This is a genomic window from Niveispirillum sp. KHB5.9, from assembly GCF_048066115.1.
In the GTDB taxonomy this organism is placed as follows: domain Bacteria; phylum Pseudomonadota; class Alphaproteobacteria; order Azospirillales; family Azospirillaceae; genus Niveispirillum.
Window position 1 is genome coordinate 1 of sequence record NZ_JBLTYX010000024.1, and the last position, 57548, is coordinate 57548.

At 62.7% G+C, this 57548-nt stretch carries 49 protein-coding genes (1 of these 49 running past the window's edge); 17 read left to right on the forward strand and 32 right to left on the reverse strand.

The annotated features are described in order from the left end of the window. Positions 1-179: 179 nt before the first annotated feature. Positions 180-383: a hypothetical protein gene (locus ACM9HJ_RS26575; protein ID WP_416574818.1), complete on the forward strand. Its 204-nt coding sequence runs from the start codon at positions 180-182 to the stop codon at positions 381-383. A gap of 90 nt (positions 384-473) precedes the next feature. Here the strand turns inward: ACM9HJ_RS26575 and ACM9HJ_RS26580 are convergent, their stop codons facing one another. From ACM9HJ_RS26580 to ACM9HJ_RS26595, 4 genes are all read right to left on the reverse strand, one after another. Next, the gene (locus ACM9HJ_RS26580) at positions 474-1184 is read right to left on the reverse strand and encodes an acid phosphatase (protein WP_416574819.1); all 711 of its coding nucleotides are present in this window, start codon (positions 1182-1184) and stop codon (positions 474-476) included. A 77-nt stretch (positions 1185-1261) separates the two neighbouring features. Then, positions 1262-2533 (reverse strand): MFS transporter, encoded by a 1272-nt coding sequence (locus tag ACM9HJ_RS26585; RefSeq protein WP_416574820.1) that lies wholly within the window; start codon positions 2531-2533, stop codon positions 1262-1264. 37 nt (positions 2534-2570) lie between these two features. Then, on the reverse strand, positions 2571-3374 hold the full coding sequence (locus tag ACM9HJ_RS26590) for a DUF1868 domain-containing protein (RefSeq protein WP_416574821.1): 804 nt from the start codon (positions 3372-3374) through the stop codon (positions 2571-2573). Between the two features lie 2 nt (positions 3375-3376). Beyond that, entirely contained in the window at positions 3377-5626 is a 2250-nt protein-coding gene (locus tag ACM9HJ_RS26595; protein ID WP_416574822.1) for a TonB-dependent receptor, read from the reverse strand. 231 nt (positions 5627-5857) lie between these two features. Between ACM9HJ_RS26595 and ACM9HJ_RS26600 the strand changes: the two genes are divergently transcribed. Next, positions 5858-7003 carry an ROK family transcriptional regulator gene (locus ACM9HJ_RS26600; protein ID WP_416574823.1) on the forward strand — a complete coding sequence of 382 codons (1146 nt, stop codon included), beginning with the start codon at positions 5858-5860 and terminating at the stop codon, positions 7001-7003. Positions 7004-7074: 71 nt separating this feature from the next. On the opposite strand, the gene ACM9HJ_RS26605 is transcribed toward ACM9HJ_RS26600, so the two are convergent. The 5 genes from ACM9HJ_RS26605 to ACM9HJ_RS26625 form a co-directional block, all read right to left on the reverse strand. After that, a complete protein-coding gene (locus ACM9HJ_RS26605) occupies positions 7075-9090 on the reverse strand; it encodes an aminopeptidase P family protein (protein WP_416574824.1) in 2016 nt (671 codons plus the stop codon). Further along, a complete protein-coding gene (locus ACM9HJ_RS26610) occupies positions 9087-9416 on the reverse strand; it encodes a cupin domain-containing protein (RefSeq protein WP_416574825.1) in 330 nt (109 codons plus the stop codon). The genes ACM9HJ_RS26605 and ACM9HJ_RS26610 overlap by 4 nt, the downstream gene beginning before the upstream one ends. 65 nt (positions 9417-9481) lie before the next feature. Continuing rightward, a complete protein-coding gene (locus tag ACM9HJ_RS26615; RefSeq protein ID WP_416574826.1) occupies positions 9482-11764 on the reverse strand; it encodes a TonB-dependent receptor in 2283 nt (760 codons plus the stop codon). A gap of 244 nt (positions 11765-12008) precedes the next feature. After that, positions 12009-13712, reverse strand: a complete 1704-nt coding sequence (locus ACM9HJ_RS26620) for a hydantoinase B/oxoprolinase family protein (protein WP_416574827.1) — start codon at positions 13710-13712, stop codon at positions 12009-12011. A 10-nt stretch (positions 13713-13722) separates the two neighbouring features. Then, positions 13723-15759: a hydantoinase/oxoprolinase family protein gene (locus ACM9HJ_RS26625; RefSeq protein WP_416574828.1), complete on the reverse strand. Its 2037-nt coding sequence runs from the start codon at positions 15757-15759 to the stop codon at positions 13723-13725. Between the two features lie 190 nt (positions 15760-15949). Here ACM9HJ_RS26625 and ACM9HJ_RS26630 point away from each other — a divergent pair, with 190 nt between their 5' ends. From ACM9HJ_RS26630 to ACM9HJ_RS26640, 3 genes are all read left to right on the forward strand, one after another. Continuing rightward, positions 15950-16519, forward strand: coding sequence for a helix-turn-helix domain-containing protein (locus ACM9HJ_RS26630; RefSeq protein ID WP_416574829.1), 570 nt, complete (start codon positions 15950-15952; stop codon positions 16517-16519). Positions 16520-16900: 381 nt separating this feature from the next. Further along, positions 16901-17221, forward strand: a complete 321-nt coding sequence (locus tag ACM9HJ_RS26635; RefSeq protein WP_416574830.1) for an ROK family protein — start codon at positions 16901-16903, stop codon at positions 17219-17221. A 35-nt stretch (positions 17222-17256) separates the two neighbouring features. Continuing rightward, complete coding sequence (locus ACM9HJ_RS26640; RefSeq protein WP_416574831.1) at positions 17257-17454, forward strand: hypothetical protein; 198 nt, start codon at positions 17257-17259, stop codon at positions 17452-17454. Here the strand turns inward: ACM9HJ_RS26640 and ACM9HJ_RS26645 are convergent. The 3 genes from ACM9HJ_RS26645 to ACM9HJ_RS26655 are packed head-to-tail and all read right to left on the reverse strand — an operon-like array spanning position 17417 to position 20281. Then, positions 17417-18319 (reverse strand): LysR family transcriptional regulator, encoded by a 903-nt coding sequence (locus ACM9HJ_RS26645; protein ID WP_416574832.1) that lies wholly within the window; start codon positions 18317-18319, stop codon positions 17417-17419. The genes ACM9HJ_RS26640 and ACM9HJ_RS26645 overlap by 38 nt on opposite strands. A 7-nt stretch (positions 18320-18326) precedes the next feature. Continuing rightward, on the reverse strand, positions 18327-19301 hold the full coding sequence (locus tag ACM9HJ_RS26650) for a TauD/TfdA dioxygenase family protein (RefSeq protein WP_416574833.1): 975 nt from the start codon (positions 19299-19301) through the stop codon (positions 18327-18329). Between the two features lie 38 nt (positions 19302-19339). Beyond that, the gene (locus ACM9HJ_RS26655; protein ID WP_416574834.1) at positions 19340-20281 is read right to left on the reverse strand and encodes a LysR family transcriptional regulator; all 942 of its coding nucleotides are present in this window, start codon (positions 20279-20281) and stop codon (positions 19340-19342) included. A gap of 133 nt (positions 20282-20414) precedes the next feature. Between ACM9HJ_RS26655 and ACM9HJ_RS26660 the strand changes: the two genes are divergently transcribed. From ACM9HJ_RS26660 to ACM9HJ_RS26675, 4 genes are read left to right on the forward strand one after another with little or no spacing between them, the layout of a single operon-like run. Beyond that, positions 20415-22607: a TonB-dependent receptor gene (locus tag ACM9HJ_RS26660; protein ID WP_416574835.1), complete on the forward strand. Its 2193-nt coding sequence runs from the start codon at positions 20415-20417 to the stop codon at positions 22605-22607. A 59-nt stretch (positions 22608-22666) separates the two neighbouring features. Continuing rightward, a complete protein-coding gene (locus ACM9HJ_RS26665; protein ID WP_416574836.1) occupies positions 22667-23341 on the forward strand; it encodes an RraA family protein in 675 nt (224 codons plus the stop codon). Next, complete coding sequence (locus ACM9HJ_RS26670; RefSeq protein WP_416574837.1) at positions 23338-24168, forward strand: carbon-nitrogen hydrolase family protein; 831 nt, start codon at positions 23338-23340, stop codon at positions 24166-24168. Before ACM9HJ_RS26665 ends, ACM9HJ_RS26670 begins: the two co-directional genes overlap by 4 nt. Positions 24169-24203: 35 nt before the next feature. Continuing rightward, entirely contained in the window at positions 24204-25475 is a 1272-nt protein-coding gene (locus ACM9HJ_RS26675; protein ID WP_416574838.1) for an MFS transporter, read from the forward strand. Positions 25476-25513: 38 nt separating this feature from the next. Here the strand turns inward: ACM9HJ_RS26675 and ACM9HJ_RS26680 are convergent, their stop codons facing one another. Genes ACM9HJ_RS26680 through ACM9HJ_RS26700 form a run of 5 tightly spaced genes read right to left on the reverse strand, consistent with a single transcriptional unit; the run spans position 25514 to position 30774 of the window. Further along, the gene (locus tag ACM9HJ_RS26680; protein WP_416574839.1) at positions 25514-26650 is read right to left on the reverse strand and encodes an enolase C-terminal domain-like protein; all 1137 of its coding nucleotides are present in this window, start codon (positions 26648-26650) and stop codon (positions 25514-25516) included. Between the two features lie 19 nt (positions 26651-26669). Continuing rightward, the gene (locus ACM9HJ_RS26685; RefSeq protein ID WP_416574840.1) at positions 26670-27944 is read right to left on the reverse strand and encodes an MFS transporter; all 1275 of its coding nucleotides are present in this window, start codon (positions 27942-27944) and stop codon (positions 26670-26672) included. A gap of 40 nt (positions 27945-27984) precedes the next feature. Next, positions 27985-29373, reverse strand: a complete 1389-nt coding sequence (locus ACM9HJ_RS26690; protein WP_416574841.1) for an FAD-dependent oxidoreductase — start codon at positions 29371-29373, stop codon at positions 27985-27987. Then, positions 29370-29666, reverse strand: a complete 297-nt coding sequence (locus ACM9HJ_RS26695) for a (2Fe-2S)-binding protein (protein ID WP_416574842.1) — start codon at positions 29664-29666, stop codon at positions 29370-29372. The genes ACM9HJ_RS26690 and ACM9HJ_RS26695 overlap by 4 nt, the downstream gene beginning before the upstream one ends. Further along, positions 29647-30774 (reverse strand): NAD(P)/FAD-dependent oxidoreductase, encoded by a 1128-nt coding sequence (locus ACM9HJ_RS26700; RefSeq protein WP_416574843.1) that lies wholly within the window; start codon positions 30772-30774, stop codon positions 29647-29649. Before ACM9HJ_RS26700 ends, ACM9HJ_RS26695 begins: the two co-directional genes overlap by 20 nt. Positions 30775-30867: 93 nt before the next feature. On the opposite strand from ACM9HJ_RS26700, the gene ACM9HJ_RS26705 reads away from it, so the two are divergent. The 4 genes from ACM9HJ_RS26705 (at position 30868) to ACM9HJ_RS26720 (ending at position 36694) form a co-directional block, all read left to right on the forward strand. Next, positions 30868-31785, forward strand: coding sequence for a LysR substrate-binding domain-containing protein (locus tag ACM9HJ_RS26705; protein ID WP_416574844.1), 918 nt, complete (start codon positions 30868-30870; stop codon positions 31783-31785). 154 nt (positions 31786-31939) lie between these two features. Further along, positions 31940-32305 (forward strand): RidA family protein, encoded by a 366-nt coding sequence (locus ACM9HJ_RS26710; protein ID WP_416574845.1) that lies wholly within the window; start codon positions 31940-31942, stop codon positions 32303-32305. Between the two features lie 440 nt (positions 32306-32745). Further along, complete coding sequence (locus ACM9HJ_RS26715; protein ID WP_416574846.1) at positions 32746-35592, forward strand: TonB-dependent receptor plug domain-containing protein; 2847 nt, start codon at positions 32746-32748, stop codon at positions 35590-35592. Between the two features lie 190 nt (positions 35593-35782). Next, entirely contained in the window at positions 35783-36694 is a 912-nt protein-coding gene (locus ACM9HJ_RS26720; RefSeq protein ID WP_416574847.1) for a LysR family transcriptional regulator, read from the forward strand. Here ACM9HJ_RS26720 and ACM9HJ_RS26725 read toward each other — a convergent pair. Genes ACM9HJ_RS26725 through trbB form a run of 10 tightly spaced genes read right to left on the reverse strand, consistent with a single transcriptional unit; the run spans position 36654 to position 45718 of the window. Continuing rightward, the gene (locus ACM9HJ_RS26725; protein ID WP_416574848.1) at positions 36654-37835 is read right to left on the reverse strand and encodes a TrbI/VirB10 family protein; all 1182 of its coding nucleotides are present in this window, start codon (positions 37833-37835) and stop codon (positions 36654-36656) included. The genes ACM9HJ_RS26720 and ACM9HJ_RS26725 overlap by 41 nt on opposite strands. Further along, the gene (gene trbG, locus ACM9HJ_RS26730; protein ID WP_416574849.1) at positions 37832-38815 is read right to left on the reverse strand and encodes a P-type conjugative transfer protein TrbG; all 984 of its coding nucleotides are present in this window, start codon (positions 38813-38815) and stop codon (positions 37832-37834) included. Before trbG ends, ACM9HJ_RS26725 begins: the two co-directional genes overlap by 4 nt. Continuing rightward, the gene (gene trbF, locus ACM9HJ_RS26735; RefSeq protein WP_416574880.1) at positions 38812-39501 is read right to left on the reverse strand and encodes a conjugal transfer protein TrbF; all 690 of its coding nucleotides are present in this window, start codon (positions 39499-39501) and stop codon (positions 38812-38814) included. Before trbF ends, trbG begins: the two co-directional genes overlap by 4 nt. After that, positions 39501-40766, reverse strand: coding sequence for a P-type conjugative transfer protein TrbL (trbL, locus tag ACM9HJ_RS26740; RefSeq protein WP_416574850.1), 1266 nt, complete (start codon positions 40764-40766; stop codon positions 39501-39503). Before trbL ends, trbF begins: the two co-directional genes overlap by 1 nt. Then, complete coding sequence (trbK-alt, locus tag ACM9HJ_RS26745) at positions 40763-41023, reverse strand: putative entry exclusion protein TrbK-alt (RefSeq protein WP_416574851.1); 261 nt, start codon at positions 41021-41023, stop codon at positions 40763-40765. The genes trbL and trbK-alt overlap by 4 nt, the downstream gene beginning before the upstream one ends. An 11-nt stretch (positions 41024-41034) precedes the next feature. Further along, a complete protein-coding gene (gene trbJ, locus ACM9HJ_RS26750) occupies positions 41035-41760 on the reverse strand; it encodes a P-type conjugative transfer protein TrbJ (protein WP_416574852.1) in 726 nt (241 codons plus the stop codon). Next, positions 41757-44180: a conjugal transfer protein TrbE gene (gene trbE, locus ACM9HJ_RS26755; RefSeq protein ID WP_416574881.1), complete on the reverse strand. Its 2424-nt coding sequence runs from the start codon at positions 44178-44180 to the stop codon at positions 41757-41759. Before trbE ends, trbJ begins: the two co-directional genes overlap by 4 nt. Before the next feature lie 10 nt (positions 44181-44190). Beyond that, positions 44191-44454 carry a VirB3 family type IV secretion system protein gene (locus ACM9HJ_RS26760; RefSeq protein WP_292912518.1) on the reverse strand — a complete coding sequence of 88 codons (264 nt, stop codon included), beginning with the start codon at positions 44452-44454 and terminating at the stop codon, positions 44191-44193. Continuing rightward, a complete protein-coding gene (locus tag ACM9HJ_RS26765) occupies positions 44454-44786 on the reverse strand; it encodes a TrbC/VirB2 family protein (RefSeq protein WP_416574853.1) in 333 nt (110 codons plus the stop codon). Before ACM9HJ_RS26765 ends, ACM9HJ_RS26760 begins: the two co-directional genes overlap by 1 nt. Further along, positions 44783-45718 carry a P-type conjugative transfer ATPase TrbB gene (trbB, locus tag ACM9HJ_RS26770; protein ID WP_416574854.1) on the reverse strand — a complete coding sequence of 312 codons (936 nt, stop codon included), beginning with the start codon at positions 45716-45718 and terminating at the stop codon, positions 44783-44785. Before trbB ends, ACM9HJ_RS26765 begins: the two co-directional genes overlap by 4 nt. 372 nt (positions 45719-46090) lie before the next feature. On the opposite strand from trbB, the gene ACM9HJ_RS26775 reads away from it, so the two are divergent. The 4 genes from ACM9HJ_RS26775 to ACM9HJ_RS26790 are packed head-to-tail and all read left to right on the forward strand — an operon-like array spanning position 46091 to position 51544. Continuing rightward, positions 46091-48658 (forward strand): ATP-binding protein, encoded by a 2568-nt coding sequence (locus tag ACM9HJ_RS26775; protein ID WP_416574855.1) that lies wholly within the window; start codon positions 46091-46093, stop codon positions 48656-48658. Then, complete coding sequence (locus ACM9HJ_RS26780) at positions 48651-49331, forward strand: hypothetical protein (protein WP_416574856.1); 681 nt, start codon at positions 48651-48653, stop codon at positions 49329-49331. Before ACM9HJ_RS26775 ends, ACM9HJ_RS26780 begins: the two co-directional genes overlap by 8 nt. Next, complete coding sequence (locus ACM9HJ_RS26785; RefSeq protein WP_416574857.1) at positions 49324-49932, forward strand: HNH endonuclease; 609 nt, start codon at positions 49324-49326, stop codon at positions 49930-49932. Before ACM9HJ_RS26780 ends, ACM9HJ_RS26785 begins: the two co-directional genes overlap by 8 nt. Then, a complete protein-coding gene (locus tag ACM9HJ_RS26790; RefSeq protein ID WP_416574858.1) occupies positions 49907-51544 on the forward strand; it encodes an Eco57I restriction-modification methylase domain-containing protein in 1638 nt (545 codons plus the stop codon). Before ACM9HJ_RS26785 ends, ACM9HJ_RS26790 begins: the two co-directional genes overlap by 26 nt. A gap of 195 nt (positions 51545-51739) precedes the next feature. Here ACM9HJ_RS26790 and ACM9HJ_RS26795 read toward each other — a convergent pair whose 3' ends face one another. From ACM9HJ_RS26795 to ACM9HJ_RS26815, 5 genes are all read right to left on the reverse strand, one after another. Next, positions 51740-52150, reverse strand: coding sequence for a CopG family transcriptional regulator (locus tag ACM9HJ_RS26795; protein ID WP_416574859.1), 411 nt, complete (start codon positions 52148-52150; stop codon positions 51740-51742). Positions 52151-52157: 7 nt separating this feature from the next. After that, positions 52158-54146, reverse strand: coding sequence for a conjugal transfer protein TraG (locus ACM9HJ_RS26800; RefSeq protein ID WP_416574860.1), 1989 nt, complete (start codon positions 54144-54146; stop codon positions 52158-52160). 117 nt (positions 54147-54263) lie between these two features. Further along, positions 54264-55580 (reverse strand): type II toxin-antitoxin system HipA family toxin, encoded by a 1317-nt coding sequence (locus ACM9HJ_RS26805; RefSeq protein ID WP_416574861.1) that lies wholly within the window; start codon positions 55578-55580, stop codon positions 54264-54266. Next, on the reverse strand, positions 55580-55819 hold the full coding sequence (locus tag ACM9HJ_RS26810; RefSeq protein ID WP_416574862.1) for a helix-turn-helix domain-containing protein: 240 nt from the start codon (positions 55817-55819) through the stop codon (positions 55580-55582). Before ACM9HJ_RS26810 ends, ACM9HJ_RS26805 begins: the two co-directional genes overlap by 1 nt. 146 nt (positions 55820-55965) lie before the next feature. Then, positions 55966-57548, reverse strand: the 3' portion of a protein-coding gene (locus tag ACM9HJ_RS26815; protein ID WP_416574863.1) for a relaxase/mobilization nuclease domain-containing protein. It continues 154 nt past the right edge of the window; the window shows 1583 of its 1737 coding nt (coding positions 155-1737); the start codon falls outside the window, past its right edge — the gene reads right to left on this strand; the stop codon is at positions 55966-55968.

The window sequence follows — 57548 nt, forward strand, 5'->3', positions numbered from 1 at the left end:
GCTCCTCAAGCTGCCGGACAACCTTGTTGCTGGTCACATCGTCATCTCCGACGCCGTCCAACGGCGACGGCGGACGCCATCCGTGATGATCTCGATCTCAGGCATAAGCATATACTCAGGGATATCCCCAAGCCTCCCAGGCTATGCCTGACTGTCCGGCCCAAACGGGAGCCAGTTCAATGGAGGCGATCCGCTCCCTGATCGACAAGGTGGTGATCGAGCCTGGCGCGCGGCGCGGCGAGGTACAGGCGGAGCTTCACGGCAAGCTGGCTGAGATCCTGAACGCAACAACCCGCCCGAATTGCTTCGGACGGGTTGTTATAACGTCAGTGGATGCGGGGGCACGCATCCAACTGAACTCGCTGCTCCAGGCGGTGGTGTAGTAAAATCAAGAGCAGATAGCAGTTAGATGCCAGAAATCGACTAGAACAAGGCGGCAATCCCTTTTGTGGAGAAGCCCTTTCTCCATATCATCATTGCAATGGCGACACCGACAAGGCCTCTGCCTCCGCGCGGCATCGTTCCGACGCCGGTGCTGGCGAGTTCCGCAGTGTCGCCAGTTCGGCACGCGCCGCCGCCAAGTCCGTCTGGAAGGCTGATGAGTTTCGCATCCGGGTCAATGACAGGGTGGCCGACAGGCGGCCCGCCTCCACAGCACTGGCATTATGGACGCCGCAGACGACCCGGCTCTCACCATAGGCGCGGCCGCGCGCCAGGATGGCGGTCGCCCGGTCGGGCAGCAATTCGGCCAGCAGCATCGCCCAGGTCCAGCCCAGCGTCGTATGTCCCGACGGGTAATCGAAACTGTTGGTCACTTCCGGTGCCGGCTGGCAGATGGGGCCCTGGTCGATGAGGAAAGGCCGTTGCCGCTGGAAATGCTGCTTGGCGACGTTGTTGGGCCGGGCCGTGTCCCGGGCCGCCGTTACCAGCAGCCGGGTTGTCACCGGCACCAGTGCGGGCGTCAGCTCGATCCCGGCGGCGCAGGCATAATTGCGCAGCATGTCGGCCGGCGCCTCGCTGACATCGTTCTTCGCCCATTGCCAGCGCGGGGTGTCGGCCAGCACCCGCGTGGCGCGGAAGATGGCGCGATCCGCTTCGTACCGCGCATCCCCGCTGCGGGGTGCGGGCGGCAGGATGGCCAGCAGATCGATGGCGTCCTGCGCCAGATAGGAGGGTGACGGCATTGTCTCCGCCTGGACCCGCAGACCGGGTGCGAGAGCGAGACAGGCGAGAAAGGCCGCAAGCGCGGGACGATATCGCTTCATGGGAACTCCTTTGCTGAAGGACCGTGGCGGGCGACCCGCCATAGCATGCCGGCGGCAACCAGGGTGCCTCCAGCAACCAGAAGACAGACCAGAGTAAGCTGATCCGGTGTCATGGTGCCCTGTGGCCCGGAACCCGGAACCTGGACATCCAGGCTGAACCCCAGCAGCAGGCCCCCGATCCCGGCCGCCAGTTTCGACACCATGGTGAACAGGCCGACCATGGCGTGGGCGCGCCACCATCCCTCAGGTGACGCGCGCACCACCTGCGCCAGTTCCACCCAGGACAGAATCGTCGGCACCGTCAGGCAGACGCCCAGAAGGATCAACCCCAAGGGCCACGCACCGCCGCCACCAACCAGCACGGGCAGACCGAGACAGGCCGGTGCGGCCAGCAGATAGGAGAATGCCAATGCCCGCGTCGTGCCCAGCCGATCGAGCAGCGGTCGGGCACACCAGGCGGCCACGAACCGTCCGACCATCAGCAACGGCATGGCCAGCGTATCCAAGCCTGTGGCTGTCCATTGCAGATGCGGCACCGCCTTACCCATCAGACCCAGGCCGACCGCGCCGATGACCGTGACCAGACAAAGGCTGGCAAGGCCGGGCGCGCCCGGCATGGCTGGCCCGGCAGCGGCCGGGGCGGATGTCGCCGGCAGTTTTTCCACCACCCGCACCAGACCCAGGCACGGCACCATGCAGATCAGCGCCACCAGTGCCGTCAGGCTCAGGACCAGTTGGGTCAGCAACCAGGACGTGGTGGCATCAGCAAAGGGTGCCGCCGCCAGTCCCGCCGCCACAGAGGCGAGCCCATGCGCGATGGTGCGCAAACCCGCCAGTTCCGCCTGCGTCCGCGGGGTTTCGGCCAGCCGCGTCATCATGGCGTTGTGGGGGACGTCATAAAGGGAGAAGCAGGTCCGGAACAGCACCCCCGCCGCGACGACCAGCGGCCAGGACGTGCCGGGTGGAACCAGCAGCCCCGCCAGGAAGAACAGGCATGCCCCCGGTGCGGCCACTGCCATGGCCGGCACCAGCGACGCTCCCCGCCGCAACCGCCGGTCCATCCAGCCGCCGACCAGCGGATCGGCCACGGCATTCCAGACCAGCCCGGCCAGGAAGACCGCCCCGGCCACAACCGGGCTCATGCCGGCATGGCGGATCAGTACCAGGATGGTCAGGACATCGGCCAGGGTCCATAGCAGGCTCTTCCCCAGATGCGCCAGCGCATAAACCCTGAAGGAAGGAAGCCGGATTCCCGCCGGTGCCTGCATTACCGTCGCCTCCCCCGGAACCGTCACTGAACGAACCCTATGTCAGGTAGCGGATACGGTTGAAAGCGAACATATCCTTGAAGGTGCAGAATTCCGGCGCGTCGAGCAGGATGATCGGAGCGGCCTTCGCCACCATCGCCATCCATTCACCCATGGCCTGCCGCACGGACTGGGCCTGTATCGCGGACAATTCCCACAGGATATAGGCCAGCGAAATATGGAATCGGTATTCCTCGTGCCGGGGCGACCGGATGCCGGTCGCCGCCGACAGCCGGTCACGTAGGCGCCGCAGCCTAGTATTCTCGGCATCGTCGACGGGCAGCAGCGGAATGGTCAGGGCATTGCCGGCGATGCCCGTCCCTTCCAGATCGACCCGCATGCGGATGGGCAATTGCGTGTCCAACGCAAAGCCCTCCAGGCGCCGCCCAACCTCGCGGTGGCAATCCTCGATGGGACTGTCCAGCGGCAAGCCGGGCGGCCACAGGCCCGCCGTCCGTGCCGTCTCATTGGCCCCGTCGAACAAGGTCATGTGATAGCTGGATGGCGGCAGGGCCGTAATGCTGGCGGCAAAAGGCTGGGCCGGCAGGACGCGATAGATGTCCAGCAGGGCGTTGAAGCAGGCCGCATTCTCGCCCTGCTGCGGGATATGGCAGACGATGGTGTTGCCATGGAAGGGGCTGACCCGGCCATCGGCCTGAAACTTGCGCCCCACCTCCGTCGTGGGCCGTCCCCTGCCCTCACTCGCCCGCGCCATGGATGGCAACAGCACGCCAGCACCGGCAGCCGTCCCCAGGGCCATGAGTTGCCGGCGCCCCAGCATGATGTCCTGTCTCTCACCCATGCTCAGAATTCCTGACGGATATTGGCGCCGAAATAGCGGCGGTCGTCACGCGGCACGAAGCGCACCACGCCGCTGCCGAACGTGTTCAACTGCGTGGAATAATGCGTGTCGGCGATGTTGCGGGCCAGCAGGGTCACACGAAGCCCCTCGCCGCTTTCAAAGCCGATGCTGGCATTCCACAGGCCGAAGGCCGGCTGGACCGTGTCCGGGGTCTGGTTGATGGAATATTGCACCTTCGACTGCCAGCTATAGTTCGTGGCCAGATCCACGGTCCAGCCGCCATCCAGCGGGATTGTGTAATTCGCGCGCAGGTCCGTCTTCCAGTCCGGAGAGAAGGGCAAAGGCCGGCCATTCACCTGACAGGAGGCCGCCGTACCGGCGGGGCAGGTGAACTGGTCGATCCGCGCCTCGATCCGGGCGGCGACGGCGGCCAGGGTCAGGTTCGCGATGGGCCGTGCCGACAAATCCGCCTCGATACCGCGGGTTGAGACGCGGCCGGCATTGATCAGCCTGGTGACAGGCGAGCCATTGTAAGTGTCGAAGAAGTTGACCTGATAATCCTTGAAACGGCTGAGGAAGGCCGCGAGATTGACCTGCAGGCGCCCGTCCAGGAACCGCGATTTCAGCCCGGCCTCATAGGCGTTCGACGTCTCCCCCTTCAGCGCCCCGGTATCCTGGGGCAGCATGCTGAACGCGATGTTGTAGGCGGGTCCCTTGTAACCACGCGACCAGGTGGCATAGGTCATGGCCGTGTCGGACAGGTCATATTGCAGGCCCAGGCGGTTGGCATAATCGGTGGGCGTGGTGGAGCCGCTGCTGGTGAAGCCGACCTGGATGCCAGGCACCGGCACAGGCGAGGTGGAGACGCGCTTGAAATCATAGCGCAGATCATCCTTGACCAGCCGGAAGCCGGCAATGGCCCGGAGATCGTCCGCCATGTTCACCGTCGCCTCACCAAAGACGGAGTAATTGTCGTTGGTCACGCCATAATCGGCGATGCCGGTATGGACCGTGCTGCCAGCCGCCGACACGACAGTAGTGTCACGGCGATACCGTTCCTCATTCTCCGCCCGCATGTAATAGAGGCCGACGATGTAATCGACCAGATTGCCCTTGGGCGAGGCCAGCCGGATTTCCTGGGAATATTGATCGAAACGCAGGTCGCCGCGGTCATGCTGCTGCGGCAGGCCGGCCAGGGCACGCGGCAGCCGGTCCTGGTCCTGGAACTGGGTATTCTCCCACCGCCGCCAGGCGCTGATCGCGGTCAGGTCATGGTCGCCGATGCGCCAGTCGATCTGGGCGGACAGGCCGCCATTATCGTCGCGGACGCGCGTGTCATAGTTGCTGTTGATCTCCCGATTATCGGCACTGGCCACGACCGGCCCTAAGGCGGCGGCGAAAGCCGGGAAGTTGGTGACATTGTTGGTCGGGTAGGCGGTCAGGAAGGTGCGCGTGACCACGCCCTGCGGCGGGGTCGCCGTGGCATGCATGAAATCGGCGATCAGCATCACCCGCAGATCGTCGGTCGGCAGCAGTTCCAGCTTGGCCCGTGCACCCGCCCGCTCATAGCCGTTGACCGTGCGCCCATTGAAGACATTGGTGACATTGCCGTCATACCGGCCCCACAGCGCCGTCAGCGATGCCCGTGCCTTGTCGGGCGACAGGGCACCGGAAACGCCGGCCCGCAGCCGGCGCTCATTCCCGCCACCGAACCAGCCGGCATCGACATAGGCCTTGAAATCCTCCGTCGGAGCCCGCCCCACAATATTAACGACGCCGCCCGAGGCGTTCTTGCCAAACAGCGTTCCCTGCGGACCCCGCAGCACCTCGATCCGCTCAATATCCAGCAGGTCCAGCGTGGCCTGTCCCTGGCGGGCCAGCACGACACCGTCAATGACGGTGGAAATGGTCGGCTCCACCCCCGGCGAGGTGGACACGGTGCCCAGGCCGCGGATGAACAGTGCCTGATCCTTGTTCGACGCCGCCGTGCGGAAGTTCAAGGTGGGGACGATGTTGGCGATGTCGCGGATATTGTTCAGGTTGTTGCGCTGGACATAGTCGCCATCCACCACACTCACCGCTACCGGCACGGTTTGCAGTGATTCCGCCCGGCGGGTGGCGGTGACGATAATTTCCTCCAGCGTGAAACCTTCCGCCTCGGGTGCCGTCTGCGCGAAAGCGGCGACCGGCGCCAGGAAAGCGATTGCGGCACCAGCCAGCATGGCGCGACGCGAATTCTTGATGACGGGCATTGGTACTCCCTCCCCCTCTGATCAGCATGGTCCGGAACCCATCACGCGCCAATGCCACAAATTGAACTTGCGGCTTGTGCATTGATGAGCCCTGTCGGCCGTCTGTCGAATTAATTACACTCGTTGTATGTATCTTTTATGACGAACTGGCAAGCGCTATTTTAGGTCCCTGACCGGAGCCGCATCCCTGGGCAAGGACCGGCAAAGGGTGCAGACAATGTGGAAATACCCATGCAAACATTGAAAAACATCGATCTTCCGCTGCTTGCCGATCGCCCCTTGACCCAGAGCGAACACCGGATTCTCGATCTGCTTTTCCGGGGCGGACCCGCAACACAGGCCCGGATCGCCGAGACGACGGACCTCACCCAGCAGTCCATCTCACGCATCATAGGTGGATTGGTCGATGACGGCCTGGTTCGTACCGGCGACAAGGTGCAGTCGGGACGGCGGGGCTATCCCAGCGCCGCGCTGGAACTGGTGCCGGAATTCGCCTTTTCCTTCGGCGTGTCGATCATGACCGACGCGATGGCCGTCACCCTGGTGGATTTCACAGGCACGATCCGGGGCGAATGCCGGCAGGGTTTCCTGTCGCTGTCCGTCGGGCGCGCCATCGACTGGCTGGCCGGCGCCATGGCGGGGCTGCTGCCCCTGACCGGCGGCCGCCCGCTGGCCGGGATCGGTATCGGCGTTCCCGGTTCCTTCGTGGGCGAGGGATCGGGCTTCAACACGCCGCACAGCCTGGAGGAATGGGCGAATATCGACATTGCCGGCCTGTTTCAGGAGCGGTTCGGCCTGTCCGCCTTCGCCGACAATGACGGCAATGTCGCGGCCATGGGGGAAAGCCTGGTCGGCGTCGGCCGCTGGGCCCGGAGCTTCGCCTATCTCTATATCGCGTCCGGTGTCGGCGGCGGCGTGGTCCTGGACGGGGAAGTCTGGCGCGGCCGACATGGCAATGCGGGGGAATTCGCGGGCGGTCTGCCGGCCAATATCTACCCCTTCCCCAATCTGGAATTGCTGCGCCAGCTTGTGGCGCGCCAGGGGCGGAGCTTCGACACGGTGGATCAGTTGATCGACGGGTTCGACCCGACATGGCCCGCCATCGATGACTGGATCGCGCGCGTCCGCGACAGCCTGTCGATCATCGCCTCCAACGCTACCGCCATCCTGGACCTGGACGCCGTTGTCCTGGGCGGAAGGATACCGCGCCCACTGGCCGAACGCGTGATCCCCGCCATCGAGCTTTACGATCAGAAGCGCCGCTCACAAAAGCGGCCGACAGCCCAGATTGTCCCGGCCGAGGCGCCGGGCAATGCCGCCGCCATCGGCGCCGCCATGCTGCCGCTGAAGCAGCGCTTCTTCAAAGCGCAGATGTAAAGCCGCTGCCAGCCCCGCTGCACGGCTTCGCAACGCAACTATGCCAGCACGGCCAAGATCTTGGTCTCCTTTCAAAGCTCGGCTGTCGCCCGCTCCAACCACGCCGAATCCTCCCCGCCGAGCAGGGGTGTCAGTTCCGACCGCACCCGCGCGTGATATGCGTTCAGCCAATCCTGCTCCTCGCCCGTCAACAGGTTGGGATCGATCATACGGTGGTCGATGGGACACAGTGACAGGGTCTCAAAACCCAGCATGGGCTGCTCGGCACCGGCAATATTCACCGACACCACCAGCTCCAGGTTCTCGATGCGTATGCCATGGGAGCCGGGCGCGTAATAGCCGGGCTCATTCGACAGGATCATGCCCGGCTGCAAGGCAGTGAGGCTGGGCTCCTTTGTGAATTTCTGCGGCCCCTCATGCACCGACAGGTAGGAACCGATGCCATGTCCGGTGCCATGGTCGTAATCCAGGCCCTGCTGCCACAGGAACTGGCGCGCCAGGGTGTCGAGCTGGCTGCCGGCGGTGCCGGCGGGGAAGCGGGCGCGGTTCAACGCGATATGGCCCTTCAGGACCAGCGTGAAGTGGCGGCGCGCCTGCGGCCCGACATCACCGACCGCCAGGGTGCGGGTGATGTCGGTGGTGCCGTCCAGATACTGCCCGCCGCTGTCCAGCAGGAAGACGCTGTTATTCTCGATGCGGCGGTTGGTGGCCGGGGTCGCGCGGTAATGCACGATGGCGCCATTGGGGCCGGCCCCGCTGATCGTCTCGAAGCTGGGACCCCGGAAATCGGCGGCCCCCTGGCGGGCCTTGTGCAGTTTCTCAACGACGGTCAGTTCGTCCATCTCGCCCTTCGGTGCCTCGGCATCGAACCAGCACAGGAAGCGGACCAGGGCGGCGCCGTCGCGGCGATGGGCGGCCCTGGCGCCCTCGATCTCGGTCTGGTTCTTCACGGCCTTGGGCAGGACGCAGGGATCGCCGCCCTGGTCCAGCCTCGCCCCGGCGCTGGCCAGCCGCTCCACGACCCACAGGGCCGCGGTGCCGCCATCCAGCCGCACCTTGGCACCGTCCACCCCCAACCGGTCCAGCGCGCCGGCCAGTTCGTCCGGGCTGCGGATGGAAACCTGGTTGCCCAGATGCTCCTCCAGCCCCGGCGCCAGCTTGCGGCGGTCCACGAACCAGTCGACATTGCCGTCGGCGCGGATGGTGGCGAATGACAGGGGCAGCGGCGTGCAGGGCACGTCGGCCCCGCGCACATTCAGCAGCCAGGCGATGCTGTCCGGCTGGGTCAGCACGGCGACATCGGCCTTCAGCCGGGCCAGGGCGTCGCCAATATCTGCGCGCTTGTCGGATGCCGAACGGCCGGCAGCGGATAGCGGCTGGATATTGACCACGCCCAGCGGGGCGGGCGGCTGGTCGGTCCAGACGGCGTCAACGGGGCTGCCATTGGTCGCCACCAGTTCCACCCCGGCGGGCGACAGGCTGGCGCGCATCTTGTCCGCCCAGGCGGCCGTATGCATCCGGGGATCGAAGCCCAGCTTGGCGCCCGCCGGCAGGTTCAACGCCGCCCAGTCGCCGTGGAATTCCTCGATCAGGTGATGATAGGAGAACAGGGCGCCGGACACTTCCTGGCGGGCCTGGATCGTATAGCGGCCATCGATGAAGATGGCGGCCTTGTCCAACAGCACGACGACGGCACCGGCGGACCCGGTGAACCCGCTGATCCAGGCCAGGCGGCTGCCGCGCAGGGGAACATATTCGCCCTGATATTCATCGGCGCGCGGCACCACGAACCCGTCAAGGCCCCGGCACTTCAATTCGGCGCGCAAGTTCGCCAGCCGGGCGGCGTGGTCGCCCCTGGCCGGATCGGCGGGGCGGCCGATGGTTGCGCGCAGGGCCGTCAACTGTTCCGACGTCGCATCCGACCGGCGGGCCGAAACAAGGTCCAGCCAGGCGTCGGGCAGTTCCCCATCGGGTGCGGCATTGACGCCGGCGATCAGGTCACGGATGGCGACGACGGACCGGTCGATCCCGTCGGCGTGCAGCAGATCGGCCAGGGTGGCGTCACCCTGGTAAGAAAGGATGGTCAATTGGCGGTCTCTTCCGTCGTGATGAAACACCAGACCAGATGGGTATCGTCCAGAACCTGACTGGCCTGGCTCTGACCGGCCGGGATGGAGACGACGTCGCCAGCGCGCAGCACACAGGTCCGGCCACCCGACCGTGTTTCCAGCATGCCGTCCAGGATGATCGTCACCTCATGCCGTGGATGGGCGCTTTCCCCCAGGGCTGGCATGCGGGTGCCCTTGGGCAGGAATCCGCTGCCCAGTTCGAAGGTCACGCCGTTCGGCCCTTCGAGTTTCACGATGCTCTTCAACGGCCCGTCATCGGGGTAATGGAACTTGAAAACATCCATGGTGCATTCCCTGCCGGCGCCGGGCCCACCCTTGCGCGAAGGGCGGGACCCGATCCGCCCTGTCGTTAGAATTCCACGCGCAAATCCATGCCAAAGGTGCGCGGCCGGCCCTGGAAGGCGTAGTCGGGGACCACGACCTCCTCGTAATATTTCTTGTTGGCGAGGTTCCGGCCCCAGAAGGTGAGCGTCCAGACATCGTCCAGCGTCAGCGAGGTCCGCAGGTTCAGCAGGTCGAGCGGATCGCGCACGGGGATGCCGACGGGATCGCCGCCCTCATGCATATATTTGCGTCCGCGATGTTCCCATTCCAGCCGCGTCGCCAGTTCCACCCGGTCGGTCAGCGGTACATGGTGCTGCAGGGCCAACTGGTAGGAAACCTTGATGTTCATGGGCACCTGGTTGCCCTCCGCCACCGGATTGGCGTCGAAGCGCTTGATCTTCGCATCGGTGAAGCCGACCCCGCCCATCAGGTTCAGCCCCTTCATCAGCCGCGTGGCCAGTTCCAGTTCCGCGCCCTTGATCTCCACCCGGTTGATGGGGGTGACGATCTGCGCATTGACCGCCCCGCTGAAATTGAAGGCCTGAAGGTCGTCGACATCGGTGTAGAACAGCGAGGCATTGACATGGGCCTTGCCGTCGAACAGCCGTCCCTTGAACCCCGTCTCATAGGAAACGGACGTCTCCTTGCCATAGACGGACTGGGCGATGGGTTCACCCGTGAAGGGAGACACCTCCGTCCCCGGCGCATTGAAGCCGCCGCTGCGGAAGCCGTGGGAATAACTGCCATAGAAGGTGTAATCGGCACTGGGCCGCCAGGTCAGCGACAGTTTCGGCTGCCAGCTATCAAAATCAGCTTTGCGGCTGGCCGCGGCCAGGATCGGGAAACCATAGCCGTCAACACGGTAGGGGTTGGGGCGCGGGTCGGACTGGTGGCGTTCGTCCAGGTCATACCGCAGGGCGGCCGACAGCTCCACCTGCTCCGTGACGTCGTAGTTCAACTGCCCGAACGCCGCATAGGCCTTGTCGCGGTTGTTCTCCGCGAAATAGGTGCGGGTCTGGTTCGGCGTGGCCGGGTCGAAATCCAGGCGCGGGATGATACCGATGCCCCGGTCCTCCTGCGTCGCGGTGATCAGGTCGCGATGGCGGCTCAGGAAATAGGCACCGACGATATATTTGAAATCGCCGCTCTGGTCGCTGGTGAAGCGGACTTCCTGGCTGAAATTGCGGATATCGTAATCCTGATAGGTGGTGTTGAAGGCCGCCAGTGGCGCGCCTGCGAAATGAAGCTGCGGGGCGGCACAATCGAACGGCCGGTCCATGCTGCTGCCGGGGCCGCCGGTGCGAATATCGATGCAATAGGTGTTGGGCGCGTAATCATAGCCGTCGAAGGTGACCAGATGGTCGACCTTGCTCAGCGAACTGATGGCGGTGAAGGTACCGTATGCCGCCTCATAATCGATCTTCAGCGCCGCGTCGGAGAGTTTGCGATCAGTCCAGCCCGCATTGTTGGAAATGGGGGCCAGGACATGGTTGGCGATATAGTCGGCGTTCAACACCGTACGGTCCACGTCGCGGCGCGTCGTCGGGCGCACGAAATAGGACGAACCAGCCTGCGTATCGGCATAAAAGCCGCGCAGATCCACGGTTAGCGCTTCCGACGCCTTGTAGATCAGGCGGCCGCTGACCGTCTGCTCGTCCTGGTCATCGACATATTTGTCGAGGAAGCTGTTTTTGATCAGCCCCCGCGACCAGGTGCCGGAGGCCGCGATCTTGGCCAGCAGCACATCCTCGATCAGCGCACCGCCGACCGCGGCGGAAACCTTGCCCGTATTGCCGTTGGCGATGCCGACCTGGGCATGGCCCTTCAACTCATCCCCCGGCAGGCGGGTCGTGATGTTGATGGCGCCGGCGATGGCATTACGGCCATAAAGCGCACCCTGCGGGCCTTTCAGCACCTCGATCTGCGTGATGTCCAGCAATTCCTGATTGAACTGCAAGGGGCTGGATTGCAGCACGCCATCGACCACGATGGCCATCGGCGCCTCGCCATTGCGCAACTGCCCGATGCCGCGCACGGAGATGGAGGTGGTGCCGACATCCTGTGACTGCGTGATCGACACGTTCGGCGTGAGTGCGATGAAATCCGCCGGTCGGGTGATCCCGGCCTCCTGGATCTGCTGATCGGTGAACACGGTCACCGCGACGGGAACATCCTGGAGCCGCTCGGAGATTTTCCGGGCCGTCACCACGATCTCCTCAAGGGCGAGATCCTGGGCCACGGCCGGCATCGTCAACGCCATACCCGAGACAAGCGCCAGGGCCGACACGGCCGGCGAAAGGACGCGCATTGAAGCCTCCATATGGGATTTGATTTTTTCTGATTGTGGGATGGCTCTCCCTCCCCACAAAAGTCCCATACATCAAAATTTTTGACAACAGAAAAAATTCGATCCGTCGCGCTTAATTTGCACCCGGCAAAGCGGCCGCCGGAGCCTGGAAAGCACGGGGGTCGGCAACGGCAAAGGGCCGGCACCCGCATGGCCTGTCCCGCCATACAGATGCCGGCCTTTGAACCCGCAGAGACCTGCGCGATCAGACCTGACCATTACCGGGGCGGTAATGCCGGCGATACTGTTCGGGCGTGATATAGCCGTCGCGCAGATCCTGTTGCAGCAATGCCTCGTCCCGTTCCGCCGCCGGGCCCCAGCCGCCACCCGTCGCCGTCACCATGCGCACGACATCGCCCTTCTCCAGGCGCAACTGCGTGGCCTTCCCATAGGTTTCCGGCGTGCCATCCGAGCGCCCGCCGTGCAGCAAGCGGATATAGTTTCGCGATCCCGCCCGCCCGCCGGCGGCCCCCCAGGGGGGGAAGCGGTTGCGGCCGAAACTGCCGGTGAATTCGGCGCTGTCGCCCTCGATGCGGACATCGAAGACCACGCCCTTGCCGCCACGATGACGGCCTTCGCCGCCCTCCTCATCATGCAGGGCATATTGCTCAACATGCACACCGTAACGGGCCTCGATGATCTCCACCGGGATATTGTAGGTCTCGCCGTCAGCGACAGAGAACTGGCCGTTCTGCCCGTCACGGTCCTGCAGGGCGCCCCAGCCGCCGACCAGCGGCGTCACCAGGATGGTGGGATCGCCGGTGACGGGGTGGGTGCCCGAAAGGATGATGGCGCAGACCGACAGAAGATGCCCGGCCGGCAGCCGGTCCGGCACATGTTCGGCCAGGGCCTTCCAGATCAGATCCTCCGCATAGAGCATCGTCTCCCAATAGGTGGAGACCGGCGCGGGCCGCCTGGCGGTGAAGATCGTCTCGTCCGGGCAGACCACGTTCAGCGCGCGAAAACAGCCGCCATTGGCGGGGATCTGGGGATTGGTCAGCGCCTTGAAGATGGTGCGCACGGCGGAAACCAGACCGGTACGGGAATTGTTGATGGGGCCGAAGGCCTGCGGCGCGCTGCCGCTGAAATCCGCCGTGAAACTGTCATCGGTGATGGTCAGCTTCACACAGACGCGCAGCGGCTCCGTCCGGATGCCGTCATCGTCGATCCAGTCCTCGGCAAAGAACTCGCCCTTGGGCAGGCGGCCGAACTCGGCCAGGGTCATCCGCTCGCCATAATCCAGCAGTTCGCGCATCGCCTGCTGTACCTGTACCCGGCCATATTTGGCGCACAGCGCCAGCAGCCGCTGTTCCCCGACATTGTTGGCGGCGACACCGGCCCAGAAATCGCCCATCGAATCCTCGGGCAGCCGGATATTGGCGCGCAGAATGTCCAGCACGGCCTGGTTCGGCTGTCCGCCGGCGATGACCTTCACCGTGGGCAGCTGCAGCCCCTCCTGATAGATCTCGCGGGCGTCGGTGGTGAAGCTGCCGGGGGCCTTGCCACCAACATCGACCCAGTGCGCCTTGTTGACCGTGAAGGCGATTAGCTCGCCATCGGCGAAGACCGGCTTGGCCAGGGCCACGTCGGACAGGTGGGTGCCGCCCCCCTCGTACGGGTCGTTGCTGAGGAAGACATCGCCGGGCCGGATGCCGTCCGGGCCAGGGAATTTCTTCAGGATGTCGCGGACCAGACTGTCGATCATGCCCAGAAATACGGTGGTGCCGTTGCCCTGGGCGATCAGGTCGCCATGGCGATCGGTGATGCCCACCGAATAATCCAGCGCCTCATAGATGATCGGGCTCATGCTGACGCGCTGCAGCACATTGAACATCTCGTCGCCGATGGCCGTCAGCGCGTTCTTGATGATTTCGAGCGTGTAGGGGTCCAGGCGTTCTTGCGTCGTCATCTGTTCGTCCTCACAGCTCGATATGGATATTGCCGAAATCGTCCATCCGGACCTGCCTGCCGGGCGTGACGACCAGGGACGTGCTCTTGTCCTCCACGATGGCCGGGCCGGTGAAGCTCATGCCCGGTTCCAGCAGCGACCAGTCATAGACATCGGCCCGGTGAATGCCCGCCGCGTCGAAATCCACCTCGCGCGGGGCCTTGCGCGCCGCCGCGAGATCACGCCCGGTCCGGGCCAGACGCGGCAGGGGCTGCTTGTCGATCTCCGAGATGGCGACGACATGGTAATTGACGATCTCGACATCATTGGGCAGGCGGAAGGAATATTCCTGCGCGTGCGCCTTGTGGAAACCCTCGATCAGCGCGGCCAGATCGGCGGGGCTGGTCAGGTTTCCGGTCACTTTCACCTTCACCGTATGTTCCTGGCCGCGATAGCGCAGGTCGGCATAACGCTCCATGCGCAGCGTGTCGGCGTGCATGCCCTCGTCGCGGGCGCGCTCCAGCCCTTCGGCCTCCAGTTCCGCGAAGGCCTGCTGGATGACTTCAGGCGCCGTCTGGGACAGGTTGGCGGGCCTTGTCTGCAGGAAGTCGCGGCGCAGGTCGGTCATCAGCATGCCCCAGGCGGAGAAGACCGACGAATGGACGGGGATGATGACCTTCTTCGCCATCAGTTCCTCGCCCAGCGCCACCGCATGCATGGCCCCGCCGCCACCAAAGGCGATCAGGGCGAAATCGCGCGGGTCGTGGCCCTTGCTGAGCGACACCAGCTTCAGCGCGTTCAGCATGTTGGCATTGGCGATGCGCACGATACCGCGCGCGACGTCGCGGACCGTCCCGCCCAGCCGCGCCACCAGCTTTTCAAACGCCTTGTTCACGGCCTCCATGTCCGGGCGCTTTTCCCCGCCCAGGAACAAGTCGGGGCTGATGCGGCCCAGCACCAGATTGGCATCCGTGGTGGTGACATCCGTCCCGCCATTGCCGTAGGAGGCGGGACCGGGCGAGGCGCCGGCCGACTGCGGGCCGACATGCAGCCGACCGCCCTGATCGATCCAGGCGATGGAGCCGCCGCCATTACCGATCTCCACCAGTTCGATCACGGGGGTCCGGATGGGATGGCCGGGATTGGCCCGGTCCCATTCGATGCGGTATTCGGTGGTGATGCGGACCTTGCCCTCATGGATCAGGGCGCATTTCGCGGTGGTGCCACCGATATCCAGCGCCACCAGATTCGGTTCGCCGATCTGGTTGCCCAGCGCCATCGCGCCCAGCATGCCGCTGGCCGGACCGGATTCCACCATGGTGATCGGGTTGCCGATGGTGCCGCGCAGGGTACCGACGCCACCGTTCGACTGCATGACATAAAGCGGGCTGCCCAGCTTCAGTTCGGCCAGCCTCTCGTCCAGTCGCTGGAGATAGGAGCGCGCGATGGGCTGGATATAGGCCGACAGCACCGTCGTGCTGGTCCGTTCATATTCCCGCCATTCGCGGCAGATGCTCTCCGACGTCACGACATCGACCTGCGGCCACAGACGCCGGATTTCATCCGCCACCCGGCGTTCATGCTCGGGGTTGAGATAGGCGTGCAGGAAGCAGACGGCGACGGATTCCACCTCCGCCTCGCGCAGGCCCTGGACGATGCCGGCGACCTCCGACAGGTCCACCGGCACGCGCACATGGCCCTGGCTGTCCAGCCGTTCGGTCACCTCGAAGCGCAGATGCCGGGGAACGAAGCTGGAAGCCTTGCGGAAAGCCAGGTTGAACAGGTCCGGCCGGTTGCCGCGCGCGATCTCCAGCACGTCGCGGAAACCCCGGGTGGTCACCAGACCCGTCCTGACGCCCCGCCGGGACAGAAGCGCATTGATGACCACCGTCGATCCGTGCGCAAAAAAGTCGAATTCGGCCGGATCGAGGTCGGCTTTGATGATAGCGTTGATAACGCCCTTATCAAAATTCGGTGGTGTCGTATCAACCTTGACCTGCCTGACACCGGCGTCACTGAAGACAACAAGGTCGGTGAATGTTCCACCAACATCTGTCGCTACCCGCATTTTATCCCCCTACGGAGCTCTCCCTGGCGCCGTTTCGTGAGAGCTTTCACAACCGGCGCCGCTTTGCTACAATGATGATGTCAAAATTTTTGATGTAGTGCAAATTTTTTATAGACTGAAATCCGGGACAAGAAGCATCGGCCTGCAGGCCGGCGCTTCGACGGACTTTCGGTGCGTGGGAGGCAAGGACATGATTTTCGAAGCTGGCCAGGGTGAACGCACATTGCCCATCGGCGCCCGCCTGAAGGCCCGGCGCAAGGAACTGGGCATGACATTGATGGATCTGGCCAAGAAGTCGGGCATGTCGGCGCCCTTCATCTCACAGGCCGAACGCAACCAGACCACGCCGTCCATCGTGTCGCTGATGAAGCTGGCCAAGGCCCTGGACGTGGAAATCCAGTATTTCGTGGAGGTGCCGCAGGCGCAGGAGGTGTTCCATTACGCCGCCCAGCCGGTGCCGATCCAGGTGGACTCACCCGTCGATTATTTCGATCTCGGCTCCGCCCTGGAAGGCCGGCAACTGGATGCCATCCTGATGCGTGTGCCGTCGGGACACCAGTTCCCTACCGACCAGCGGGAGGGGGAGGATTTCCTTTACGTCGTGCGCGGCACGCTGGTCGCGGAGGTGGGGGGCCAGTCCGCCGTGCTGGGCCCCGGCGACAGCATGCATTTCGATTCCCGCGTCCCCCACAGCGCCCGCAACGAATCCGATGAGGATGTGTTCCTGCTTTATGTCGGGACGCCGTCGATCTTCCGGTAAGCGGATCAAATCTGCTTCCCGATCGCCTCCAGACCCCAAAGCGAACATCGAATTCTTAATCTGCCTTTTGGGACGCCCCCGCGACACAGGCCCTGATAGAGGAGATGACGGACCTCACGATCTCACGCATCATAGGGGACTGATCGATGAAGGCCTAGGTGGCACCGGCGGCAAGGTGCAGTCGGGGCGGCGGGGCTATCCCAGCGCTTAGCTAGAGCTTGCGCCGGAATTCGCCTACTCCTTCTGCATGTCGATTATGACTGACGCCATGGCTGTCACTCTGGTGGATTTCACCGGCATCATCCGGGTGAATGCCGTCGGGGTTTTCTGTCACTGTCCGTCAAGCGCGCCTCCGCCGGTGGCGGCGTTCCTGGTTCCTTCGTGGGCGAGGGGGTTGGCTTCAACACATCGCACAGCCTGGAGGAATGGTCGAATATTGATGTTATCGGCCTGTTCCAGGAAAGGTTCAGCCTGCCCATATTCACCGACAATGATGGCAATGTCGCGGTCCTGGGTGAAAGCCTGGTCGGCATCGGCCGTTGGGCCCACAGCTTCGCCTATCTCTATATCGCGTCCGGCGTCGGCGTAGTGCTGGATGGGGAGGTCTGGCGCGGCCGGCATGGCAATGCGGGGGGATTCGCGGGTGATCTGCCGGCCAATATTTACCCCACCCCAATCTGGAGCTGCTGCGCCAGCTTGTAGCACGCCACGGGCAGAGCTTCGATACGGTGGATCAGTTGATCGACGGGTTCGATCCGGCATGGCCCGCCATTGATGACTGGGTCGCCCGTGTCCGCGACAGCCCGTCGATCATTGCCTCCAACGTCACCGCCATCCTGAACCTCGACGCTGTTGTCCTGGCGGGAGGATACCGCGGCACCATGCAGGACACCGTTATCAGCTCAATAAAGCGGTCCGCCGGGCGACATCGATGAAATGTTGTGCGATTGGCGGGAGGTTCGTCGCTTCCCATGCGACCGCGAGATCAATGCAAGCACTGAGGTCTTCAACCCGCCGGAAGCATACGTCCTTCCATGGCAGGGTGGCGGCCCAGGCTGGCACCAAGGAGATGCCGTCGCCTGCGCATACGAGAGCAAGCGCCGTCAGCGTTGTATCGGCGGACCGGCTCTGGTTGAGGTCCAATCCTGCACCTTCGAGCTGTTGATCGATCTCATCGAATGCATCGCGCAAATCACCGCGGGCGATGCGGATGATGCATTCCTTCTTCAGATCATCGAGATGCAGCAGTTCAGTACGAGCGAGCGGGTGATCCGTTCGCATCGCCGCAACGAACGGTTCTCGCCGCAATGTCTCGACGCTCAATGTCCCCGCATTCTTCGGCGGCCTCAGAAGTGCTACATGCAGGGCACCTGTCTCGACGGCGGTGACAAGTTGCGGACTTTCCCTGCTCTCGATATGGATCTCGGCCTTCGGATAGCGACGGCGGAAGCTGGCCAGGACGGATGGTAGAAATTCAAAGGAGGTCGGCAGTATGGCGCCTATTCGGATACTGTTGGCGGCCTGTCCCGCTTCGGCCCGAGACGTCTCGATGGCGCGATCGAGGTGGAGCAGGATCGCCTCGGCCTCCGCCAGAAACGACCGTCCGGGGCCTGTCAGCAAGACCCTGCGTGTCGTGCGTTCGACCAGACGGAAGCCGAGCTTGCCTTCCAGGTCGCGGATCAACTGGCTGAGCGCCGGCTGGGTCATGTTGAGGCGCTGCGCCGCCCGCCCGAAGTGAAGCTCCTGCGCCAATACGCACAATGCGTGCAGATGCCTCACCTCGGTCGAACGGTTCACCATTGCAGGCTCAGTATCGGTAGAAGGGACGCTCGCCCAGGGTCGTCGTGCGATGCATGACCCTGGTATACCTGCCATCCCACCCGTCGCGGCGATGCATGGTGCAGCGATTGTCCCACATGATCATATCGCCATCCTCCCAGACCTGCTTGAACTGGTTAGCGGGTTGGCGAACATGGTCGAAGATCTCCGACAGCACGGCAGCGCTCTCGTCAAGCGGCAGGCCAACGATCCAACTACTCTCGCTTTCGATTCCGACATAGAGGCAATTGCGGCCGGACTCCGCGTGGGTCCGGACGATCGGATGCCGCATATGGGCCCACAGGCGGATATCGGTGGTTTCCGGCGCCTTCTGACCCGCGCGAATGCGGCCGGCGCCATCGAATATCGTGGTGGATTGGATCAGGCGCCCCTCCAGAATCTCGCGCAGCGCCGATGGCAGCCGGTCATAGATGCCGTACATGTCGGCGAAATAGGTGTCGCCGCCCTCCGGCGGGAGTTCGATGGCGTGGAGCAATGCCGCGGCCGGCGGCCGCTCATAAAACCAAGTGTCCGTATGCCATTGCGCCTCGCTGTTGCCCATGGTTCCCGCGACCTTGCCATCGACCTTGGCATTGCCGATCACGAGAATCTCCTCATGGTCCGGATGTGCGCCCTCCTCGCCCTTCAGTTGGCGGGGATGCTTCACAAACTCGCCCAGCATTCCGGTCAGGCGAACCTGCTGTTCGTCCGAAAGACGATAGCCGCGGAAGCGGACGACACCGTGATCCAGCCACGCCGCGCGCAACTGGGCGACCTGACCGTCATCAAACCGCTCGAAGTCGAAGCCCAGGATGTCGGCCCCGAAGCCGTTGCCCAACGGTACGATTTCCAGCGAGGTGTCGGCCCGGCGGGGGATCGATGCAATAGCAGGCATGATCATGATGATTTCCTTGAAAGTGGCTCCCTGATGGTGATGGACCGTGCCATGGATTTTGCGCGGCAATAAATTATCAATCAATAGGATTGATAAGTACTGCCTATTTATAGGCGCAGGGCCCGGAAGTAGAGGCCGTTGTCGCCGGCTTGCTCGAAGGCCCGCGCCGCGCGCCGTGCATTGTCAATGACAGGGTCGACAACATTGGGGTTGGCGTTCCGCTTGCGAACGGCGGCGATCTGCCAAGGCAGGAACTCCTGCGGGATATCGTAGATCGATAGCCGCCCTTGGCTGACCAGGGTCGTCGCGACCGCCACGGGCAGCGCCGTCACGCCGACACCCCGGCTGGCCAGATGCGCGCAGGTCGCCATGCTCAGACCGACATCGATCCATCGCGGCTGGAACGCGTCCGCCCCCGTCACATCATGCCAACGGAAATATTCCAGCATCTTCTCATAACGATAGCTGTTGCGTGGCGAGCGGATGATTGGAAGCCTGGTCAGGTCCAGAATGTCCTTCACTGCGCCGGGCGACAGAAGGTCGGGCGATCCCATCCATTTGACGGTGAAATCGCAGATATGATCACTGACGAGCATGGGATCGCTCACCGGCTCCAGTACAAGCGCCACGTCGATATCGCCATTCTGTAGCGCCGCCATCAGATCGCTGAGCGGCCCCGTCCGGATTCCGATGTTCAAGGAGGAATCGATGCTGAGATTGTTAAGAAATTCAGGTAGCCATGACATGGCGATAACGTCCGTCACCCCGACATAGCCTGTCGTCGCCGCAGATGCCGCCTGCCGGGCCTCGTCCTCTAGTTCCTTCGAAAGCACGACGATGGCTTCGCATTTGGCGAACACCCGCCGCCCGGCATTAGTCAACTCAAACGTCTTGCCGCTACCACGATAAAGCTCGGCACCCAGGTCACGCTGCAAGGTGGCCATCCGCATCGAAACCACCGGCTGGCTGACGCGGAGCCGCTTGGCCGCCTCCGAGAAACTCCTCAGCGTCGCAAGCCAGTAGAACGTCTCCAGGAAGCTGATGTTCATGACCATGACCCCATATTTGGCTCATGGATGAGTATATGATTTTCTTATAAAATCTTTAAATATTTCATTCTTGAATATGAGATGATTCACTGCGAGACCGTCATTGAAAAGTCACGAAAACAGGGGGCTGAAGATGGTCGCGGATTGGAATTCACGTTTCGGCAGGATGCGGGAAGCCCTGCTCATCGCGGTGGGAAGTACCGCCCTGATGACGGTACCAGCCACCGCGCAGACGGCTGGAAAGGGTCAGGCCGACAGCCAAGATGTGATCGAACTGGAGGAAATCGTCGTTACGGCGCGCAAGCGGAACGAGAGCGTGCTGGATGTGCCGATCGCGATCTCGGTGTTCAGCGCGGACAAGCTGGAAAAGGCCAATGTGAAGGGATTGCAAGACCTGCAAAACACGGTACCTGGCCTTTATTATCAGGAACGCGGCAATTTGCAGACCTATGTGTCGATCCGCGGCGTGGGCGGCGACGCCCGGAATATCGGCCTGGAAAGCGGCGTCACCATTGCCGTCGATGGTGTCAGCAGCGGCCGCTCCAACGCATACAATATGGACTTGGCACAAATCGCCCAGGTCGAGGTGCTGCGCGGCCCACAGGGAACGCTGTTCGGTACCAACACCATCGGCGGCGTGATCAATATCACGACAAAGCGCCCCTCGGACGACGTCGCGGTCAGTGCCGATGTCAGCTACGCCAATTTCGAGACCGTCCGCACGACCGTTGCAGCCTCCGGGCCGCTTTCCGACACCCTCTTTGTGGGGGGCACCGTCAGTTCGTGGAACTCGCGTGGCTACATCTATAACAGCATGACCGGTTCCTGGGTGCAGGGACAGAACCGCATCGGCGGTCGTCTTCAGGCCCAATGGGTCCCGACCGACCGCCTGGAGATCTATGTCACCGCCGACAAGACCCGGGATCGTCGGGCGGAGGTGCTGACCCAGATCGTCGCGCCCTATGTCGGATACGCCGCAACGAACGTCCCGCGGGATCGCTATACGATCACGGCAACGTCGCCCAACAAGGACGACCGGGACATGACCGGGGTCAATGCGACCGTGGATTATGCGCTCGATGAGGGCTTCGCGATCAAGTCGATCTCATCCTACCGCGTCGTGAAGACCGACGTGGCCAGCGATGGCGACGTGTCGCCGCAACTCCTCTCCGCGTCCGGCCCCTACACCGACGATGCGAAGTTCTTCACGCAGGAACTGCGGCTCGTCTCCCCCGCCGACTGGAAGCTCCGGTTCGTTGGCGGTGTTTATGCCGCCAACACGGATGGCAGTTCGTTCCGCTTCCTCAATTCGGGCACCTTCACCACAACGCTTGATGCTGGCATCAAGACCGAAACCTATGCGGCCTATCTGAATGGCGATTTCGACGTCACCTCGTTCCTGACGCTGAACGCGGGCGTGCGGCAGAACAGCGAGAAGAAGGACGGCCATTTCCGCCAGGTCCGCTCGAATTCCGCCGCGCTGACCTATAATTTTCCCGATCTTGACCGCAAGGATGACGGGACCTCCTGGACCGGCAGCGTCAAGCTGAAACTCAGCCCCCAGGCATCGGCCTATGCCACCGTCTCGCGCGGCTTCAAGTCCGGCGGCTTCAACACCGACACCCTGGGCAGCGCCGGTCTCAGCGCCAGCAGCCTGAGTTTCGCGCCGGAATCCGTTACGAACTATGAAGCCGGGCTGAAAACAATGCTTTTCGACCGGAAACTGGGACTGAACGTCGCCCTGTTCCAACTCGACTATTCAAATCGCCAGGTCCTGCAATTCAACGACGCGGGCCCGGGCACGCTTCCCTTCATCACCATCCGCAACGCGGCATCGTCGCGGACCAGGGGCATCGAGATCGATGGGTCACTGGTTCTCCCTGCGGGCTGGTCGGTGGCAGGATCGTTCAGCTATCTGGATGCCAAGTACAGGGACTTCGAGAATGCGACTGCGGCCGGGGCCTCATATACAGGCAACTATACCGAGCAGACACCGCGTTATACAGGATCGGTGGCAATCGACAATGTCACGCCGGTCGGGGACGGCCGGGCTCTGTTGCACGCCGATGCCAGCTACAATGGCGTGACATATTTCGACGCCGCGAATAATCCGCTGAATGTCCAAGAAGGCTATTGGCTTTTCAATGGGCGCGTCGGGTACGAACGCGAGTTGTCGTCGGGTCAGAACACGATCGGCATCTTCGCGTTCGGCCGCAATATCACCAACAAGGACTATTTCCTCCTGAAGCGCCAGGCCTTCGCGGGGAACCAGGGCCAGTACGGGGCACCCCGGACCTATGGCCTGCAATTGACCTACAAATATTAAGGCAATCGGGCCGGCGGCAACTCACTGGTCGCCGCCGGCCTTCTACGGCAGGACGCAGCATGAGCAATTTTGAAATCAATCCAATGCCGTCGCCGGTCGACGGCAGGCTGCTGGAGCGCCTCTCGCTGGCCGAGGTTGCGACCATCGGCCATTGGCGGCGGTGGGGATTTCCCGACCGGGGCATCAAGCGGCTGGTGCCGGGACGCACGGTCGTGGGCACGGCGATCACCGTGGCCTGCCCCAGCGAGGACAACAGCATCGTACATTATGCCTTGTCCCTGCTGCGGCCGGGCGATCTTCTGGTGATCGACCGGCTGGGTGATACCGAGGTCGCTTGTTATGGTGGCGTGGTCAATTTCGCCACCCGGCAGCGCGGTGCGGCGGGTGTCATCATCGACGGCCCCTGCACCGACATTCGTGAAATAGAGCAAAGCGGCTTTTCCGTATGGTGCCGCGGGGTCTCCCCGCGAACTTCCCGTGCTTGTGGAGCGGCGGGACGCCTGAACATTCCCGTCAGCATCGGCGGCACGGTCGTCATGCCCGGCGATGCATTGCTCTGCGACGATGACGGCATCCTGGTCCTGCCGCCCCAGGATGTGGCGGAGGAAGCGGAGAATGCCATCGCGCACCAGGCGCGGGTGGAAGGCATTCGTGCCGCCGTGGCAGCCGGCGGCTGCCTGCCGGAGATCAACGGGGTCGCTGCGAAGATCCTGGCCGGAGGCGACCCGTCATGAAAATGGCCGTCATCCAGATGAATATCGTCAGTGATGTCGCAACCAACCTCGAAACCGCGAAAGCTCTGATGACCCGCGCTGTAGAGGAAGAGGGAGCGGATTGGCTGCTGCTGCCCGAACATTTCCAATGGGCGGGGGGCAGCGTCGCGGATCGCAAGGCCTCCGCCGAGTATCTGGGCGAAGGACCCGCCTACCAGATGTGCGCCTCGTTCGCACGCCAGCACGGCGTGTTTGTCCATGCCGGCAGCCTCTATGAGAAACTCGCGAATAATGATCGCATATTCAACACGAGCGTTGTTTTCGATCGCGCGGGCCATGAGTTGGCGCGCTATCGCAAGATCCATCTCTTCGATGTCGTGACGCCGGACGGCACCAGTTACAAGGAATCCGACACGGTTGCGTCGGGTGACGAGGTTGTAACCTACGTCGCCGACGGGATCACGATCGGATGCTCGATCTGCTATGATGTCCGTTTTCCGGAACTCTATCGCAAGCTCGTGGAAAAGGGCGCGCAGGTCATCGCCTTGCCGGCCGCATTCACCCTGCAAACCGGCAAGGATCATTGGGAACCGTTGATCCGTGCCCGGGCCATCGAGACTCAGACCTACCTAGCGGCCTCCGCGAGTTTCGGGATGGTCGCGTATGAGGGCCGCCAACACTGGACCTACGGTCATTCGATGATCGTGGACCCCTGGGGGCACGTCGTGGCGCGGGCCTCCGACCGCTCCGGTTATGTTGTCCATCGTTTCGATCCGGACGTCCTGGAACAGGTGCGACGGGGCATACCGCTTGATGTGAGCCGCGCCGCAAGGGTTGGCGACCTCTAGCCCGCATCACGCGCAGGATCACCAGTGAGGAACCAATGGATAGAACCATTCAATGGAAAAGCAGATACACGGTCCTCGCCATCCTTTTCGCGACCTCGATCGTCTCCTTCATGGACCGCATGGCCATGTCGGTGGTCATCCCCTACATCAAGGCGGATTTCCAGCTGAGCGCTCTGCAGAGCGGCATGGTGATGAGTGCCTTCTTCGCCAGCTACTCGCTGTCCCAAATCCCCGGCGGGCTGTTGGCTGACAGGTTTGGCGTGCGGAAAGTCACGACAATTGCCATGCTCTGGTGGTCGGTCTTCACCGCCATTACCGGTGCCGTCTCCAATTTCTCGCACATGCTGGTTACCCGGTTCCTCTTCGGCCTGGGCGAGGGTGTCTATCCGGCCTGCGCCTTCAAGACAGTCGCAATGTGGTTTCCAAAACGGGAACGCGGCACCGCGAATGCCATCATGCTCTCATCCAGCCGCATGGGTGCGGCAATCGCGCCTTTGGCGGTGGTCTGGATCATGAGCTTCGGGGGATGGCAGACCGTCTTTTTCAGCCTCTGCCTTCCGGGAATCCTGATGGCATTGATCTTCTGGATATTCATTCCCGGCAAGCCCTCGGAGAGTAAACGCGTCTCCCCCCAGGAGTTGCAGGAGATCGAGGCGGACGTGGAAGAGGTGTCCACCATTTCCAAATCGAAGGTCGGGCTGCCCGAGGTGCTCAAGGACCCGATGATCCTCCGCTTCTGCTTCATATATTTCACATTCGACTTTGCCTATTGGGGCTTCACGTCCTGGTTGCCCACCTATCTGGTGGAGGAGCGGGGCTTCTCGATGGTCCAGATGGGCATGGCGGCATCACTGCCATTCATTGCCGGGACGCTGGGCTGCATCGGTGGCGGATGGATTTCCGATCGCTTTTTCGCAAACAACCGGCGCCTTCCGATCATCCTGACGCCACTCATTTCGGCCGTTCTTCTCTATCTGACCTACGAGACGCAGTCGGTAACGCTGGTCATGGTCTACCAGACGTTATCGGGCTTTGTGTTGAACTTCTTCTTTGCGTCATTCTGGGCGCTGCCGATCAGCACCGTGCCGAGAAGCCGCATGGGCGTTACGAGCGGAGTCATCAACACGGCAGGCCAGGTGGCCGGCTTCCTTTCACCGGTCGCTGTCGGATATATGCTGGAGATTACCGGTGGCCACTTCAGTCTGACGTTTGGTGTTCTTGTCGTCTCCCTGTTGGTGGTGGGCGCGGTGGCGCTTTCCATTCCAACCTCGGCCCGCATCGCTCGCGAAACCGCCAGCGCAGACTGAACTACCGAACTGAGAGATGTCCTACGATCCGATCGATTTCAAGCGCCCAGGACTTCGTATGAAGCCAAAGCATTTTGCCTCGTTTTATCCTCATCCACTTCGATCCCCAATCCAGGTCCGTCCGGCAGGTAAACCATGCCATGCCTGATGAACGAGGCGAAGTTGGTCACGTCGCCGGTCAAACGTAGTACCGATCGGAACGAGTGGCCGATGTCGAGGAGATTGGATGTTGTCGCCGCGAGATGCAGCGATGCCGCCTGTGTGATGCCTCCCTCTCCCATCGAATTGGCGTAGCAGAGGATACCGTTCTCCTTGGCCAGATTGGCCAGAGCTTGCGCACGAAGCGGGCCTCCGTTTTTCGTGATCTTGATGCTGAAAACTTTTGCGGCGCCCTGCTCGATGATCCGCTTTGCACTCGCCATGCCCGTCAGGCTTTCATCAGCCGAGATCAGAAGCGGCGTGCTCCTCTGCAATGCCGCCATCCCTTCGATATCGCCTTTCGCGATCGGCTCTTCGACGAAGAACAGAAGGGAATCCTTCACGCCGGCCAGGAATTCGGCGGCCTGTTCACGGGTCCATCCCGTGTTGGCATCCGCCTTGAACCTGACGCTCTTCCCATAACGCTCGTCAAGTATCGCCACACGCTTGATTTCGTCGGGGATGGCTGCGGATGGAGAGCCCATCTTCAGCATGAAGTCGATATAGCCTTCCTTCAGCTTGGCATCGATGACGGCGATATCGTCCTCGGCCGTACCGTTGTTCAATGGGTGCGAAACCGGCAATGATTGGCGAATGACTTTTCCCAGTAAATTCGCGACCGGCGTCCCCAACCTCCTGCCCTTGATGTCAAGCAACGCGATGGAGACGGCACCCTTGGCCAGGAGATGCTTTTCGGGCTGGACCTGATCCAGAAGTTCATCGATATGAGCGGGCTCGGGATCCTCCTCACCCAGGACGATCGGCAACAATTCATCTTTCAGAACCCGGATGACATCATCTGCGCTCTCTTCCGTAAATGGCTGCTGCGGATTGGCTTCGCCCCAGCCGACATTGCCATCGCTACCGGTCAGCTTGAGCAGGACAGGAAAAACATCCGTCAACGTGCCGTAGGAGAGCTTATAGCCTCCCAGGTCGTACCGATGCTTGAAGATATCGGCCTTGATGATCCGGGGCATTTCTGGAATTCCCTCAATATTATGGATGGACTGGTTCAGCGACCGCGTCGTCGTCTCTTTGTCTCGGCAGAGTAAACACCAGTGCGCAGGACATCAGGATTGACCCGATCATGAGCGCAAACGCGGTGCCAAAATCCCCGCCGGCGGCGCCGACAAGAAAGCCGACCAGTATCGGCGACAGGAAGGCAGCGATCTGCCCGGCCATATTGATGAGGCCGGTGAGGACCCCCATGAGCGACCTCGGCATCGTCGTGATGGGAAGCGCCCAGAAGGTGGATGAGAAAACACTCAGAAAGAAGCCGGTGAGTGTCTGGCAGACCACCAGTACGATCACCGATGAGGCGGTGAACGTCAGATAGAGGAACAATGCGGCTGCAAGTTGCGTGGCGATAATTGGAATCCGGCGATTGTCGCTGAAGAAACGATCGGACATCCATCCACCGAAGAGGCAGCCAACCGTGGCCGCGAAGAATGGCAGCGAGGCGGACACTCCCATCTCCACCGCCGAGAATCCCCGAGCCTCCACCAGATAGGTCGGGAGCCAGCCCGTGAATCCCCAATTGCCGATGTTGAAAGTGAAGAGCACCAGGAAGTAGCGCAGGATGCCTGGTTCCCGGAGTGCCGCAGCAAGTCCCACGCCGGTTCCGGCCGTCGACACTGCCGGACGCTCATCGCCCGTGATTTCAGCCAGTTCCTCCGGCGACACTTTCGGACTCCGGGATGGATCATCCTTCACCAGCAGCCAGAACAAAATGGCGACGATGACACCCGGCAGGAAAAGGGCATAGAACACCGTCCGCCATGTCCCGAAGGACATGACTGCTACTACCAGCAGGGGCGCCAGCGCTCCCCCGAGGGGCGTGGCCGCCAGTTTTACCGCGTTCGCCGTCGCTCGTTCCTTGGCCGGGAACCAGACCGCCACCGCCTTGAACGCCGAGGCTGGATACACGCCTTCGCCGAGCCCAAAAAGGAAGCGCGCAACCAGCATGAAGCTCAGGCTTGTCGCCGCCCCCGTAAGCGCCGCGAAGGTCGACCACCACACCATCGCCAACGCCGTGACGCGACGAACGCCAAAACGGTCGGCAAGCATCCCGCCTGGTACTTGCGAGAGAGCATAACCGGCGAAGAACACGCTCATCAGGACGCCGCTCTCCAGCGCGGTCAGCTCAAGGTCCTTGGCGATGAACGGGATTACCGCCGAAATCACCATGCGATCCATGAATGAGATGATTGCAGTAATGAACAGCACGGAAAGGACGGTGTGGCGTGTCCTCCAGCGATGTGATCGGATCATCCTCTAATCCTTCCAGTACAAGCGTGGGAGGTGCTTCGCATCATTGGTCGATCAACGGCTTGAGATCGGCCAGCTCGCCGAGCGAAACTGGCTTGAGCGGGGGCCGGATATGATAAAAGCCGACATCGGCTGGATCACGCTGCTGCGTTTCACTAATGATGCGCATTACCGAGTAGCCGCATTGCCGCCCCTGGCACGGCCCCATGCCGGAGCGGCTCGCCGCCTTGATCTGATTGGGTCCCGGCCGGCCGATCCTGGCGAGCGACCTGATCTCCCCGGCGCTGATCTCCTCGCAACGGCAGATGATCGTATCGTCCGCAGGCGTGAAGATCGCGGGGCGCGGTCTGAACATGGCGTCAAGAAACGGACGTGCCGCCAATTCCTTCGCGAGCCTTTTCCTTACAGGGCGCGCCGCTGCGATGACATCTCCTTCGGCGATACGGTCCAGATCAGCCGCGACGCGCAGCGCAGCGAGTTCACCCCGCAGCAATGCCGCCTTCGCGCCAGCGATTCCCGCGCCGTCGCCCGCCACGAAAAGGTTCGGCTGAGACGTCTTGCCCCATGAATCAACGACCGGCCTGAAGCAATCCTGCCCCGCATTCCACTCGACCGCGCAGCCGAGCGCCATGGGAGTGTGAATGTTCGGAACGACGCCTTCATGGACAAGCAGCGTTGCGGCATCGGCAGTGACCGTCTTTCCATATCGAGTTTGATATCGCAGGCGCTGTAACCTGCCGTCGCCGATCGCCTCCAGATCAGCCACGCCGCGCACGATGTGAGTACCGCTGGCGACAAGCTTCGCCATCCAGGTGGCGCCCTTCAACAACTCATCCCAGGCGCGGAGCGCGCGCGGCAAATGACGTACCGCTGCCCGCCATTGCCCTGGAGGGGTTGTATCCAGATAGCCGGCGAGTTTGCCGCCGGCACGCAGGAACTGGACAGCATAAAGAAGAGGCAACGGCCCGCAGCCCGCAATCCAAGTCGGCTCCTCGGGAATCTGCGCTGCCGTCTTGAGAAGGATCTGGGCGGCACCCACAGTCACGACGCCAGGCAGGGTCCACCCGGGAAAGGGCGCGGGGCGTTCCTGTGCGCCAGTGGCGAGAATCACGCTCTTGGCCTCGATTGTCTCTGCCACGCGCTTGCGGCTGAGATAGGCGCGATAGCCCGGTTCGATCTGCCAAAGCTGGGCGCCTTCCAGATAGTCCGCACCGCTCACCCGAAACGCTTCGACGATTGTTCGTCCTTCGACATAGGAGGGGCCGAGTATGTCGTCGCTGCGCGTGCTGCGCTCGACCGCGCGCCAGATCTGGCCACCCGGTGCAGGTTGATCGTCGATGACGGTGACGCTCAGCCCATAACGGCGCGCCGTGATCGCCGCCGCCATGCCGGCCGGGCCAGATCCAACGATGAGGAGATCGACGGCGCTCACGAAATGCACTTCCGCGCGCCGCGCTGACGGGAGATGCGCATGCCATCGCGCACCGGCTCCAGGCAGGTCTGCACCGACGATATCCCGTCCACTTCTGCCAAGCATTCGAAACAGACCCCCATCATGCAGTAGGGCGCTCGCTTGCCTTTCCCGACCGGTGACAGGCGCGACCAGGGTTCAGCCTGGCGCATCAGCACAGCAGCCACGCTTTCGCCCGGTTCGGCCACAACGGGTTCGCCGTCGATCTGGATTGTGAATTGCCCGGAGCCAGGCTCATGCAGCTTGCGAAACATGGAAACGCCTATGGTGAAAGACATCGAGTGCGGCGGGCAGACGGCCCTCCGCCATGGATCGGGCAAACATTCCGGCATGCGCGGCGGCAAGCGTGATACCCGAATGACAGAGCGCCACGAACACCCCCGGATGGCTGTCCGACTCCGCATAGATTGGGTGGCCATCCGGCGTCATGACCCGCAGCCCTGCCCATTGGCGGACCAGCTTCACCTCGCGCAGGCCCGGAATACGCCGGAGCGCATTGGCACTGAGCACCGCTGCGGCCGCCGTGGTCGTCGCCGTATCAAGTCCTACCTCCTCATGGGTGAGCCCAATCAGCACCGAACCCTCGCGGGTCTGGCGCATGCCGCTCATCGGAAAGGGCAGGAAAGGTTCAATCCGCTCAGTGACCAGAATCTGTCCTCGCTGCGCCCGGATCGGAATATCAAGCCCGACCTGTGCGGCGAGCGCCTTTGTGCCAAGGCCGGCGGCGATCACCACGCGACCCGCCAGGATACGACCACCCGCATATTCGACCAGTGTGCCCCCGGTTCCGTTCGACCTGATCGATGTAACCGTGGCACCCCCGCGCAGCACGCCACCGCGCTTCACGATCCCGGCATGAAGCGCAGCCAGAAGCCGCAGCGGGTTCACATGGCCGTCATCATGGCCGAAGGACGCCCCGATGACGTCCTTGCCGAGCTTCACCTTCGGTAGCTTCGCCTCCAGTGCTGCACGGTCGAGCATCTCCCAGGGCGGCATTTCCTCACCGAGCTGATCCCGCAGACGGGCCTGCATCCTGCTGCTGCGCTCGAATTCGGCCTCGCTCATGCTGATCATCAGCCCGCCGGTGCGATCATAGTGGAGATCGATCCCGGTCTCGTCCTGCAATGCGGAGCAGAATTCCGGCCAGCAGGTAATCGCTTCGCGTGTCAGGATGCGATAGCCGGGCACATCGACGCCCTTACCCTGCTCCCAGACAAGTCCGAAATTGGCAACCGCCGCCCGGAAATCACGATCGCCGCCGTCGAGGACGGCAACGCGCCGACCAAGGCCCGCCAGGCCATAACCAATTGACGCTCCCACCGTGCCAGCACCGATGACAACGACATCCGCTTCTGTGTCCATCCTGTCCATCCCTTGCATTTGACGAAAGTAAGCCGCCATGATCTATTTCGTCCAAGTGGAAAATCTGCACACACTATTTGTGGAGCTTATACTATGGCGCGGGAGGTCAACCTCAGGCAGATCGAGGCTTTCAAGGCGGTGATCGAAACCGGCACCGTCAGCGGCGGCGCGGAACTGCTGAACATGTCTCAGCCCGCAATGAGCCAACTCATCGCCCATCTGGAATTGGATTCAGGCCTGAAGCTGTTTGATCGCATCAAGGGACGACTGGTTCCGACCGAGCGAGGCATGAGGCTTTACGAGGAGATTGGGCGAATCTTCGCGGGTGTCCGGCAAGTGCAGAATGCGCTCGACGCGATCCGGCGCGAGGAGCAGAGCGTGCTCACCATTGGTGTGATGCCGGCTCTGGCAAGTTCATTAATTCCACAGACGCTGCCTGCCTTCATGAAGGGCAGTGGCAACGTCTTTTGCTCGGTTCAGCAGTTGAGTTCACAATGGATATTGGATCGGTTGGTTGCTAGAAAGCTCGACATCGGTCTCGTAGGTGCCGGCTTCGACAACCCGTACGTCATCACCGAACCGCTGATGGAGCACCCGCTTGTCTGCATCATGCCGAAAGACCATCCCCTGACGGCAAAATCCGTCATTGGACCGGATGATCTACAGGACGTGCCTTTCGTGACACTTCATCCCGACACCAATATCGGGCGGCGAGTGCAGGACATGTTCAAACATTACAAAATGCAGCCGCAAACCGTGGCAATCGTCAATATCGCGCCGACTTTGACGGAGTGTGTCGCTGCTGGACTTGGGGTGTCGCTGGTTCACCCATTGTCCGTCACAGGAAGCAGTGGGCGTATCGCTGTGCGCCGGTTCGAACCGGAAATCCTCTATTATTTCCAGCTTTGCCGCATCCCCGACGCACGCAATGCCAAGATCATTAATGCCTTTGCGGAGCAACTTCAGTTGGCCGCAGCTGAAGTGTCTCGATCACTATGGATAGGTGGCTGATCCGATCGCTTCTTTGCGCCGCTGCGGTGGCGACCACCCATAAGTCTTTCCGATGCGATGCAACTGCATCCCTATTGGACGAGCCTTTACGGCACGATTAATTCTCGCGCCTCCGAGCGGTACATCGCTCCCGTATCCCCGAGAGGCATCATTCATGAACGACATTATCCGCTTCGTCACCAATGCACGTCGTGGGCGCGCCGTGGTCCATAACGGCACAATCTTCATCGGCGGTCAGGTCGCTGATGATCGCACCCAGGACATCTGCGGCCAAACGGCCCAAGCATTGAGCAAGCTCGACACAGTCCTCGCACTGTGCGGCAGTGACAAGAATCGTCTGCTCTCCGTGCAGATATGGCTCAAGGACATCGGGCGCGACTTTGCCGGCATGAACAAGATCTGGGACGGATGGATCGATCCAGAGCACGCGCCGTCAAGAGCGACCTGTCAATGTGAGATGGGCGCGCCGGATGTGCTGATTGAGATTATCGTGACAGCCGCAGCCGCAGATGCGAATTAACTTGGTTCTGCGAGAAAATATCAGAAGCCATAATTCAGAAGATACGAGAATAAGAATGCAGAGGACGGCTTTCTGTATTCTGAAATATCGTACCAAAGTACGCAAAATCTGTTTCACGCGGCTGAATATGCGCCTGTCTTATTGAGGTGTTTGAGGATTTGTTCGTCATGATGGATCGGCTCCTGCTGGCTCCACTTGGACAGGATTGCCGGCAGAATATCGTGGGTGAGCAGGTTTCGTCGGGCCGTGTCGCCGTTGTTATCGGGTGAAGGGAAATGAAAAAGCCCTTCAGCCCGGGATTCCTCCACCTGGCACGGCAAGGCGGATTATCTGGCCCAGGTATAAGCTACACCAATACGATCCCCTGTTTTTCGACTTTGACATAGATAGGCCTGGATTCACACGATGAGGCATTGCACACATAAAAACGGGAGGCTCATGTGGCCAAAAAGGGAAACCACTGGTTCAATTCCCGTGCCGGACTGCTTGGCAGTGCCGGTACGGCCGGCATCGTCGCTTTCTGGTCCTGTAGCGGTGCCTTTGCACAGGGGGCCGCTTCTCCGCCTGCCGATGCGGATCACGACGAGGTTGTGCTTGAGGAGATCATGGTCACGGCCACTCGTATCCAGCGCAACGGGTACGACGCGCCAACGCCGACATCGGTGATCGGTATCGAAGAGATTGCAGCCAAGGCACCGGCCAACATCGCCGATTTCGTGAATGAACTCCCGGCGTTGTCCGGCAGCACCTCGCCCAAGGCCAATGTCGGTTCGCTCAGCGCAGGTCTGATCGGCATCAACGCGCTCAATCTGCGCAACATCGGTGCAAACCGCACGCTGATCCTGCTTGATGGCCAGCGTGTTGCAGCATCGACCCTCACCGGACTGGTCGACATCAACACCCTGCCCCAGGCACTGGTCAAGCGCGTCGACATCGTGACCGGAGGCGCGTCAGCAGGATGGGGTTCGGACGCGGTCTCGGGCGTTGTCAATTTCGTGCTCGACAAGGATTTCACCGGTATCAAGGGAACGGTGCAGGGCGGCGTCACCACCTATGGCGATGATCGCAACTTCAACGCTTCGCTGTCCGCCGGCACCCGCTTTGCCGAAGATCGCGGCCACGTCATGATCAGCGGCGAAGTCGCGCACAATGACGGCATCAAAGGCATTGGCGACAGAAAGTGGTTCAACAGCGCCAAGCTGTTCATCAATCCGGCCTACACCGCGACCAATGGTCAGCCCCAGTTGCTCAATCTGCCCGGTGCCGGCTTCGCCACTGCGACACCTGGCGGCATCATCACCTCGGGTCCGCTGCGCGGCACCTATTTCGGACCGGGCGGCACACCAGCCCAATTCAACTATGGTTCGATCGTCAGTGGCAATTTCATGGTCGGCGGCGATTACCAGTATGCCGACTTCGCCAAATCAGGCGATCTCGACCCCAGGCTCAATCGACAGAGCGTCTTCGGTCGCATCAGCTATGATCTGACCGATCATGTCACCATTTATGGGCAAACCTCCTACAACCGCGCTACATCACGCGTTGCCTCGCTTACCCAGTTCAACTTCGGCAACATTACCATCCAGCCCGACAACGCCTTCATACCGGCGAGTATCGCCTCTCGCGTGACTGCGCCCTTCTCGCTGGGCACCTTCAATCAGGATCTCGGCCCGGCCATCGCGACCACCCGGCGCTCGTCGCAGCGCTATGTGCTCGGCATCCAGGGCGATGTGGCAGCGCTCGGCAGTGACTGGAAATGGGATGTCTACGGGCAGAAGAGCATCAACAATGTCTACACCGACGGTCTATTGACGATCACATCGCGCTACAATCAGGCGATCGATGCGGTCCGCAATCCGAGTACAGGGGCGATCGTCTGCCGCTCGACCCTGACCAACCCAACAAATGGCTGCGTCCCCTACAACATCTTCGGTACCGGCGTGGCCAGCGATGCGGCGCGCAACTATGTGCTCGGCACAAGCTGGGGCCGCAGCAAGCTGACGCAGGAAGTGTTTGCCGGCACCCTGCGGGGCGAGCCTTTCTCCAATTGGGCCGGCCCGGTATCGCTGGCAACCGGCATCGAGCATCGGTCCGAGGCCGTGTCGGGTTCGAATGATCCCCTGTCGACAACGCGCTCCTACTTCGCGGGCAACTTTCTCGCCAGTTCCGGTTCCTATCATGTCACCGAAGGCTTTCTGGAAACCGTTGTACCGCTGGCGAACGAACTGCCGTTCCTGGAGAGCCTGGACTTCAACGGCGCGATCCGCGCAACCGACTACAGCACCTCTGGCTATGTTACGACCTGGAAGGCGGGCCTGACCTGGTCACCTGTCAGCGACATCTCCTTCCGCGCCACCCGATCCCGCGACATCCGTGCGCCTAACCTGGCGGAATTGTTCCAGTCCGGTCAAAGCTCAACGACATCTTTCGTCGATCCGTTCCGCGCCAACGCATCGACCACCGCGTTCCAAGTCACCTCGGGTTCAACGGCGCTGAAACCGGAAAAGGCGGACAGCTTGGGATTGGGTGTCGTCCTGAAGCCAAGTTTCCTGCCGGATTTCGCCGCCTCGGTCGACTATTACGATATCAAAATCCAAGACGCGATCCAAACGGTCACGGCCGCGGCGCTGGTCAATCAATGCTTCCTGGGAAACACTCAGTTCTGCTCGCAGATCACACGGAACACGGCAGGTGTGATCACCAGCGTGAATGTGCTGCCCGTAAACGTCGCCAGGCAGAAGGCGCGCGGTCTCGACTTCGAGGCGAGCTACCATCGCCCGGCATTCGGCGGGGATCTGAAATTGCGTGTCCTCGCCACCCGCTTTCTCGAGAATACCACCGATGACGGCATCACGCCGCCCATCGATACCGCGGGTACCAACGGTACCAACGGGACGGCCCGCAACACGCTGCCGAATTGGCGCTATCTGGCATCAGTCGGCTACGATTATGATCCGGTGTCCGTCTCGGTCACCGCTCGAGGCTTCAGTGCGGGCGTCTACAATACGACCTACATTGAGTGTACCTCGGCTTGCCCGGCTTCGACGGCCGCAAATATGACGATTAACAACAACCGATTGCCCAGTGCGCTGTATTTCGACGCCAACGTCACAGTGAGTATACAGCGCGACATTGACCTGTTCTTGGCAGTCGACAACGTCGCCAACAAGGATCCGGCGCAAATGGCGTATGGTCCCAGCGTTGGTTCGGCGCCACTCAGCGTCAACCCGTTGCTCTACGATGTACTCGGTCGCTCCTTCCGAGCGGGACTGCGCTTCAGGTTGTAACTCGCTGCCGTACACCGCAGCCGCTCAGCAGCGGCTGCGGTGCGCAATAATATGTTCCGATATGCGGCCATTTCGCTAATCGCACCTGCAGACAGCATTCAGCCATGAGAAATTTTACCAGAAGTATCTTTACGGCTCGCAGGCATCGTAGCGAGAGGCGATATGATGGCACCATGTGGAATAGTGAGCCATGATCGAGCTCCGCCACCTGCGTGCTGCTGTTGCCGCCATGGAGCATCGTGGCCTTCGCCGTGCAGCGGAAGCGCTGGGACTTCAACAATCGACCCTCAGCCGCTCGATCCTTGAACTGGAGAACCATTTGGGTGTCACCTTGTTCGAGCGCTCGAACAAGGGTGTTAAGCCGACACCCGCAGGCCAAGCCTTCCTTCATGCCGCAACGCAGATGTTGCGGAACATGACGGTGGTCATCGAGGGAGCTCGCAAAGTCGGCAAGGGCCAAGCCGGCCGCCTGACGGTCGGGCTCTGTACCACCTTTGCCAGCAGCCCGCTGCGGTCGATATTGCTGGAGTTCCTTCATCGCTTTTCCGACATGGAACTGGGGATCAAGGAAGGCAGCCGGCGTCAATTGACGGAAGGATTGCGGATCTACGAAATCGACATCGCTTTTCTGCTCGGACAGGCGCCAATGGACGATTGCAGCCTGCTGCCCTTATGGACCGAGCAGATCATCGCGGCATTACCCGAACAGCACCTGCTTGCCGGACGCTCACAGCTTTCCTGGCCGGACCTGAAAGGCGAAACTATTCAGATCAGCCGCCGTGATCCCGGCCCCGAACTGCTGGACCTCCTGAAAAGCAAGGTTGTCTCTCCCGGCGATGCTTTGGACATCTGCCAGCAACATACCAGCCTGGAGAGCCTGCTGACACTCGTCGGTATGGGTAGAGGCGTCACCCTGCTGACGGAAGCGTATACCGGCTTGCAGATGCCGGGTGTCGTCTACCGGGAGATTCATGATGGCAGAGGGCCGACGCTCATCCGGTGCAGCGCCTATTGGAACGAGGCCAATGACAACCCGGTCCGCAAGCGCTTCCTGACACTGCTCAAGGAACGGTATCCACCCTGGAAGCCGAATGGCGGCTGATCCTATTCGCAATCAGGGGCTCCAGCACAAGGTCGCGGGTCACCATCACCTTGACCGGAAAGCCCGGCCGGATGGTCAGCGTAGGCTGGATGCCAAGCTGGCGGCGGACAATCTCCTGGCCGGTCTGGCTGACGGTGTCCTGGCCACCCCGGCGTAGGGCCCGGACGAGAGCGCTTTCCTCATCGTCCGCGCCGGCTTCGGTGCCGATGCTCAGCAGGGTGGACAGCAGGGCCGCCTTGAACAATCCACCCCAATGATAGTCAGTGTCGTCCCCCAGTCCTGCCTGCCCCTGCGGATCAGTGCCGGGAAGCCCTTCCAGCAGGAGCGACCGACCGTCCGGCAGGATCAGGCGCGTCCAGGTCAGCAGCAGCCGGCTCTGACCGAAGGCAACCTGATTGTCATAAAGCCCGACCAGCCGTGCCCCCTGGGGAATGAGCAGGTGGCGGCCCGTCAGGCTGTCATGGACATTCTCGGTCACCTGGGCGGTGACCTGTCCCGGCAGGTCGGACCGGATACGGGTGATAAGGGCCGCTGGAATGATAGCGCCGGCCTGAAGCAAGTACGGCGATGGGGGATCGGCCAGACGTTCGCGGCTGACAACCTGCTGGTCGACCGGCGCGTCGAGGAAGGCCTGCTGCCGGTCCGGTGCCTGCGTCGGCGCTGCGCTGCCGCCATCGGAAATGGCTGATGCAGTCTGCTCCGGCCTCGTTGTCTCTTGGGACCGGCTGTTGCCGCCGACAAACAGCCGGCTCATCCGGGCCGCCTCCTGTTCCTGGATCAACGGCTGCTGCCGCGGATCAGGCAAAGGCATCGCCGGTGCTCCGTCCGCCTGCACTCCCTGTTGCAGGGCGAGCAACGGCCGGCCCAGGTCGCCTGGCAGCGGCGGACCCAGCCTGGGAGCGTCACCATAATCACGTGGCAGGCCGGCGATGCCGTCCGCCGTCGCGTGACTGTCGATATTGTGCCGGTTCGGCAGGATTTCCTGACGCCGCTCGCGCAGCGTCATGACCAGGATGGCGCCCAGTGTAAGCCCGGCCACCAGGGCCGCCAGCACCACCACCCGGCGTGACAGGCGGACGACGCGCGGCGGGGCCGGCCGCAGCCGGAGGTCCACGGGTTCCATCGGTGCCGCTCCGCTCATGAAGGCCGCTTCCCGTCGCTGCGAGCGATGCGAACCACCTGCTGCGGTTCCGTCCCCAGCCGCAGTTCCGCCGCCGCGAACAGGCGGTCGATGATCATGTGCCGGCCCCGTACCCGATAGTTCACCAGCTCGCCCTGTCCTTCCGGCCCGATGACCAGCAGCGGCGGCATCTCGCCCTGGGCGATGCCGGCAGGGAATTCGATGAAGACCTGCCGGCCATCATCATAGGCGCGCAGCGGCCGCCAGGGCGGTTCGTCGCCATTGATGGCGTAGCGGAAGTTCAGCGCCGTCACGTCGATGCCGCTGGCGATGGGCTCGGCCCCCTCGGCAGCCTCGTTGCGGCGGCGGAGCGCGAGGAGTTGGTCCTGCGGATAGAGCCAAGAGACCGACGCCATGTAGGTCTCCTCGATCGAGCGCAGTTCAAGATGATAGGTGCGACGGTCGGTGTTGATGACAAGATTGGTGACTAGGCCGGGCCGGGTCGGCTTGACCAGGACATGGATGCGCTTGGCCGCGCCGCTGCCGCTCTCGGTGTCGCCGATGATCCAGCGCACGGTGTCCCCGGCCGCCACGGGGCCGCTCCCGACCAGACGCTCGCTCTCCTGGAGAGCGATGTCCGTCACCTGTCCCGGCGCGGCGTAGAGCTGGTAGAGGGCGCCTTCGCTGTAGGGATAGACCTGCATGGCGTTGATGTAGCCGTCGCGCACCGGCTCTACCCGGGCCGCCGCATTTGCCAGCGCCACCCGGCTGGTGGTGTCGGGCGGTTCGGCGGTCACCGGCGCCGGCTTCAACTGGCCGGGCAGCGGCAAGAGCGTCGGCACCTCGACCAGTTCGATGGGCCGGGCCGTTTCCGCCATCGGCACGGCCGGAACGGCATCATCATAGGCGATGGCAGGCGGCCGGCGGGGTGGCGTGGCGCAACCGGCCAGGACTGTTGCCAGCAGCAAGCAGCCCGCCAGGGGGAGTGTCGACGGCATCATGGGGTAAGCTCCTTCGACCAGTTGAAGGCGGTGACATAGATGCCCAAAGGGTTCCGGCGCAGCCGGTCGGCATCGCGGGAGGGCTGGATCGTGATGGTGAGGATGGCGGTCCAGCGTTCCGCGGTGGCCAGGGCACCATCGCGGTAATGGCGCTCGGTCCAGGCGACACGGAAACTGTCGTCCGACGCGCGCAGCACGCTGGCGATGTCGATGGCGACCTGCTGGGTGCCGACACGGCCGAACGGGTCGTCGGCGCGGGCATGGTCGTTGAGGGCGGCGGCCCCGCGGTCGCTGGTAAAGTCATAGGCGCGCAGCCAGTTCTGCCGCAGCACCACGGCATCGGCCGGCAGCGACCGCACCTGTTCGATGAAGCGGGCCAGGTGCCAGGCAACCTGGGCGTCGGTGGGGCGATAGTCGGCGACGGCCGGCCCCACAGCCTGGGCGGCGCCCTGGCCATCCACCTGCACCACCCAGGGGATGATGGTGCCGCGCGAGACCTGCCAGACCAGCGCACCCGCCAGCCCCATGGCGAGGCCCAGGCAGCCGAAGGCCATCAGCCGCCAGTTGCGGGCCTGCACGCGGGCGGCGCCGATGCGCTCGTCCCAGACCTGGGCTGCCCGCTGATAGGGTGTTTCCGGCTGCGGAGTGCGGCCGTAATGCGGACTGGCACGGCGGAACGGGTTCATCATCTGTCATCCTGCTGAAGGGGAACCGAGGCCGAGCCGCCGCCGCCATCACCGGAGGCGACGCTGTGCGCGGCCAGTGACGCCCCATGCGCCATGGTCTGCCGGTGCTTCATGGCCTGCGCCCAGGCGGGCGGGCCGGGTTCGGCAGGCACGGAAGAGGACGCCGGCGCGGTGCCGCCGCCAGCCCGGAAGCTATCCCGCATGGCCGCACCGGCCCTGGTCGCCGCCTGGCGCAGCGGTGATGTGGCGGCGGCGGCACCGGCCTTGCCGACCCCGGCCACGCCACCCTGCCGGTAGGCCGCCTGAGCGCCACCGGCGAGACGGGCGCCGCCTTGGGCCATGGCGCCGACGGCGCGGCCCGCACCCGCCACAGCCCCCAGCCCGGCACCGGCGCCCATGACGGCGGCAGCACCCAGGCCACCGGCGGCCAGGCCGGTACCGACGGCGGCCCCGGCCCCGAGTTGCGGCGCCCCGGACACCAGGCCGGTGGCGATGCCCGGCCCGAAGATGCCCAGCCCGAACAGAGACAGGGCGGCCAGCACCATGGACATGGCCTCGCCGATGGTCGGCTGCCGGCCGGCGAAATCGACGGCGAATTCCCCGAACAGGCCGGAGCCGATGCCGACGATGACGGCCAGGACCAGCACCTTGACGCCGCAGGCGACGATATTGCCCAGCACCTTCTCGGCCAGGAAGGCCGTACGGCCGAACAGCGCGAAGGGGATCAGCACGAATCCCGCCAGCGTCGTCAGCTTGAACTCGATCAGCGTCACGAAGAGCTGGATGGCCAGCAGGAAGAACGCCGCCACCACCAGCAGCCAGGCCAGCATCAGCACGATGATCAGCACGAAATTCTCGAAGAAGCTGCCGAAGCCCATCAGGGCCTCGGCCCCGTCCAGCAATGGCTGCGCCGCCGTCAGCCCGGCATGGGCCAGCCTTCCCGGTTGCAGAAAATTTGCCGCGTCCAGGGTGGAGCCGCCGGCCTTCAGGCCCAGGCCCGCAAAGCTGTCGAACAGGATGCGGGCCAGCTGGTTGAAATTGCCGATCAGGAAGGCGAAGAAGCCGATGGAAAGCGTCTTGCGTACCAGCCGGTGCAGGATGTCCTCGTCTGCCCCCCAGGCCCAGAACAGCCCGGCCAGGGTCAGATCGAGGACGATCAGCGCCGAGCTGAGATAGGCGACCTCCCCGCCCAGCAGGCCGAAGCCGCTGTCGATATAGCGGGTGAAGACGGCCAGGAAATGGTCGATGATGCCGGTATTGTTCATGGCGCATCACCCCGGCCCATGAACTGCCGCCGCATCTCCGCCCAGGTGGCCCGGCAGCCCTCATCCTCTGCCGCCGCCAGCCCCAATTCGCGGCAGCGCCGCAACTCGGCATGCAGGACCGCGACCTCCGGCGCCACGAGCGTTGCTGTCGGTGGCGGCGGTTCCGGCCGCCGGGCCAGCAGGCCTGCCCCGACCGCGCCCAGCATCAGCAGGGCCGTGGACAGGCAGAGCAAGGCGACGATCCTGGTCCCGCGCATCCTGGCCTCCCTCATTCGGTGAACATGCGGACGGGCTGGGGCTGATAGGGTTCGATCTGCCGGAAGCGCCGATACTGTTCCCGTGCCTGGAGCGCGTCGCTCGCCAGCCGGGCCTGCGCCAGGGCGTCGGCCCGCGCATCGGCCGCCAGCAGGGCCGTGAGGTCGGCCAGCTGCTGCGACTGCACGGCTAGCAGCTGGTTACCAGCCTGCGCCGCCTGCAGGCCGCCGATGGCCGACTGGCTGGCATCGACCAAGGTGCTGGTGCGGGCCTGCACGGTCGCCAGGTTCTCCACGGCACCGGCCCCGACAGTCAGGGACTGGCGGTATCCGGTCAGCGACAGGTCCCAGCGGTGACGGGCATCGGCCAGCAGCTGCGCATCCGGCAGGGCCGGATCGATGCGGTCGGGATAGGTTTCCGCGAATTGCTGCTCCAGCGTCTCGACATTGTAGGCGATGCCGTTGGCGCGGTGCAGCAGCCCCTGGATGCGGGCGAAGGTGCCGTCAATGTCGGTTTGCAGCGACAGCGGCAGGCCGGCCAGATGCCGGGACTGGTTCAGCAGCATCTGCGCCTGGTTGCGCAGCGCTGCCACCTGGTTGTGGATCTGTTCCAGGGCACGGGCCGCCTGCAACAGGTTCTGGGCATGGTTGCTGGGGTCGTAGACGGTGAGGCCGGATGCCTTCGCGCCCAGCGCCAGCGAGACGGCAGCGGCGGCCAGCCAGCGGTGACAAACTCTCATGATGCGTCCTCCCCATCGGCCAGCAGGTCGGCGGCCCAGCCGAGACCACGCCGGCGCAGCCAGGCCGCCGCGAAACCGGCCTTGTCCTGACGGGCCAGCGTCTCGGTGATGGCCGCCTGGTCGGTCCTGGACGAGACCGCCGTGAAGGCCAGGGCCACCTCGCCCAGCGCCAGCTCGAACAGCCGGTTGCCCCGGGGCGACTGGCAGTAATAATCCCGCTTGGGCGTGGCCTCGGCGATGATGCCGACCTGCCGGGTGTTCAGCCCGAAACGGCGATAGATGCCGGCGACCTGCGGCTCCAGCGCCCGCTCGTTGGGCAGGAACAGCCGTGTCGGGCAGCTTTCGATCAGCACCGGCGCGATGGGACTGCGCTCGATATCGGCCAGGGACTGCGTGGCGAAGATCACGGCGGCATTCTTCTTGCGCAGGGTCTTCAGCCATTCGCGCAACTGGCGGGCGAAGCCTTCCTCCTCTAGCACCAGCCAGCCCTCATCGATGATCAGCAGGGTCGGACGCCCGTCCAGCCGGGCCTCGATGCGGTGGAACAGATAGGTCAGCACCGGCAGGGCGGCGGACGTGCCGATCAGCCCCTCGGTCTCGAAGGCCTGGACATCGGCGATGCCCGGATGCTCGGCCTCGGCATCCAGCAGCCGGCCATGGGCGCCACCCAGGCAATAGGGGCGCAGCGCCTGCTTCAGCGGTGCCGATTGCAGGAGGGCCGCCAGCCCGGTCAGGGTCCGCTGTGCCGGCGGCGCCGAGGCCAGCGAGGCCAGGGCCGACCAGACATACTCGCGCGCGGCGGGATCGACAGCGATGCCTTCCTGACGCAGAATCTGCTCAATCCAGCCGGCGGCCCAGGCCCGTTCTGCCGCCTCGTCGATCCGGGGCAGCGGTTGCAGGGACAGCGCGGCCTCCTCCGACAGCCGGCCACCGAGATCGTGCCAGTCGCCGCCCATGGCCAGGGTGGCGGCGCGGATCGAGCCGCCGAAATCGAAGGCGAATATCTGCGCTCCCGGATAGCGACGGAACTGCATGGCCATCAACGCCAGCAGCACCGACTTGCCGGCCCCTGTCGGACCCACCAGCAGCAGATGGCCGACATCACCAACATGCAGCACGAAGCGGAAGGGCGTGGCGCCGTCGGTGCGGGCCAGGAACAAGGGTGGTCCGTCCAGGTGCCCATCCCGCGCCGGCCCGGCCCAGACCGCCGACAGCGGGATGATGTGGGCGAGGTTCAGGGTGGAGAGCGGTGGCTGGCGGACATTGGCATAGGCCTGGCCCGGCAGGCTGCCGAGCCAGGCCTCCACCGCGTTCATCCGTTCCCGGATGCAGGTGAAGTCGCGGGCCTGGATGGCCTTCTCCACCAGCCGCAGCTTCTCGTCGGCGGCAGCGGCATCGGTATCCCAGACGGTGACCGTGGCCGTGACATAGGCTTGCTCCGCCTCGCCCGATCCCAGTTCCTGGAGGGCGGCATCGGCGTCCAGGGCCTTGTTCTGGGCATCGCTGTCCAGCAGCACCGACGCCTCGCTGGTCATCACCTCCTTCAGGATGGCGGCAAGGCTCTTGCGCTTGGCGAACCATTGCCGGCGGATGCGGGTCAGCAGCCGTGTGGCCTCAACACGGTCCAGCAGGATGGCGCGGGTCGACCAGCGACAGGGAAAGGCCAACCGGTTCAGGTCATCGAGGATGCCGGGAAAGGTCGCGGTCGGGAAACCCATAACAGTCAGCACCCGCAGATGCGCCGCTCCCAATCTTGGTTCCAGCCCACCCGTCAGCGGCTCGTCGGCCAGCAGGGCGTCCAGGTGCATCGGCACCTCCGGCACCCGTACCTGCTGGCGGCGAGTGGAGATGCAGGCGTGGAGATAGGTCAACGTCCCGGCATCATCCAGCCACGCGGCCTCTTCCATGAAGCTCTCGACCAGCTTCAGCAGCCGGTCGGTGTGGTCAATGAACAGGTCCAGCATCGCCCGTGGATCGGCACCCCGCCGTTCGCGCCCCTCATAGAGCCAGGATTCCGCCCGGGTCGTCTGCTCCGCTGGCGGCAGCCACAGCAGGGTCAGGAAACAGGCGCTCTCGAAATGATCGCCGGCCTGTTCGAAGAGGGCACGGCGCTCCGCCTCGACCAGCGCCGAGGCCGGGTCGGGAAAGCGGCTCTCCGGATAGGCCTCCACCGGCTGCCGCGCCGCCTCGACGAAGAGGGCCCAGCCCGATCCCAGCCGGCGCAGCGCATTGTTCAGCCGGGCGCTGGCGGCAACCAGCTCGGCCGGCTCGGCGCTGTCCAGGTCCGGGCCGCGGAAGCGGGCCGTGCGCTGGAAACTGCCATCCTTGTTCAGCACCACGCCGGGAGCCACCAGGGCGGCCCAGGGCAGGTAGTCGACCAGGGCGGTAGCGCGGGTGCGGTATTCGGCGAGGTGCATCATCATCGCCCCCTCACGCTCGGAACCAGGGTGGCAGCCGCAGGTGCCGGCGGGCGACCTCCATGAACTGCGCGTCATGCCGGCAGGCCCAGGCGGCAAGGGCATGACCCAGCAGCCAGAGCAGCAGCCCCACCAGCCACAGCCGCAGGCCGAGTCCGACGGCGGCCGCCAGCGTGCCATTGGCGATGGCCACGGCGCGCGGGACGCCGGCCAGCAGGATCGGCTCGGTCAGCGCCCGATGCACAGGCGCGTAGAAGCCGGGCACGGGTTCCTCCATCAGACCAGCGCCCCGCCCGCGAAGGAGAAGAAGGACAGGAAGAAGCTGGAGGCGGCGAAGGCGATGGAGAGCCCGAAGACGATCTGCACCAGCCGCCGGAAGCCGCCCGACGTGTCGCCGAAGGCCAGGGTCAGGCCCGTGGTGATAATGATGATGACGGCGATGATCTTGGCGACCGGCCCTTCGATGGACAGCAGCACCGATTGCAGCGGCGCCTCCCACGGCATGGAGGAACCGGCCGCCTGTGCCGGCAGGGCCGCCAGCAGCGTGACGCCGGCCATCCCGGCCGCCAGTAAGGACTGGCGCAACGAAGCGAAGATGCAACGGATCATGATCCTTCTCCCGGATTGGCGGTGACGGCATCGACGAGGACATATTCACCGCTGGCAGACAGGCCACGGACCTCCCGCAGTTCGACCAGCCGGCGTGCCGTTCCCCGGCCGGCCAGGACGGCGATCAGGTCGATGGTCTCGGCGACCAGTGCCCTGGGGACGGTGACGGTGGCTTCCTGGATAAGCTGCTCCAGGCGCCGCAGCACGCCCAGGGCCGACCCGGCATGCAGCGTGCCGATGCCGCCCGGATGCCCGGTGCCCCAGGCCTTGACCAGGTCGAGCGCCTCGCCGCCGCGAACCTCGCCAATGAGGATGCGATCCGGCCGCAACCGCAGCGCCGTCCGCACCAGATCCGCCAGCGCGGCCACGCCGTCGCGCGTGCGTAGGGCCACGAAGTTGGGCACGGCACAGCGCAGTTCGCGGGTATCCTCGATCAGGATGATGCGCTCACCGCCCAGCACCTCCTCGGCCAGCAATGCGTTGACCAGGGTGGTCTTGCCGGTCGAGGTGCCGCCTGCGACCAGGATGTTCCGGCGCAAAGCTATAGATTGGCGCAAGACGTCAGCCTGCGCCGCTGACAGGACGCCGGCCGCGACATAGTCATTGAGCCGGAACAGCGCAACCGCCGGCTTACGGATGGCGAAGGTGGGTGCGGCCACCAGCGGCGGCAGCAGCCCTTCGAAGCGCTCCCCGGTGCCCGGCAGTTCGGCCGACAGGCGCGGCTGTTCGGCATGAACCTCCATCCCGACATGGTGGGCGACCAGCCGGATGATTCGCTCGCCGTCAACTGCGGACAGTTCGGAGTCTGTATCGATCAACCCGTCACCCAGCCGGTCCAGCCACAGTCGACCATCCGGGTTCAGCATCACCTCGACGACAGCGGCGTCCTCCAACCAACCCGCGACGCCGGATCCAAACGCTGTATGCAGCATGTGGACGCTACGTGGCTTCGCATTGGAGGGAGTAGCAGCAAGCATTTCGATCCCCGGCTACAAGCTAGCCGCACGGCGCGGCCGCGCAGGGGGTCATTAGGAAATACACACGCTCACCGGACGCAACTGGCTGGAAGGGAGCGTAGGACAACGGCGTGGAATTACAGGAGAACGGTGGTCCGATCCTAATGCGAAACGATCGCGTGGGCCGCTGCGGCCACTGATGGTTCCTGGATCGAAGCGTGGATTGTTCGAATTTGGGGAGTCCAACGATCTTGGCACGGTCCATAGGCCTCATAGGCTACCGCTTCCATTAAACAAGTTACTGGATTAAGAAGATGAGCGGTCTAAGGGAGAGGGTGACATCATCAGATGGCGAGGATTCCGTTCAAAGTTTCGGCGCGAGCCGCTCGGCTGATTGGACGCGAGAATGTCGCCACCTCGCACGGCGCGGTCACCGAATTGGTGAAAAATGCTTACGATGCCGACGCTGGCGTTTGCGCCGTGCTCTTCCTACCACGTTGGCGGAAGACACCGACTTCCTTCACGCAGCAGGAATTCGAGGTTTTACGTGGAATCTTTCCGGCTGCGGAAAGATTGCTCGAAGAACTTGAACGCCGTTGGCACGTAAAAACCGGACTGCCGAGTGCCGATAGAACGGCGTTGAATGAAGCTCTCGACGAAATCCTCGATTTGTGGATCGTTGATAATGGCCATGGCATGTCGTCCGATGTCATTAACGAGCGATGGATGGTCATCGGCACCGACGCAAAAGAGTTAAACGGCCACTCAAATGGTGGACGAGTTGTTACGGGTGCCAAAGGAATCGGGCGCTTCGCCCTCGATCGCCTAGGGCGGGAAAGTGACCTTTTCTCGGGGCAAAGCGATGCAGATTCCATCGTCCATTGGTTTGTAGACTGGTCCGATTTCGAAGGTGCAGGAAAAATCGTCTCCGATGTTGAAGCCCTGTTGGAGATGGAAAGCCAACCTCTTTCAGATGTTTACAACAGCAATGGCCTGATTGGTCTCTTGCCCAAAACTCGACCGATCCGTCTCGGCAAGGCCGAACCCTTGTCGTTCAAGACGGGCACAGCTATCCGCATCGGGTTGCTCAATGATGCTTGGGATTCCACAGATAGTTTGCGGCTAAAGGACACCTTGGCATCCCTTCTTCCGCCTCACGAACGCGCTGACTTCGACATCTTCGTCTATGACCATCGAGTTCCAGCAGAAAGTGGGTTTATTGATAACCTACCGCCCGATCAATTTGATTATCGCATGGTCGCGAACGTCAAAGCCGATGGAACAGTATCAATTAAACTTGAACGCCAGGAAATTGACGCTGACAGAATTCGGGCAAGCGTCTTTGATACCGATGCAATGAAGCAGCCTGGGTTTACAAAAGAAGATTTCAATCATGGATATTACAAATATGATACGGATCTTAGGCAACTTCTTCGACTGAAAGATGACGAAGATGAAACTCCATATGTAAAAGTTGGACCATTTGATTTTACTCTATATTTCTTTAAGCTACTCAACCCATCCTCCGATAATCTTTTGCGATATCCGCAGAGAAACTTTGATGTCTCTCGTCGGCGAGCTTGGCTGAAAAACTCAGGCGGCATTCGGCTCTATCGCGACAACTTTCGCGTTCGGCCTTATGGCGAGCCAGGCTCTCAAGCCTATGACTGGCTGCTCTTGGGTGAACATGTAGCGCGAAACCCCGTGGCCGCATCACGGGTTGGCTGGAGCGTTCCTCCGCAGCAGGTTGCAGGGACACTTTATATCACGAAGGAAGGCAACCCGGAACTGGACGATCAATCGAACCGAGAGGGCATACGTAATGAGCGGGCGTTCAGGGCGTTCAGGGAGATAGTGCGAGCCCTCATTGGTGCGTTCGAACATGATCGTTCCTATATCCTCGGCCAGTTCAACGCGGCCTACGACCGCGACAACCCGCCCCCCCCCGATGTTGCTGAAGCCCTTCGGATCGTTAAACAATATCGTCGTGATTCAGCTGATGCGGATAGCGGAAAGCGGAAAACGCATAGCGAGACTGGAACCCGAATTACTGAGCGCGTTAGTTCAGATATCGATAAGATTGGTGAAGCACTGGAATCGAAAGTGCAGGAGAACGAAGCGCTCCGAGAGGATAATCAAGTTCTTCGCGGCATGGCGACATTGGGCACAATATTAGTGTCGTTCACTCATGAACTGAAGCAGATCAAAGCTGATATGGAAGCACGGGGAGACCGCTTAGCCAGTTCGGTAAACGCTGTGGTAGATCCTGCGCGGTTGGCCGGGGTCCCTGAACGCGCTCGTCCATTAAGCGTCCTGAACCGAATGCGTCGTCAGGATGAGAAGGTCAGCCGATGGGTCGATTTTGCGCTTGCGGCTGTTTCGCCTGCGAAACGCCGACGGCGGCTGATCGATATGCAATCCTATTTTGAGGGATTGAAAGAATACTGGAATGAATTTCTGACGACCAGAAAAGTAGAATTGCATCTCGGTGAGCGGACCATTGGCAACCTTACAGTCTTAGCCCACGAGATCGATCTCGACAGCATATTTTACAACCTTATAAATAACTCCGTCGAGGCTTTCCTCAAACCATCAGCTCAAACGACACGGAAAATCATTATCTCCTCAACCATACCACGGGCTGGATGGGTTGAAGTCGAGTATCAAGACAGTGGTCCTGGTCTATCCCCCAATTTTAACGTTGCAGAAGATATTTTCCTATTTGGAGTTACGTCAAAAAAAGATGACAGCTTGGGCGAGCCTGGAGGTACAGGCATCGGCATGTGGTTGCTTCGAAATGTCGTTGACGACTATCGTGGCATCGTCGATCTACGCTGTAAGCTAGGGGAGCCCGGGTTTAAACTCGCTGTGCGCCTTCCAACTCACCGTACCGGCGCGGAGATTGGTCATGGTTGAATCGTCTGAAACAATAAGGCTGCCGAGTATCGCTTATATTGACGAGCACGAGGACGCCCGGGACGATTTTTTCACAGATGCCTACCAAAGTGGTCTGTTCAAGGAAGTGCACATTTTGGCGCCTGAAACGACGCTGATAAGGATGGTTGATAAGCTCCTAGACCTTCGAATCGACGCGGTAGTCTCTGACTTCCAGCTTACCGAGGCAGGGCCGGTTGATTACAATGGCGAAGCGCTCGTTGAAGCTATCCTTGCCCGAAGAGCAGGATTTCCATGCTTCATTAGAACTTCGTTCGACGATGCCGCTCTAAGGGCGGCCGACGATGTCAATCGCGTTTACTCAAAAAACCCGAAGGCAGCTACGGGGGGACGGGAACAGCTTCTGCAAAGGATCGCACTTCAGATTGAGCGTCACCATACTCGTTTAGCCGAATGGCAAGCCGAACTTGATGACCTCCTATCCATCGACCGGAAAGCTCTGACAGCTGTGCAAGTCGACCGCATTCTAGAGCTTGATGAGGCTATCGAAGGAAATATAGCCCTTGACGACTCAGTAGCCCGGCAGGTGAAGCGTAATCTTCTTAAAGATGAGAACCTAACCATCCGACATATTGAGCTTATTGATGAAACTGAAAGGCTTATAGCGGACATGCGGCGTGCACTCCATGACTGAATTTCTCAAAATGCATCATCGAGCCCCGGTTCGGCGTGAAGTAGCAACTCAAGTTCGCTATGCCCTATATCGCGATGACCTTCGTCTAGACTTTCTTCAGGCATGCGGCTATTGCGGCGATGGAGATGAGCGTATTGATCGGTCGACATTTCATATCGATCATTTCGCACCGAAGAAGCGGTTTCCGGAACTGGAATTGGCCTATACGAACCTCGTCTACGCCTGTCGGTTCTGCAATGTAAGCAAGTCCGATCACTGGATCGGCAACGATCCTAAAGTACCGAATAACGGCACGGTGGGTTTTGTGGATCCGTGTTCCGATGACTACGACATCCATCTTGGACGAGATGCCGGAGGCCGGATCGTAGCCAGAACAGAACTCGGCCGCTACATCATCCGACGGCTTAGCCTTCATTTAATCCGGCATGAGCTGCTTTGGCGCGCTCGTAGAATGCGAATTCAACGTGGCGAGATTCAAAACTTAATCGACGAATATAAGGTAAGTGGAAGATCGCTTCCCGAATATGCAGGCCTTCTCGACCGTTTCTTTGAACTGACGAAATCAATTGAAAATTATGAACTACGTGCCGTCTCACAATAAGCGATCCGCGATTCGACATACTGGCGCGGTCTACACTCCGAGCAAAGTGGCTACGGCCATCATCCGTTGTGCGATGAGTGACCTTCCGAGCCGCCCCCTCAGAGTGTTGGAGCCGAGCGCCGGTGATGGGGTATTCCTCGGACAGCTCGCCAACCTGATGCCACACCACGACCTCTTAGCAATCGATATTGATGAGGAGGTTGTCGATAGATTGCGCGAAAGCGCCGCATACTGGCCAACATCGACCACACTACATGTTGACGATTTCGTTCAATTCGCCTGCAACACTATAGAGGCAGGGAGTCCCGGCTTTGACCTCATCGTCGGCAATCCTCCCTTCATCCGGAAGCACAACTTTCCGGCATCCTTCAAGGCAGCTTTGAAGAGGCTTTCCGAAGTTACAGAGTACCCGCTGCCAGATCTTAAGAACAGCTGGGCGGCTTTCCTAGTAGCCTCGGCAAAGCTCATTACCGATGATGGCGTAGTCGCGTTCGTATTGCCCTATGAGCTAATCACTGTGGCATATGGTCATGCGGCGTTAAACCAAATGCTTAAAGTGTTTTCGTGTATCGACCTTTTCATTTCGGACCAGAAGGCATTTACAGAGATTGAGCAAGACGCCGTCATCTTCATTGGTCGGCGAGGGTCAACGAACCGCAAGGGATTGTTCGTTCAGCGCGTTCAGCAGATGTCCGATTTGACGAAAGCGATTGAGCATACCTTGAGCCTTGCGCCGGATCGGCCCCTTGCGTTGGACCTGAATGCGTTTCTGATCGATTCAGAGATAATGCCGACGCTACGGCGACTTCAATCGGACCTCAAGAAATTCTCAGACTTGGCAACCACCGCGCCAGGTGTGGTGACCGCTGCCAACAACTTCTTCATACTCAAAGATGAAGAAGTCGAGAGCCTCGGCCTCCAAGCGCACGTCTTACCTATTCTCAAGAAACAAAGCATCATCAACCGCTCACCAATATTCTCGAAACTAGATTTTGAAGAATTAGCGAAGCAAGAACCCTGCAGGCTTCTCTATATCAAAGGCGATCATGACAGCCTTGATCAGAACCTCCAGGCATACATTGCCGAAGGCGTGAGGGCTAAACTGCCCCAGCGATACAAATGTCGAGGTCGGAAAAACTGGTATGAGGTTCGCCTGGTCGAAAGCGCACCCGGATTCTTCTTCAAGCGATCCTATGGATACCCGCGCATCTGCCTCAACGACGCAGGCGTCTATATCACGGATACTGCCTACGGCATTCGTCCAAAAGAGGGGTATTCGATCCGTGGTATATGCTTTTCTTTCTACAATTCGCTTACCATGCTCTTCGCCGAAACTAATGGAAGATTCTACGGTGGAGGTGTTCTTGAACTCTCCCCGAATGAGCTGAAAGGTCTTCCAATCATCTATCATGAGCCGACTGATGAGGAGTTTAAGGTTTTCGTGAAACTTCACAAGGAAGCCGGCAATGACCCTACAGTGATCCTCGACTTTGGAGATCTCTGGCTCCGCGAGCATCCAGCAGCAAAAGACATCGATTTAGTCGGCATTCGAAAAGCGTGGGCCGCAGTTCGTTCCCATCGCCTTAGACACAGCAGTCAATCGAAGACCTGAAGATTACAATGACGGTCTGGCGACTGGCGACTGGCGACTGGCGACTGGCGACTGGCGACTGGCGACTGGCGATGGAGAACTCAGCGCAGCTAGAAAAGTAACTGCTATTTTAATGCCTTGATTCAGGTTGTTTGCCCCAATTGCAATCTCTACTGGCCATGTTAAAATTTTGCTGTGGTAACGGGTGAGTTCACATCACCCCATGCGGTCTACCTCCTCAACAATCTCCTGCCTCAGCGCTGGCCCCTTCGCTAATCTGCGGCCCAGCGCATCAAGGAACGCATCATACCGTTCCGCCCCCTTTGCCCGTGCCGCCGTCTGCGCCGGCTCTGGCAAAGCTGGTGTGCTGTTGAGCCAGAAGCGCACAAAGAGGGCCAGCGTCTCGATGCCGATGCCGACATCGCGCTCGACCCGCTGATGGCGGCGATCCAACTGGTCCAGCCGCCGGATGACAGCCGCTTCCTGCCGCTCGGGGGCATCGGGCGACAGGAAGGAGGCAATGGCTGCCTCGGCGACAAGGGACAGGGACTGATTGCGGCGGGCCGCATAGTCCGACAGGGTGCGCATGATGACGGGGTCGAGATAGACGGACAGGCGGGCTTTCATCCGGGCCTCACAGGTCGATGCCGTCATTCGGGTCCAGCGCCGCCTGCCGGGCAGATCGCCGCATGGTTCGTGCCAGGGCACGGGAACGGCTGCTGTCCGCGTCCGCCTCCTCGGCGCCATCGTCAAACTCGTTCACCGGCGGGGCAGCTGCCACAACAATGTCTTCGTGCGGCTCAAGCCCTGGCTCCCGGCGCAGGCCGCCGGTTGTCGGGTCCTCATCCTGCAAGTCACCGGGATGACCGGCGGCGCTTCCCCTGCCTGGCTGCCGGATCGGCGGCAAGCCGCTCCAATCATCGGGTCGCACCGGTCCCTGGCTCGCCCCAGTCGCGGGCGGCGGCAGGACGCGCGCCACTAGGCGCCGGTCCTCGTAATACCGGACCTTGGCGGCCCGGATAGGCGGCGTGCCGGAGACCATGACGATCTCCTCGCCAGGTGGCAGCTGCATCACCTCACCCGGCGTCAGCAGCGGCCGCGCCGTCTCCGACCGCGACACCATCAGATGGCCCAGCCAGGGTGACAGCCGGTGCCCGGCATAGTTCTTCATCGCCCGCATCTCGGTGGCAGTGCCCAGCGCGTCCGACACCCGCTTGGCCGTGCGTTCATCGTTGGTCGCAAAGCTGACCCGGACATGGCAATTGTCCAGGATCGAGTTGTTGGGCCCGTAGGCCTTCTCGATCTGGTTCAGGCTCTGGGCGATCAGGAAGGATTTCAGCCCGTAGCCAGCCATGAAGGCCAGCGCGCTCTCGAAGAAATCCAACCGTCCCAGGGCCGGAAACTCGTCCAGCATCAACAGCAGCCGGTGCCGGCGGTCGCGGTCATGCAGGTCCTCGGTCAGGCGTCGGCCGATCTGGTTCAGCACCAGCCGGACCAGCGGCTTGGTCCGGCTGATGTCGGACGGCGGCACGACGAGATAGAGCGTCGTCGGCTGTTCACTGGCCACTAGGTCGGCGATGCGCCAGTCGCAGCGGCTGGTGACCCGGGCCACGACGGGATCGCGGTAGAGGCCGAGGAAGGACATGGCGGTCGACAGCACGCCCGAGCGTTCATTGTCCGACTTGTTCAGCAGTTCCCGCGCCGCCGAGGCCACCACCGTATGGGGCCGCCCATCCAGATGCGGCGTGGTCATCATCGCCCGCAGGGTGGCCTCGATGGGGCGCCCCGGATCGGACAGCAGGTTGGCGACACCGGCCAGGGTGCGGTCGGGGCCCGTATAGAGCACATGCAGGATGGCGCCGACCAGCAGGCTGTGGCTGGTCTTCTCCCAATGGTTCCGGCGCTCCAGCGAGCCTTCCGGATCGACCAGCACGTCGGCGACATTCTGCACGTCGCGCACCTCCTGCACGCCGCGGCGGACCTCCAGCAGTGGGTTGTAGGCGGCACTGGCCGGATCGGTGGGATCGAAGCGCAGCACCCGGCCGAAGCGGGCGCGCCAGCCGGCGGTGCATTCCCAGTTCTCGCCCTTGATGTCATGGACGATGGCGCTTCCGGGCCAAGCCAGCAGCGTGGGCACGACTAGCCCCACACCCTTGCCGGAGCGGGTCGGCGCGAAGCACAGCACATGCTCGGGGCCATCATGGCGCAGATACTCGGCCTCGAACCGCCCCAGCATGACGCCATTGGCGCCCAGCAGGCCGGCCGCCGCGATCTCCGGCCGGGTGGCCCAGCGGGCGGAGCCGTAGGTCTCGACGTTCCGCGCTTCCCGCGCCCGCCAGACCGACAGGGCGATGGCGGTGCCGATGGCAAGGAATCCGCCCGACAAGGCGATCAGTGCCCCTTCCATGAAAATCCGCGGCGCATAGGCGTCGTACCAGTACCACCACCAGAAGAAGGCCGGCGGCGGATAGAGCGGTATGCCGGCCAGGTCGGCCCAGGGCATGCCGAGCTGCGGCTGGAAGCCCAGGCGCCATGCCGTCCATTGCGTGGCGCCCCAGATGCAGGCCAGCACCTCGGCAAGGACGAGCAGGATCTGGCCCCAGAGGATGCGGGTTCCCGACATGGTTCTCCGTCCCGGCTGTGCCGGATAAGGGAAAGCCCCATGGCGCACCCCTGCCAAGGGGTGTCGATCAGGCATCGCGCCCTGGCGAATGCCGGCGAAGCAATACCGCCCCACGCCTCAGCTGGGCAGCAGCCAGCCCCCGCCCTTCAGAATGAAGGGCCGCGTGTCGACGGCGATGGGCCGGCCCAGGATGTCGCCCAGCAGCTGCACACGGTCGCCGATGCAGCTGAGGATCGTGCTGTAGGGCGGGGCGTGGTTGAAGGGGGCCTCGTCGCACAGGGCCCGGGCCTGGGCCAGGATGCGGCTGGCCATGGCATGCGCGTCGTCCAGGAAGGCCTTGCGGGCGGCGCGCCCCGGCGGTGCCAGGCTAGCCAGATTGTCCGCCGTCAGTTCGACCGCGCGGCGGGCCTCGCCATAGGCCATGGCGAAATCCTCCTTCAGGTCCGGATAGAGCCGGGTGCAGACGATGTCATAGGCCGGGGCCAGGATCGGGGCGCTCCCCGGCTGGTCATAAAGCAGGCTGGTGTTCTTGCCATGGGCATCGGCATTGCCGACCAGGAAATTGAACAGGGCCCGCCGCCGGAATTCCCGCAGGGCGAGGATGGGCGCCCGCACCGTCTGCAACAGCGCCAGGCAGTCGGCGAAGCTCGGCCCGATCCGGGCGCCGCTGTCGTCATCGAACTCGTACTTGCGTTCCGGCGGATAACCCAGGGCTTGGCAGACATCCTCCTGGTGCAGCTCCGTGACCAGGGTCCCTTCCACGATCCGGTCATAGCGCTCGACCAGCAGGCATTCCCGACCGCCGAAGGCCATGATGCGGGTCGCCGCCACGTCCAGGCCGGCACGGGCGGCCAGCGCCATGCAGAAGGCCTCGTTGCGGACAAGGTCATGGTATTCCGGCCTGTCCGACGATTTGACGATATGTGTGGAGGGCGAGCCGCCCAGGGGCCGATGGAACCTTCCCCCGAAGAGGGCGACGGCGGACTTCACCTGGGCGCCGGCCAGCGATAGGCGCACGCGCCGGTCGGCGGAGAAGTTGGGCGAGCCTTGCAGCTCCTCGCCCAGATTGGCCAACTGCTCGTCGCTGAACGGCTCATAGTCGCTGGGAATGGCCGGCGGCGATCCCGGCGGCAGCAAGCGGACGGCGCCGGCGCATTCACCGCCATAGGCCGCCAGCAGCCGGAACGTCTCATAGACCTGCAATCCCTTGCGCGCCGCCGCCTTGGTCAATGCCGGCCCCTCCGGCAACAGGCCCGCGAAGAACGGCCGGCAGGCGGCGTCATCATAGGGCTCGACCCGCACCGGCAGCCGGTAGGACAAGGGCGGAGCATCCGACCGGTAATGGAAGGCCAGCCGGCCTTGCGGATCGGCGGACAGGGTGCCGACCGGCAGGGTTCCGAGATAGACGTCGAGCGTGTCGGCTGGATCCGCCATCACCGCACCCTGCCCTGGAGATCAATGCCCAGTGCCGCCAGCAGTTGCAGCGCCTTGCCGATCTCGGCGGTTTCCTTGCCGTTCTCTATGCCGTTGACGAAGGCCAGGCTGAGACCGGTCAGCTCGGAAAGCTGCTTCTGGGTCAGGGCCAGCTCCTTGCGCCGGCTGCGGATGAGCGCGCCGACAGCGGCGGTATTGTGCAACAGCACGTCTGTCTGGCTGCGCTTGAGCATGGCCATGACCCCAATATTCTGCGTACACAGAATATTGGACCGGTTCCGGCGGAACACAAGCAGACATTCTGCGTACGCAGAATATGTCCACCCTTTTGAGAGAGAGCGTCTATTTATTCTGCGTACGCAGAATGCCGGCAGACATGCCTGGATCATATCCCCAGCCCCCGCTTGCGCCCGAGGGCCCAGTCCACCCAACCGTCGGTGCGGACGATGCCGCTGACCTGCCGGCCAAGCTGCTTCTCCAGCGACGGCACCCACGGCACCAGGCTGAAGCCCAGCCCGTCATCGATCATGGCGAAGCGGCCCGAGGCGAGATCCAGCCGCTGGCGATAGGTGCCGGCCACGCCGTCGCCGACAATGGCCCCGGACCGGGACAGGCCGGTCTCGGTAGCGAGGCGGGCGCCAGCGCGCTCCAGTTCCTGTCGGCGCAGCCTGTCCAGCAAGCCGCGCGCATAGAGGACACGGTCGCCCTCCCGTCGTGCCAGCCCCGCCGCCAGCAGATGGTCGGTGCGGGCGGCCAATGCGGTCTTCACCTCCGCCCCGAAGCCGCCGCTGCCCAGGGCCGGCGGATCGCGAGCCAGCAGTTGGCGGTCGAGCCAGGTGGCGCCGTTGGCCGTCACCTGCCCGGCAATGTCCAGGTCGGACCGCACCGCCAAACTAACGCGCCGCCGGCCCAGGCCATCCTCGTAGCGGCGCAACTCGACAATGGAGCCGGCCGGGCTGTCGCCGGCGGCGTCCAGGTCGGCCAGGCGGACATGGTGGGTGCGACCGTCGACACCGTCGATGACGGCGAAGGCCGACCCGCGCAGCTCGTCGTCCAGTCCGCGCGCCACCAGCCGACCGATGACGGGATCGGCCAGGGCCTCGCCTGCCAGCACATAGCTGGAAGCCGCCCGCTCAATGCCGCCGGCAGCCAGTCCCTGATGGATGCGCTTGATGATGTCACCGCGCTCGCCCAGCTCACGCAGGGTCGCCTCAGCCGTGGGCGACAGAGTCCATTGCCCCAGCGCCTGTTGCCGGGCCAGACCCAGCCCTTCCAGCTTGCGCAGCCGGCCGATCTTCAGGGGCAGGAAGTCATCGGGCCTCTCGCCCGGCACGGGTGTCGTGTCGATGACGCTCTGGCTGTCCATCTGCCGGGCCAGCGCCCGGTCCAGCCGGGTCCAGCGCTCGGCCTCGACCTGCCGTTCCAGGGTCTGGTGGATATCCAGGTCGGTGCGCAGCCCCAGTTCCTGCGTCACAAGGTCCTGGGCGCGGGCGCGCAGGCCGGTGGCGATATAGTCGCGGGCAATGACCAGGTCGCGGCCACCATCGCCTTTGCCCCGGACCAGGATGTGCAGATGCGGATGGGCCGTATTCCAATGGTCGACGGCTATCCAGTCCAGCCGCGTGCCCAGATCGGCCTGCATCTGCTCCATCATCTCGCGCCCGAAGCGGCGCAAGTCGGCCAAGTCGGCGGCATCGTCGGGCGAGACGATGAAGCGGAAATGGTGCCGGTCCTCCTCGCAGCGCCGGGCGAAGGCGGCATGGTCGGCCGCGTCGGTATCGGCCCCGAACATCCGGGCCTTCTCGCCGTCGCGGGTGACGCCCTCCCGGCGCAGATAGGAGAGATGGGTGGCAAGGCTGGCGCCCCTGGCCGCCATGCGCACCACCCGCGCCTTGACCACCACCTCGCGCGAGCGGGTGGAGAGCAGATGGTTGGCGCGGATGCTGGCGCTGCGGCCCCGCCCGAAGC

Excerpts from the sequence above, each read along its gene's own strand:
- ACM9HJ_RS26655 (WP_416574834.1), bottom strand. The coding sequence starts at position 20,281 with ATGAACATCAGCTTCCTGGAGACGTTCTACTGGCTTGCGACGCTGAGG.
- ACM9HJ_RS26760 (WP_292912518.1), bottom strand. The coding sequence starts at position 44,454 with ATGGAGGAACCCGTGCCCGGCTTCTACGCGCCTGTGCATCGGGCGCTG.
- ACM9HJ_RS26630 (WP_416574829.1), top strand. The coding sequence starts at position 15,950 with ATGATTTTCGAAGCTGGCCAGGGTGAACGCACATTGCCCATCGGCGCC.
- ACM9HJ_RS26600 (WP_416574823.1), top strand. The coding sequence starts at position 5,858 with ATGCAAACATTGAAAAACATCGATCTTCCGCTGCTTGCCGATCGCCCC.
- ACM9HJ_RS26595 (WP_416574822.1), bottom strand. The coding sequence starts at position 5,626 with ATGCCCGTCATCAAGAATTCGCGTCGCGCCATGCTGGCTGGTGCCGCA.
- ACM9HJ_RS26610 (WP_416574825.1), bottom strand. The coding sequence starts at position 9,416 with ATGGATGTTTTCAAGTTCCATTACCCCGATGACGGGCCGTTGAAGAGC.
- ACM9HJ_RS26675 (WP_416574838.1), top strand. The coding sequence starts at position 24,204 with ATGGATAGAACCATTCAATGGAAAAGCAGATACACGGTCCTCGCCATC.
- ACM9HJ_RS26705 (WP_416574844.1), top strand. The coding sequence starts at position 30,868 with ATGGCGCGGGAGGTCAACCTCAGGCAGATCGAGGCTTTCAAGGCGGTG.
- trbK-alt (WP_416574851.1), bottom strand. The coding sequence starts at position 41,023 with ATGCGCGGGACCAGGATCGTCGCCTTGCTCTGCCTGTCCACGGCCCTG.
- ACM9HJ_RS26800 (WP_416574860.1), bottom strand. The coding sequence starts at position 54,146 with ATGTCGGGAACCCGCATCCTCTGGGGCCAGATCCTGCTCGTCCTTGCC.
- ACM9HJ_RS26620 (WP_416574827.1), bottom strand. The coding sequence starts at position 13,712 with ATGACGACGCAAGAACGCCTGGACCCCTACACGCTCGAAATCATCAAG.
- ACM9HJ_RS26805 (WP_416574861.1), bottom strand. The coding sequence starts at position 55,580 with ATGGCGGATCCAGCCGACACGCTCGACGTCTATCTCGGAACCCTGCCG.
- ACM9HJ_RS26810 (WP_416574862.1), bottom strand. The coding sequence starts at position 55,819 with ATGGCCATGCTCAAGCGCAGCCAGACAGACGTGCTGTTGCACAATACC.
- ACM9HJ_RS26660 (WP_416574835.1), top strand. The coding sequence starts at position 20,415 with ATGGTCGCGGATTGGAATTCACGTTTCGGCAGGATGCGGGAAGCCCTG.
- ACM9HJ_RS26615 (WP_416574826.1), bottom strand. The coding sequence starts at position 11,764 with ATGCGCGTCCTTTCGCCGGCCGTGTCGGCCCTGGCGCTTGTCTCGGGT.
- ACM9HJ_RS26725 (WP_416574848.1), bottom strand. The coding sequence starts at position 37,835 with ATGAGCGGAGCGGCACCGATGGAACCCGTGGACCTCCGGCTGCGGCCG.
- ACM9HJ_RS26765 (WP_416574853.1), bottom strand. The coding sequence starts at position 44,786 with ATGATCCGTTGCATCTTCGCTTCGTTGCGCCAGTCCTTACTGGCGGCC.
- ACM9HJ_RS26670 (WP_416574837.1), top strand. The coding sequence starts at position 23,338 with ATGAAAATGGCCGTCATCCAGATGAATATCGTCAGTGATGTCGCAACC.
- ACM9HJ_RS26795 (WP_416574859.1), bottom strand. The coding sequence starts at position 52,150 with ATGAAAGCCCGCCTGTCCGTCTATCTCGACCCCGTCATCATGCGCACC.
- ACM9HJ_RS26780 (WP_416574856.1), top strand. The coding sequence starts at position 48,651 with ATGGTTGAATCGTCTGAAACAATAAGGCTGCCGAGTATCGCTTATATT.
- ACM9HJ_RS26710 (WP_416574845.1), top strand. The coding sequence starts at position 31,940 with ATGAACGACATTATCCGCTTCGTCACCAATGCACGTCGTGGGCGCGCC.
- ACM9HJ_RS26785 (WP_416574857.1), top strand. The coding sequence starts at position 49,324 with ATGACTGAATTTCTCAAAATGCATCATCGAGCCCCGGTTCGGCGTGAA.
- ACM9HJ_RS26625 (WP_416574828.1), bottom strand. The coding sequence starts at position 15,759 with ATGCGGGTAGCGACAGATGTTGGTGGAACATTCACCGACCTTGTTGTC.
- ACM9HJ_RS26645 (WP_416574832.1), bottom strand. The coding sequence starts at position 18,319 with ATGGTGAACCGTTCGACCGAGGTGAGGCATCTGCACGCATTGTGCGTA.
- trbB (WP_416574854.1), bottom strand. The coding sequence starts at position 45,718 with ATGCTGCATACAGCGTTTGGATCCGGCGTCGCGGGTTGGTTGGAGGAC.
- ACM9HJ_RS26580 (WP_416574819.1), bottom strand. The coding sequence starts at position 1,184 with ATGCCGTCACCCTCCTATCTGGCGCAGGACGCCATCGATCTGCTGGCC.
- ACM9HJ_RS26685 (WP_416574840.1), bottom strand. The coding sequence starts at position 27,944 with ATGATCCGATCACATCGCTGGAGGACACGCCACACCGTCCTTTCCGTG.
- ACM9HJ_RS26700 (WP_416574843.1), bottom strand. The coding sequence starts at position 30,774 with ATGGACACAGAAGCGGATGTCGTTGTCATCGGTGCTGGCACGGTGGGA.
- trbE (WP_416574881.1), bottom strand. The coding sequence starts at position 44,180 with ATGATGCACCTCGCCGAATACCGCACCCGCGCTACCGCCCTGGTCGAC.
- trbG (WP_416574849.1), bottom strand. The coding sequence starts at position 38,815 with ATGATGCCGTCGACACTCCCCCTGGCGGGCTGCTTGCTGCTGGCAACA.
- ACM9HJ_RS26665 (WP_416574836.1), top strand. The coding sequence starts at position 22,667 with ATGAGCAATTTTGAAATCAATCCAATGCCGTCGCCGGTCGACGGCAGG.
- ACM9HJ_RS26575 (WP_416574818.1), top strand. The coding sequence starts at position 180 with ATGGAGGCGATCCGCTCCCTGATCGACAAGGTGGTGATCGAGCCTGGC.
- ACM9HJ_RS26585 (WP_416574820.1), bottom strand. The coding sequence starts at position 2,533 with ATGCAGGCACCGGCGGGAATCCGGCTTCCTTCCTTCAGGGTTTATGCG.
- trbF (WP_416574880.1), bottom strand. The coding sequence starts at position 39,501 with ATGAACCCGTTCCGCCGTGCCAGTCCGCATTACGGCCGCACTCCGCAG.
- ACM9HJ_RS26695 (WP_416574842.1), bottom strand. The coding sequence starts at position 29,666 with ATGTTTCGCAAGCTGCATGAGCCTGGCTCCGGGCAATTCACAATCCAG.
- ACM9HJ_RS26775 (WP_416574855.1), top strand. The coding sequence starts at position 46,091 with ATGGCGAGGATTCCGTTCAAAGTTTCGGCGCGAGCCGCTCGGCTGATT.
- ACM9HJ_RS26590 (WP_416574821.1), bottom strand. The coding sequence starts at position 3,374 with ATGGGTGAGAGACAGGACATCATGCTGGGGCGCCGGCAACTCATGGCC.
- trbL (WP_416574850.1), bottom strand. The coding sequence starts at position 40,766 with ATGAACAATACCGGCATCATCGACCATTTCCTGGCCGTCTTCACCCGC.
- ACM9HJ_RS26790 (WP_416574858.1), top strand. The coding sequence starts at position 49,907 with ATGAACTACGTGCCGTCTCACAATAAGCGATCCGCGATTCGACATACT.
- ACM9HJ_RS26720 (WP_416574847.1), top strand. The coding sequence starts at position 35,783 with ATGATCGAGCTCCGCCACCTGCGTGCTGCTGTTGCCGCCATGGAGCAT.
- trbJ (WP_416574852.1), bottom strand. The coding sequence starts at position 41,760 with ATGAGAGTTTGTCACCGCTGGCTGGCCGCCGCTGCCGTCTCGCTGGCG.
- ACM9HJ_RS26680 (WP_416574839.1), bottom strand. The coding sequence starts at position 26,650 with ATGCCCCGGATCATCAAGGCCGATATCTTCAAGCATCGGTACGACCTG.